Raw genomic sequence first — 57671 nt, 5'->3', positions numbered from 1 at the left:
GCAGCAGTCGTCGGCCGAGCGCGGCGCCCAGCAGGCGCAGCAGTCGGCGATGGAATCCCAGGCCGAACAGCGCGCCAGCCAGGTCACGCCGGGTGACATGGCGCGCAAGGGCCGTCAGAAGCGCTTCGGCCACAACTGACGGATCCCGAGTACGGCAAAGGGGCGCGCCCGTGACGACGGGCGCGCCCCTTGCGCGTACGGGAACTCTGCCGGTCAGCCCGCCAGGCAGGACGGGCCGAGCAGCACCTTCAGGTCGCCGAAGAGCGCCGGATCGGCCTGCACCCGGTGCCGGTCGAGCCGGAGCACGGTGGTCTTCCGGGGGCCCTGGAGCTTGATCCGCACCTCGGTGTTGCCCTTGTGGTGGCCCAGGATCTCGCCGAGCCGGGTGACCATCGGCGGGGTGACCTTCACGGTGGGGATGGTGAGGATCACGGGTGCGTTGGTCCCGGCGTTCGACAGGTCGGGGACCATCAGTTCCATGGCGACCAGACGGGGGATGTCCTCGCGCTTGTCGAGCCGCCCCTTGACGAAGACGACGGTGTCCTCGACGAGCTGGGTGGAGACCAGCTGGTACGTGGCCGGGAAGAACATGCACTCGATGGAACCGGCCAGGTCCTCGACGGTGGCGATGGCCCAGGCGTTGCCCTGCTTGGTCATCTTGCGCTGGAGGCCGGAGATGATGCCGCCGATGGTGACGACCGCGCCGTCGGAGTGCTCGCCGCCGGTGAGCTGGGAGATCGCCGCGTCCGTCTTGTCGGAGAGGACGTGCTCGATGCCGAAGAGCGGGTGGTCGGAGACGTACAGGCCGAGCATCTCGCGCTCCTGGGCGAGCAGGTAGGACTTCTCCCACTCGACGTCGGAGAACTCGACGTCCAGCCCGAAGCCGGGCTCGTCGGTCGCCTCGTCGCCCATCCCGCCGAAGAGGTCGAACTGTCCCTCGGCCTCCTTGCGCTTGACCGCGACCACGTTGTCGATCATGGGTTCGTGGTGGGCGACCATGCCCTTGCGGGTGTGGCCCATCTCGTCGAAGGCGCCGGCCTTGATCAGCGACTCGATGGTCCGCTTGTTGCAGACGACGGCCTCGACCTTGTCGAGGAAGTCCGGGAAGGTGCCGTACTTCCCCTTCGCCTTGCGCGACTTGATGATCGACTCGACGACGTTGGTGCCGACGTTCCGCACGGCGGAGAGACCGAAGAGGATCACGTCGTCGCCCTGGGCGGCGAAGTTCGACTCGGACTCGTTCACGTTCGGCGGGAGCACCTTGATGCCCATGCGGCGGCACTCGTTGAGGTAGACCGCGGACTTGTCCTTGTCGTCCTTCACCGAGGTGAGCAGACCGGCCATGTACTCGGCGGGGTAGTTCGCCTTGAGGTAGGCGGTCCAGTAGGAGACCAGGCCGTACGCGGCGGAGTGCGCCTTGTTGAAGGCGTAGCCGGCGAAGGGGACCAGGACGTCCCAGAGCGCCTGGATGGCCTGGTCGCTGTAGCCGTTCTTCTTCGCGCCCTCCTGGAAGATGACGAAGTTCTTCGCCAGCTCGTCGGGCTTCTTCTTGCCCATCACGCGACGCAGGATGTCGGCCTCGCCGAGCGAGTAGCCGGCGATGATCTGGGCGGCCTTCTGCACCTGCTCCTGGTACACGATGAGGCCGTAGGTGACCGCGAGCACCTCTTCGAGCGGCTTCTCCAGCTCGGGGTGGATCGGGGTGATCTCCTGCTGCTTGTTCTTGCGCAGGGCGTAGTTCGTGTGCGAGTTCATGCCCATCGGGCCCGGCCGGTACAGGGCCGAGACGGCGGAGATGTCTTCGAAGTTGTCGGGCTTCATCAGGCGCAGCAGCGAGCGCATGGGGCCGCCGTCGAACTGGAAGACCCCGAGCGTGTCACCGCGGCAGAGCAGTTCGTACGTCTTGGGGTCGTCCAGCGGCAGGGCGAGGAGGTCGAGCTCGATGCCCTTGTTGGCCTTCACCATCTTGACGGCGTCGTCCATGATCGTGAGGTTCCTGAGGCCCAGGAAGTCCATCTTGATCAGGCCGAGCGACTCGCACTGGGGGTAGTCCCACTGCGTGATGGTCACGCCGTCCGTGTGCCGCACCCAGATCGGGGCGTGGTCGACGATCGGCTCGCTGGACATGATCACGCCGGCCGCGTGCACGCCCATCTGCCGTACCAGGCCCTCGACGCCGCGGGCGGTGTCGATGACCTTCTTGACGTCCGGCTCGTTCTCGTACATCGCGCGGATCTCGCCGGCCTCGCCGTAGCGGGGGTGCGAGGGGTCGGTGATGCCGTTGAGGTCGATGCCCTTGCCGAGGACGTCGGCGGGCATGGCCTTGGTGAGCCGGTCGCCCATGGCGTACGGGTAGCCGAGGACGCGCGCGGAGTCCTTGATGGCGTTCTTGGCCTTGATCTTGCCGTAGGTGCCGATCATGGCGACCTTGTCGGAGCCGTACTTCTCCGTCACGTACCGGATCACCTCGACGCGCCGGCGCTCGTCGAAGTCGATGTCGACATCGGGCATCGAGATGCGCTCGGGGTTGAGGAAGCGCTCGAAGATCAGTCCGTGCGGGATCGGGTCGAGGTCGGTGATGCCCATGGCGTACGCGACGATCGAGCCGGCCGCGGAGCCTCGGCCGGGGCCCACGGCGATGCCCTGCTTCTTCGCCCACATGATGAAGTCGGCGACGACGAGGAAGTAGCCGGGGAAGCCCATCGAGATGATGGTGTCCATCTCGTACTCGACCTGCTTCATGCGGTCCTCGGGGATGCCCCCGGGGAAGCGGCGGTGCATGCCCCGCATGGTCTCCTCGCGGAACCAGGTGGTGTCGGTGTACCCCTCCGGGATGTCGAACTTCGGCATGAGGTTCTTCTCGACGAACATGCCGTCGGTGTTGATCTGCTCCGCGACCAGGAGGGTGTTGCGGCAGCCCTCCTGCCAGGCGTCCGAGGAGTCGATGGCGTACATCTCGTCCGTGGACTTGAGGTAGTAGCCGGTGCCGTCGAAGCGGAAGCGGTCCGGGTCGGAGAGGTTCTTGCCGGTCTGGATGCAGAGCAGGGCGTCGTGCGCGGTCGACTCGTGCGCGTACGTGTAGTGCGAGTCGTTGGTGACCAGCGGCGGGATGCCGAGCTTCTTGCCGATCTCCAGGAGTCCGTCGCGGACCCGGCGCTCGATCTCGATGCCGTGGTCCATCAGCTCCAGGAAGTACCGGTCCTTGCCGAAGATGTCCTGGTACTCGGAGGCGGCCTTCAGGGCCTCGTCGAACTGGCCGAGGCGGAGCCGGGTCTGCAGCTCGCCGGAGGGGCAGCCGGTGGAGGCGATGAGCCCCTCGGACCACTTGGAGATGGTCTCCTTGTCCATCCGGGGCCACTTCTGCAGCCAGCCCTCGGCGTACGCGTCGGAGGACAGCTTGAAGAGGTTGTGGAGTCCGGTGGAATTGGCGGCCCAGATCGTCTTGTGGGTGTAACCGCCGGAACCGGAGACGTCGTCCCGCTTCTGGTGCGGCTGGCCCCACTGGATCTTCCGCTTGTTGCGCCGGGACTCCGGGGCGACGTACGCCTCGATGCCGATGATCGGCGTCACACCGGCCTTCTTCGCGCTGTGGAAGAAGTCATAGGCCCCGTGGAGGTTGCCGTGGTCGGACATGGCGATGTGCGTCATGCCCATCTCGTTGCACGCGTTGAACATGTCCTTCAGCCGCGCGGCACCGTCCAGCAGCGAGTACTGGGTGTGGACGTGGAGGTGCGTGAAGGGCGGCTTGGTCACGGGGGAGGCCTCCGGCTGAATTTCTGGGGGGACAGCGTGGAAGTCTACGTCGGCCGACTGACAGGGCGCGGGCACTCGCCGGTACGGTCGAGCGTTGGGAGAACGGGAACACCTGTCCCATTTGTCATGAGCAGTCTTGCACCAGGAGGCACCCTCGATGTCGGTCCCGCAGCCCACCGCAGCCGAGCGCGGTGAGCACATCCTCACCGTCTTCGACACCGCCTTCGGCGAGCTCCTCGCCGCCGACCCGGCGGCCTTCCGGGTCAAGTTCCGCAAGATGGCCGGCTCCGCCTTCGCCTTCTACCGGGGCACCGCCTGCCTCTTCTACGCGGACCTGGAGCGGGAGTCCCGCGGCGGCCCCTACCTGGACGAGCGCACCGGCCGGGTCTGGATCCACGGCGATCTGCACGCCGAGAACTTCGGCACGTACATGGACGCCAACGGACGCCTGATCTTCAACGTCAACGACTTCGACGAGGCGTACGTGGGCCCTTTCACCTGGGACCTGAAGCGGCTGTCCGCCTCCCTCGCGCTCATCGGCTACACCAAGGCCCTCAGCGACGAGCAGATCACCCACCTGGTCCGGATCTACGCCGCCTCCTACCGGGAGCGGATCCACGCCCTGGCGACCGGCGCCAAGAACGACGAGCTGCCGCCGTTCACCCTGGACACGGCCGAGGGCGCGCTGCTCGACGCGCTGCGCGACGCCCGCGCCATGACCCGCTTCGGGCTGCTCGACTCCATGACGGAGATCCGCGACTTCGAGCGCCGCTTCTCGGCGGGCGGCGGCGCGATCGAGCTGGACGCGGCCACCCGCTACAAGGTCCTGGCGGCCTTCGACGGCTATCTGGAGACCCTCCCGGAGTCCAGCCTGACCCGCCCCGACTCCTACCGGGTCAAGGACGTCGTCGGCCGGCGCGGCATCGGCATCGGCTCGGCCGGCCTCCCCTCGTACAACATCCTCCTGGAGGGCAACAGCGACGCCCTGGAGAACGACGTCGTGATCTACCTCAAGCAGGCGCAGACCCCGGCCGTCTCCCGCCATGTGACGGACGCGGCGGTGCGGGGGTACTTCGAGCACGAGGGCCACCGCACGGTGATCTCGCAGCGGGCGCTCCAGGCGCACGCCGACCCCTGGCTGGGCTGGACGGAGCTGGACGGCGCCGGGCAGCTGGTCGCGGAGGTCTCGCCGTACGCCGTGGACCTGGACTGGTCGGACATCGACGACCCCCAGGACATCGCGGCCACGGTCGCCGACCTGGGCCGGGCGACGGCCACGATGCACGCGGCGGCGGACGAGTCCAGCGGCCACTCGCTGGTGCCGTTCTCGACGGAGCGGGCCATCGACGCGGCCATCGCCGCCGACGAGGAGGGCTTCGCGGACCTCCTCGTGGACTTCGCGCACTCCTACGGGGCGCGGGCCCGGGCCGACCACCAGATCTTCGTGGACCTCTTCCGCAACGGCCGGATTCCGGGCCTGTAGGGAACGCGGGGACCGTTCACAGACTGCCTTTAGGGACGTCTTACGGGCCCGCATGGGACACTCCACGACGATGGACATGGCAGGGACGCAGCTGAGGACGCTGCGGGCGGCGTTCTTCACGGCAGTGGTCGTGACGCTGTCCGTGGCGTCACACGTGCTGCTCTCGCGCGTGCCGCTGCCGCTCGGGACGGTCGTCCCGGTCGCGGTCGGCGTCTTCGCCGCGGCGTACGCGCTGGCCGGCCGCGAGCGCGGCTTCGGCCCGATCGCCGGGCTCCTGGTCCCGCTGGAACTGGCCGCCGACACGCTGTTCACCAGCGGTCAGGCGGTCTGTTACGGCCCCGCCGGCGGCCCGGTCGCCGGTTCGCTGCGCTCGGTGGGCGTGGAGGTGTTCTGCGGCGGCGCCGTCGGCACCCCGCTGCCCGGTGTGGCGGCCCCCGAGGGCGGCGCCGTCGCCCTGCTCGACTCCCCCGACCCCGCCCTGCCGTGGCTGCTGCTCGCGGCCCACCTGGGCGTCGGCCTCACGGCGGCGCTCTGGCTGCGCGGCGGGGAGCGGGCGCTCGCCCGGCTGCTCGGCGCGGTCGCGGCCTTCGCGTTCCGGCCGCTGCTGCTGGTGGCGGCCCTCTTCCGTACCGCCGGTCCGGCGCCCCTCCGGTCCGGACGGCCCGCGGGGCGGCCCCGGCCCTCCCTCACCCGGCTCCTCACCCACTCCGTGGGACGGCGGGGACCGCCGTGCCCGGGCGTCGCTCTCATCTGAGCGCGCGCCCCTTCCAGGCACGCAGTCCCCCCCTTTTTCCTCACCTTTCACGGAGATCACGATCATGAGCGCACGCAACAGCCAGAACAACAAGGCCGCCGCCCGCGAGCGGCTGCGCGCCGAGCGCGAGCGCCAGGCGAAGAAGGACCGGGCGCGCCGGCAGCTGGTCGTCGGCATCTCGGCCGTGGCCGTGCTGGCCGCCGCCGGCGGCATCGGCTACGCGGTCGTCCAGTCCAACAAGCCCTCCGCCTGGGAGGCGGCGGCGGACGCGAAGTCGGTGACCGCCCCGAAGAACACCACGGGCACGGACGGCACGACGGTCGTCATCGGCAAGGAGTCCGCGAAGAAGACCCTGGAGCTGTACGAGGACTCGCGCTGCCCGGTCTGCGCGACCTTCGAGCAGGGCGTGGGCGCGACGGTCGAGAAGGACGTCGCGGACGGCAAGTACAAGATCAAGTACGTGGGTGCCACGTTCATCGACAACCCCACCGCAGGCGAGGGCTCGAAGAACGCCCTGTCGGCGCTGGGCGCGGCCCTGAACGTGAGCCCCGAGGCCTTCCTGAAGTACAAGTCGGCGCTCTACTCGACGGAATTCCACCCCGAGGAGAACGACGACAAGTTCGCCAAGGACTCCTACCTCCTGAAGGTGGCGGACTCGGTGCCGGCGCTGAAGGGCAACGCCGAGTTCAAGAAGAACGTCGAGGGCGGCACCTTCGACGCCTGGGCGATGAAGATGTCGAAGGCCTTCGACGACAGCGGGGTGACGGGTACGCCGACCCTGAAGATGGACGGCAAGCCGGTGACGGCCCCGGGCAGCGACAACCCGCCGCTGACGGCGGCCGAGTTCACTACGGCGATCGCCGCCGCGCTGAAGGCCTGACGGCCGCCGCCGGCCCCTGAGCCGTCCCTTTCCCCGTGGACGGCTCAGGGTCGTGGCGGCTTGTCGCGACCGGGGGGCGACGATCCGGAGAACTTCCGGTGTTCGCCTGCCGATCGACCGTACCCGTCAGTAATCTGACTGGCCGTGACCAGTCGTTTCATATCTCCTGCCCCCACTCGGCGCACGTTCGTCATGGCCGCCGCCGTCACCGCCGTCGCCGTGCCCGCCCTGATCGGCACGGCCACCGCCGCCCAAGCGGCCTCCGGGGAGCCCGCCTTCCTCCACGGCGTCGCCTCCGGCGACCCGCTGCCCGACGGCGTCCTGCTCTGGACGCGCGTCACCCCCGTCCCCGAGGCCGTGCCCGGCTCGGGTCTCGGCCCGGACGTCCAGGTCGGCTGGGAGCTCGCCGAGGACCGCGCCTTCACCCGGCTCGCGGCCTCCGGCACCACCACGGCGAGCGCCGCGTCCGACCACACCGTGAAGGCGGACGTGCGGGGCCTGCGCCCGGCCACCGCCTACTGGTTCCGCTTCACCGCGGGCTCCGCCGTCTCCCCGGCCGCCCGCACCCGCACCGCGCCGGCCGCCGACTCCGCCGCGCCCGGCGTCCGCTTCGGCGTGGTCTCCTGCGCGAACTGGGAGGCCGGCCACTTCTCCGCGTACCGCCATCTCGCCGCCCGCGCCGACCTGGACGCGATCCTCCACCTCGGCGACTACCTCTACGAGTACGGCTCCGGCGTCTACCCGGCGGCGAAGTACACCGTCCGGCCGCACGAGCCGCGCCACGAGATCGTCTCGCTCGCCGACTACCGCACCCGGCACGGGAAGTACAAGACGGACCCCGACCTCCAGGCGCTGCACGCGGCCCACCCGTTCGTCGCCATCTGGGACGACCACGAGTTCGCCAACGACGCCTGGTCGGGCGGCGCCGAGAACCACACCCCCGGCGCCGAGGGCGACTGGGCGGCCCGGGTGGCCGCCGCCAAGCGGGCGTACTTCGAGTGGATGCCGGTCCGCGCCTCCACCGAGGGCACGGTCTTCCGGCGGCTGCGCTTCGGCAGACTGGCCGATCTGCATCTGCTCGACCTGCGGTCCTTCCGCTCCGCCCCGGCGAAGGTGGGCAGCGGAGCGGTCGACGACCCGGAGCGGAGCATCACGGGCCGCGCCCAGCTGGACTGGCTGAAGTCCGGGCTTGCCGGTTCGGACGCGACCTGGCAGCTGGTCGGCACCTCGGTGATGATCTCGCCGGTCGCCTTCGGCGCGCTGCCCGCCTCGCTCCTGGAGCCGCTCGCCGAGCTGATGGGCCTGCCGAAGGAGGGGCTCGCGGTCAACGTCGACCAGTGGGACGGGTACACCGACGACCGCAAGGAGCTGCTCGCGCACCTGACCTCCCGGGCCGTCCGGAACACCGTCTTCCTGACCGGTGACATCCATATGGCGTGGGCCAACGACGTTCCGGTGAAGGCTGCGACGTATCCGCTGTCGGCCTCCGCCGCGACCGAGTTCGTGGTCACCTCGGTGACCTCGGACAACCTGGACGACCTGCTGCACGTGGCACCGGGGACGCTCTCGGTGGTGGCCGCGGGCGCCGTGAAGGCCGCCAACCGGCATGTGAAGTGGGTGGACATGGACCACCACGGCTACGGCGTGCTCGATGTGACAGCCGAGCGCTCGCAGATGGACTACTACACGGTCTCCGACAAGGCCGACCCGGCCGCGACCACGGCCTGGGCGCGCTCCTACCGGACGCTCAGCGGAACGCAGCGTGTCGAGCGGGTGTACCAGCCCGTTCGCTGAGGTTCCCCTGACGGTCCGACAGCGATGATTATCAGCCATGATCCCTTCTGTTAACGGAAGATCACATGGCTACGGCGGGTGGCGGGTTCCGGAGATCGAATCCGGACACACCACCCGCCTCTGTCACCCCGACTGTTACGTCGGCGTCTCAAACTCCGGGAACGACACCAGTTTTTCTTCCCGATGCCCCGGAATGCCCCATGAATGATTGGGCCTGATCACTCCTCAACAGGATCTGACATGGACGCGTAATCTCCCCGGCGTGGCGGAGGAAGTTCCTCCCCACCACCCCCCGCGAGGAGTCACCGTGCGTGCTCTTGTCCGTATATCCCCCCGTATGTCACGTCGTATGCTCGGCACCGCCGTCATGGCCGGAACCCTGGCCCTGGCTCCCCTCTCCGCCCCCGCGGCCATCGGCGGCACCACCCTTGCGGGCGCCTCCGCCGAGAAGTGCGCGGACGACGCCGGCGCCCTCTCCGGCGCCCGCAAGGCGCGCGGCGCCGACAGCCACGCCGCCGAGCCGAACGAGCTCTCGGCCGCCCAGGCCAAGTCCATGGACGAGGACTTCAAGAAGAAGCTCTCCGCGGCCCGTTCCACCGGCACCGCCGGGGTGGCCGCCGGGGCGACCATCCCGGTCTACTTCCACGTCGTCCACTCCGGGACCACGGGCAAGCTCTCCGCCACCGCGATCAACAACCAGATGGCGGTCCTCAACGCCGCCTACGGCGGCCAGGGCACCGGCAACGTGAACACCAACTTCCAGTTCTCGCTGGCCGGTACGGACTACACGGACAACGCCACCTGGTACAACCTCAGCTCCGGCTCCACCGCCGAGAAGCAGATGAAGCAGACCCTCCGCAAGGGCGGCGCGGGCGCGCTGAACGTCTACACCGCCAACCTCGGCGGCGGCCTCCTCGGCTGGGCGACCTTCCCGTCCTCGTACGCCTCCAGCCCGTCCATGGACGGCGTCGTCATCCTCGACGCCTCCCTCCCGGGCGGCTCCGCGGCCAACTACAACGAGGGCGACACCGCCACCCACGAGGTCGGCCACTGGATGGGCCTCTACCACACCTTCCAGGGCGGCTGCAGCGGCAGCGGCGACTCGGTCGCCGACACCCCGGCCGAGAAGAGCCCCGCGTACGAGTGCCCGACCGGCCGTGACTCCTGCACCAACAAGGCCGGCGTGGACCCGATCCACAACTTCATGGACTACACGTACGACTCCTGCATGTACCAGTTCACCTCGGGCCAGGTGACCCGGATGAACGACTTCTGGACCGCGTACCGCGCCTGAACCGCCTGAACACGACCGTGGCCCCCGGGGGAATCCCCCCGGGGGCCACGGCCTTTCGCGCGTCCTACAGGCTGTCGAGGAAGGACAGCGCCACCGACCAGGTCCGCTCCGCCGCCTCCTCGTCCCAGTCGGGCAGCTCCGGGTCCGTGTACACGTGCCCGGCGCCCCGGTAGCGGTAGATCTCCACGTCCGCCCCGGCCCTGCGCATCTGGAGGTACCAGGAGGACAGCCAGTCGTCCGTCTCGAAGGGGTCCGGCTCGGCCACGTGCAGCTGCACCGGCAGCTCGTCCACCGACGCGGACTCCGCGAGGTCCGAGGTGCCGTGGAACAGCAGCAGCCCGCGCGCCTTCTCGTCCCCCAGCGCCAGGGTCTGCGCGATCGAGGCCCCGAGGGAGAGGCCCATGTAGACCACGCCCCGCTCCGAGTAGGGAGCGGCGGCCAGGACCGCCCGCTTCAGCAGCTCGTCCTTGCCGATCTCGTCCCGGAGCGCCACGCCCTCCTCGACGGTCCCGACCGTCCGCCCGTCGTAGAGGTCCGGCGTCCAGACCTGGTGCCCGGCGGCCCTGAGGCGCTCGGCGGCCGCCTCTACGGAAGGGGTCAGCCCGTAGGCCGAGTGGAAGAGCATGATGTCCATGCGTCCCATCCTGCCACCCGCCTCCGGCCCGCCAGGACCTCACCGCATGCTGCGCACGTCCAGCTGCCGCAGCACCCGGTCGACCACCTCCGGATCGGCGCCCGGCTCGTTGCGCGCCGCCAGCACCTCGTGCCGGGCGGCCGACATCAGCTCCCGCTGGATCCGCTGCACCGACTTGAACCGCTTCGACCGCTCCACGAACGCGGCCTTCCGCTCCTCGTCGACCATGTCGGGACTGATCCTGGCCCCGATGTCGTACGCCCCGCGCAGAAGTCGCTCCTGGACCTCCTCCGGGAGCTCCTCGACCTCCTCGATCTCCTTGAGCCTGCGCCGCGCGGCCTTGGCGGCGCGGATCGCGAGATCCCTTTCGAAGACCCGCTCGGCGTCCGCGTCGGCCCGCACCCCGAGCCGCCGGACCAGCCAGGGCAGGGTGAGCCCCTGGAAGACCAGGGTGGTGATGATCACGCAGAAGGCGATGAAGACGATCTCGTCGCGGCCGGGGAAGGGCTTGCCGTCGCCGGTGGTGAGCGGCACCGCGAGCGCCAGCGCCACCGAGGCCACCCCGCGCATCCCCGCCCACCACATGACGATGGTCTCCCGCCAGCTGGTCGGGATCTCCTCGTCGATGTCCCGGAGCGTGTGCAGCCGCTTCGCCAGCCAGGTGGCGGGCAGCAGCCACAGCAGCCGGACGCCCACGACCACCCCGACCACGGCGGCGCCCCAGCCGAGCATCGACCAGCCCCGGCCCTCGGCCACCCCGAAGACATGGATCAGTTCCAGGCCGATGAGCCCGAAGGCGATCCCGGTGACCAGGGTGTCGACGATCTGCCAGAAGGTCTGTCCGGCGAGCCGGCCCATGACGTCGTCGGCGTCGGCCGCGTGCTCGGCCAGGAACAGGGCGGTGACCAGGACCGCGAGGACGCCGGAGCCGTGCAGCTCCTCGGCGAGGACGTAGCTCACGAAGGGCACGAGCAGCGTCAGGCCGGTCTGGAGGGTGACGTCGCCCAGGAGTCCGATGAGCTTGTTGGAGAGCCAGCCGAGCGTCAGGCCGACGATCACGGCCACCACGGCGGAGAGCACGAACTCGCCGAGCGCCTCCGGCCAGGAGAAGGAGCCGCTGACGACGGCGGCGATCGCCACGTGGTAGAGCACGATCGCGGTGACGTCGTTGAAGAGGCCCTCGCCCTCCAGGATCGACACCAGCCGGCGGGGCAGCCCGAGCGAGCCGGCCACGGCGGTCGCCGCCACCGGGTCCGGCGGCGCGACCAGGGCGCCCAGCGCGATGGCGGCGGCCAGCGGGAGACCGGGCACCATCGCGTGCGCGACCGCGCCGACGGCGGCCGTGGTGACGAAGACGAGGGCGACCGCCAGCAGGAAGATGGGCCGTCTGTTGGCCGCGAACTGACGCCACGAGGTGCGTTGCACGGAGGCGTAGAGCAACGGGGGCAGCACCAGCGGGAGGATGAACTCCGGCGGGACCTCGACGTTCGGTACGAAGGGCAGGAAGGCCAGCACGATCCCGACGAGGGTCATCAGGACGGGCGCGGGCAGTCCCAGCCGGTCACCGAGGGGCACGGTGAGCAGGGCGCCGAGGAGCAGCAAGAACAACAGGGCCAATTGATCCACGGCCACACCCTGTCACGTATGTCCGTTTTCACCGCGACTGCCCCCCGGTCGGTACCGGAGGGCGACGACGGCGCCCGGCCGGGCCTCCGGCTAGAGAGCCCTTCGCATCGCCCGGTGCGGCATGCCGGCGTCCGGGAACTCGGGGCCGTACGCCTCGTAGCCGAGCCGCTCGTAGAAGCCCAGCGCGTGGGTCTGCGCGTGCAGGTCGACGGCGGTCAGACCGCGCTCGCGCGCCACGTCCTCGATGCCCCGGACCAACGCCGCGCCGACACCGAGACCGCGGGCGGCCTTGGAGACCGCGAGACGGCCGAGCGAGCCCACGGAGGCGTCGGCGCCGGTCTTCCCGACCGCGTCCGCCCCGAACAGCAGCCGGCCGGTGCCCAGCGGCAGCCCGTCCTCGCGGACCGCGAGGACATGCACCGCGGTCTCGTCGTACGGGTCGTACTCCAGCTCCCGCGGCACGCCCTGCTCCTCGACGAAGACCTCGTGACGCACCGCGAAGCACGCCTCCCGGTCCTCGGCGCCGACGGCCTCGCGGACGCCGTACGCGCTGCTCACCGGCTCTCCGACGCGATCCGGTCCAGGGCCTTCTGCAGGTCCTCGGGGTAGGTGCTGGCGAACTCGACCCAGGAGCCGTCGCCGGGGTGCTCGAAGCCGAGCCGGACGGCGTGCAGCCACTGCCGGGTCAGGCCGAGGCGCTTGGCCAGCGTCGGATCGGCGCCGTAGGTGAGGTCGCCGACGCAGGGGTGGCGGTGGGCGGACATGTGCACCCGGATCTGGTGGGTGCGGCCCGTCTCCAGCTTGATGTCGAGCAGCGAGGCCGAGCGGTACGCCTCGATGAGGTCGTAGTGCGTGACGGAGGCCTTGCCGTCGGCGGTGACCGCCCACTTGTAGTCGTGGTTCGGGTGCCGGCCGATGGGGGCGTCGATGGTGCCGCTCATCGGGTCCGGGTGGCCCTGGACCAGCGCGTGGTAGCGCTTGTCGACCACGCGTTCCTTGAACTGGCGCTTGAGCGAGGTGTACGCGTACTCGGACTTGGCGACCACCATCAGACCGGAGGTGCCGACGTCGAGGCGGTGCACGATGCCCTGGCGCTCGGCGGCGCCGGAGGTGGAGATGCGGTACCCGGCGGCGGCGAGGCCGCCGATGACCGTGGTGCCGGTCCAGCCGGGGCTGGGGTGCGCGGCGACGCCGACCGGCTTCATGATCACGACGATGTCGTCGTCGTCATGGACGATCTCCATGCCCTCGACGGGCTCGGCGACGATCTGGACGGGCGCCGCGGCGCCCGGCATCTCGACCTCGAGCCACGCGCCGCCGCTGACCCGCTCGGACTTGCCGACGACGGAGCCGTCGACCTGGACCTTCCCTGCGGCGGCCAGTTCGGCCGCCTTCGTACGGGAGAACCCGAACATTCGGGCGATGGCGGCGTCGACGCGCTCGCCCTCCAGGCCATCGGGAACGGGCAGCGTGCGGATCTCGGGACTCGTACTCACCCGTCGAGTATGCCTTGTGCGGAAGACTCTCTGTCTTCCGCACGGTTCGCGATCAGTCCTTGTGGATCGTGCCGTCGGGGTCCAGCCCCCGGAACGACAGGATCACGATGAGGATGCCGCCGCACACGATCGCCGAGTCGGCGAGGTTGAAGACGGCGAAGTGCGCGGGGGCGATGAAGTCGACCACCGCGCCCTCGAAGACGCCCGGCGAGCGGAAGATCCGGTCCGTGAGGTTGCCGAGCGCGCCGCCGAGCAGCAGGCCGAGGGCGATGGCCCAGGGCAGGCTGTAGAGCTTCCTGGCCAGCCGGATGATCACGACGATCACGGCGGTGGCGATGCAGGTGAAGATGATCGTGAAGGCCTCGCCCATGCCGAACGCGGCACCGGGGTTCCGGATGGCGTCGAAGCGCAGCAGGTCGCCGACGACCCGGATCGGCTCGCGGCCCTCCAGCTTGGCGACGACCAGCATCTTGCTGCCCAGGTCGAGCAGGTAGGCGAGGACGGCCACGACGAAGAGCGTGACGATCCGGCGCCGACCCTTCGGCCCCTCCTCGGAGGCGGCCGTCCCGTCGGAAGGGGCCGTCTCGCCGGAGGCGGGCGTCCCCTCGGACGCCGCCTTCGCGTCGGACGCGGCCGGCCCGCCGGGCGCCGCCTTCGCGTCCGGCGCGCCCGTTCCCTCGGCGGCCACCGTCTCGTCGGAGGCGGCCGGCTCGTCGGCCCCTGCTGAATCCGGCGTACCGATGATGCGCTCCGCCTCTGCCACGTGAGTGAGTCCCTCGACCTCGATGCCTGACCGTGCACCGAGGGTACGGCACGGGCGTACGGGACCGGCAGCCGAGACCGTCAGCCGCGCCGCTCCTGGCGCTGCTTGTCCTCGACGCAGAGCGTGGCCCGGGGGAAGGCCTGCATCCGCGCCTTGCCGATGGGCTTCCCGCACACCTCGCAGAGGCCGTAGGTGCCCGCGTCGAGCCGTTCGAGGGCGTGCTCGGACTGCTCCAGCATCTCCCGGGCGTTGGCGGCGAGGGCCAGCTCGTGTTCCCGGGTGATGTTCTTGGTGCCGGTGTCGGCCTGGTCGTCGCCGGCGCCGTCGCCCGAGTCCCGCATGAGGCCGGTCAGCTCCTCCTGGGAGTGCGCCAGCTCGCTGCGCAGCCGCAGCACCTCGGACTGGAGCTCGTTGCGGGCCTCGGTGACCTCCGCGGGGGTCCACGGGTCCTCGCCGGGCCGCACCGCGAGCTCGCCGGTACGGGCCGTGGGCACGGCGGCCCCGTCCTCGGCGGTCGTGACGCCACCCGCGGTCTTCTTCGCTGCCACCGTCCTGGCTCCTGTCTGCTTCTTGGCGGGCGCCTTCCTGGCGGCCGCCTTCCTGGCCACGGCCTTCCCGGCGGGCGCCCCGGCGTCGGCGGCCCCGGGGGCAGCCGTCCCCTCGGTGACCGCCCCGTCGACGACCGGTTCCCCGGCGACCGCCTTCTTCGCGGCGGTCTTCCTGACGACGGTCTTCTTCGCCGCGGTCTTCTTCGCGGCCGGCTCCTTGCCGGCGGTCTCCTTCGCGGCGGTCGTCTTCCTCGCGGCGGTCTTCTTCGCCACCATGTCGCGGCCCCTTCACATTTTGTGATCTTGCTCGCGAATCGTGCTGGGACGATAAATCGGCCCAAGGCCCGCGGCAACGGGGCTCGCCGCCGTTCCCGCCCGCCCCCGCACCCCTCGGGGCGGGCCTGCCTCCGTTGTTCCCGGCTCCCCGCCGGGTAATCCGTCCCCGCCCTCCCCCACATGGCCGCACCCCAAGTCCGGCCCGCCCCGTATGGCCATTCGGGTCACGGGAAATCCGGTCGGCCGCCCCGCCCCCGGGCCCGTACACTGGGCTGAGCGAAAGGCTTGGATGGGGACGAGTAGCGTCGTACGCAGCCATGAGCGACCCGGGGACGGTGAGAGCCCGGGGGCGAGCCCGATGTGAAGCATCACCCCGGAGCCGTCGGAAGAAAGCCGCAGGACAGCGCGGTGACTAGACCCGGCGTCGCGACCCCAATGAGGGGGCTCAGGGCGGATGCGTCCCGGGCCAAGGAGGGTGGTACCGCGGGAGCAGCGCTCTCGTCCCTCCGACGGAACGACGACAGTCCGCCGGAGGAACTCGATGACACCGCCGCAGTACCGCCAGGTGCCCGCCCAGGTCGACCTGCCCGCGATGGAGCACGCCGTGCTCGATCTCTGGCAGGAGAACAAGATCTTCGCCAAGAGCCTCGAGCAGTCCGAAGGACGCCCCGAGTGGGTGTTCTACGAGGGCCCGCCCACCGCCAACGGCATGCCGGGCGCGCACCACATCGAGGCCCGCGTCTTCAAGGACGTCTTCCCCCGCTTCCGGACCATGCGCGGCTACCACGTGGCCCGCAAGGCCGGCTGGGACTGCCACGGCCTGCCGGTCGAGCTCGCCGTCGAGAAGGAGCTGGGCTTCTCCGGCAAGAAGGACATCGAGGCGTACGGCATCGCCGAGTTCAACGACAAGTGCCGTGAGTCGGTGACCCGGCACACCGACGCGTTCACCGAGCTGACGACCCGCATGGGCTACTGGGTCGACCTCGACGACGCGTACCGCACGATGGACCCCTCGTACATCGAGTCGGTCTGGTGGTCGCTGAAGCAGATCTTCGACAAGGACCTGCTCGTCCAGGACCACCGCGTGGCCCCCTGGTGCCCGCGCTGCGGCACCGGCCTCTCCGACCACGAGCTGGCCCAGGGCTACGAGACGGTCGTCGACCCCTCGGTGTACGTCCGCTTCCCGCTGACCTCCGGCCCGCTGGCCGGCAAGGCGGCGCTCCTGGTCTGGACGACGACCCCGTGGACCCTGGTGTCCAACACGGCCGTCGCCGCCCACCCCGAGGTGACCTACGTGGTCGCCACCGACGGCGACGAGCGCGTCGTCGTCGCCCAGCCGCTGCTCGAGAAGGCGCTCGGCGAGGGCTGGGTCACCACGGGCGAGTCCTTCACCGGCGCGGAGATGGAGCGCTGGACCTATCAGCGCCCCTTCGAGCTGATCGAGTTCCCCGAGCCGGCGCACTACGTCGTGAACGCCGAGTACGTGACGACGGAGGACGGCACGGGTCTGGTCCACCAGTCCCCCGCCTTCGGTGAGGACGACCTCAAGGTCTGCAAGGCGTACGGCCTGCCGGTCGTGAACCCGGTCCGCCCCGACGGCACCTTCGAGGAGGACGTGCCGCTGGTCGGCGGCGTCTTCTTCAAGAAGGCCGACGAGGCGCTCACCGCGGACCTGGACGCGCGCGGGCTGCTCTTCCGGCACATCGCGTACGAGCACAGCTACCCGCACTGCTGGCGCTGCCACACGGCGCTGCTGTACTACGCGCAGCCGTCCTGGTACATCCGTACGACCGCGGTCAAGGACCGCATGCTCGAAGAGAACGAGAAGACGAACTGGTTCCCGGACTCGGTCAAGCACGGCCGCTTCGGTGACTGGCTGACGAACAACGTCGACTGGGCGCTCTCCCGCAACCGCTACTGGGGCACCCCGCTGCCGATCTGGCGCTGCGAGGACGACCACCTGACGTGCGTGGGCTCGCGCGCGGAGCTGACCGGGCTGACCGGCACGGACCAGTCGGGCCTGGACCCGCACCGTCCGTTCATCGACGCGGTGACGTTCGCGTGCCCGGCCGAGGGCTGCGGGAAGACCGCGACGCGCGTGCCCGAGGTCATCGACGCCTGGTACGACTCGGGTTCGATGCCGTTCGCGCAGTACGGCTACCCGCACGAGAACAAGGAACTGTTCGAGTCGCGGTACCCGGCGCAGTTCATCTCCGAGGCCATCGACCAGACGCGCGGCTGGTTCTACACGCTGATGGCCATCGGCACCCTCGTCTTCGACGAGTCGTCCTACGAGAACGTGGTCTGCCTGGGCCACATCCTCGCCGAGGACGGCCGCAAGATGTCCAAGCACCTGGGGAACACCCTCGCGCCGGTCCCGCTGATGGACCAGCACGGCGCCGACGCGGTCCGCTGGTTCATGGCGGCCGGCGGCTCGCCGTGGGCGGCGCGCCGGGTGGGCCACGGCACGATCCAGGAGGTCGTCCGCAAGACGCTCCTGACGTACTGGAACACGGTGGCCTTCCAGGCGCTGTACGCCCGTACGTCCGGCTGGGCGCCCTCGGCCGCGGACCCGGCGCCGGCCGACCGCACGGTGCTCGACCAGTGGCTGCTGTCCGAACTGAACGCGCTGGTCGTCGAGACCACCGAGGCGATGGAGTCGTACGACACCCAGCGCGCCGGCAAGCTGATCTCGGCCTTCGTCGACGACCTCTCCAACTGGTACGTGCGCCGCTCGCGCCGCCGCTTCTGGCAGGGCGACGCGGCCGCGCTCCGCACCCTCCACGACGTGATCGAGACGGTCACCCGCCTGATGGCGCCGCTGACCCCCTTCATCACGGAGCGGGTCTGGCAGGACCTGGTGGTGCCGGTGACGCCGGACGCCCCGGAGTCGGTGCACCTGGCCACCTGGCCGGAGGCGGACGCCACCCTGATCGACGGCACCCTCTCCGAGCAGATGCTCCTGGTCCGCCGCCTGGTGGAGCTGGGCCGGGCGACGCGTGCGGAGTCGGGTGTGAAGACCCGTCAGCCGCTCTCGCGGGCGCTGGTCGCGGCGACGGGCTTCGCGGCCCTCTCGCCCGAGCTCCGGGCCCAGATCACGGAGGAGCTGAACGTCAGCTCCCTGGCCTCCCTCTCGGAGGTCGGCGGCTCGCTCGTCGACACCACGGCGAAGGCGAACTTCCGCGCGCTGGGCAAGCGTTTCGGCAAGGGAGTGCAGGACGTGGCGAAGGCGGTGGCGGTGGCGGACGCGGCGGCGCTGTCGCTGGCGCTGCGCTCCGGCGAGGCGGCCCTCGAGGTGAACGGCGAGACGATCACCGTCACCCCCGAGGAGATCATCATCACGGAAACCCCCCGTGAGGGCTGGTCGGTGGCCTCCGACGCGGGTGCGACGGTCGCGCTGGACCTGGAGATCACTCCGGAGCTGCGGAAGGCGGGCCTGGCCCGTGACGCGATCCGGCTCATCCAGGAGGCCCGCAAGAACAGCGGCCTGGACGTGGCGGACCGGATCGCGCTGCGCTGGTCCTCCACGTCCCCGGAGACGACGGAGGCCCTGACGGCCCACGCGGCCCTGATCGCCGACGAGGTCCTCGCCACGGACCACGCCGAGGGCGAGGCGGACACGACGTACGGCACGCCGTTCACGGACGAGTCCCTGAACCTGACGTTCCGCCTCCGCAAGGCCTGACCAACAGCACAAGGCCCGGCCCCTGTTGGGGCCGGGCCTTTCTGTTCCCCCACCCCGCCCCTTCCCGAAACCCCGAAGGGGCGAACTGCCGCGCCGGGGGGCGGCGGGGCGTAGCTCCCGCACCACAGGGCCCGGGGCGGAGGCCCGGTTCCGGGAAGGGGCGGGGTGGGGGAAGGCCCGCCGCAGGCTTCCCCGCACCCCGCCCAGCCCCCGCCCCGCACCCGGGTACGGCAAAGGGCCGGGTCCCGGTTTCCCGGGGCCCGGCCCTTGCAGCCTGCCGACGGCTACGCGCTCATCGCGCTACCACGCGCCGTCAGTTGTCGTCCTCGTCGATGAGGAAGCCGCGCATCGGCGCGGGCGCCTGCTGCATCGGCTGCGGTGCCTGCGGACGGACCGGAGCCATCGGCTGGGTCATCGCCGGAGACATCTGCTGCTGACCGCCGTAGGAGGGGGCGCCGCCCATGGACGGCCCACCGCCCATCGAGCCGTTGCCGCCGTAGGACGGCGCGCCCGCGCCCGCCGAGGCCATCGACGGGGCCGGCGGCAGGGAGGCCGCCGCCGGGGCGCGCGGCGGCGCCAGCGAGTCGTCGGCCTGAGTCTCCAGCTGACGCAGCTGCGACTCGAGGTACGACTTCAGGCGCGTACGGTACTCGCGCTCGAAGCCGCGCAGGTCCTCGACCTTGCGCTCCAGCGTGGCGCGCGCGGACTCCAGGGAGCCCATGGCGACGCGGTGCTTCTCCTGCGCGTCCCGCTCAAGAGCGTCCGCCTTGGCGCGGGCGTCCCGCTCCAGGCCCTCGGCGCGGGAGCGCGCCTCGCCGACGATCTTGTTGGCCTCGGAGCGGGCCTCGGCGATCGCCTGGTCGGCGGTCTGCTGGGCCAGCGAGAGGACACGGGCGGCGCTGTCGCCACCGGGGCCCTGCTGCTGCGGCGGCTGCTGCTGCATCTGCTGCTGCATCTGCTGCTGTTGCGGGTGACCCATCGGGCCACCCTGCATCGGACCGGGACCCATCGGTCCGCCCTGCATGGGGCCGCCCTGCATCGGACCGGGACCCATGGGGCCGCCCTGCATGGGGCCGCCCTGCATGGGGCCGCCCTGCATCGGACCGGGGGGAAGCGCGGGGGCACCGGACGGCAGCTGCGGCGGGCCCATCTGCGGCGGCTGCTGCTGGACCGGCGGTCCGGATATGGCGGCGGGCACGGGTGCGCCGGGTCCGACGGGACGGTCCTGCTGCTCCGGGGGCTTGCGCATGCCCTGTTGCTGCTGCTGCTGGTTCTGCGCGGCGGCACGCGTCGCGGCGGCCAGCTTGGCGCGCAGGTCCTCGTTCTCGCGGAGCAGGCGGTTCAGCTCGGCCTCGACCTCGTCGAGGAAGGCATCGACCTCGTCCTCGTCATAACCTTCTCGAAGGCGGACGGTCGTGAACTGCTTGTTCCGCACGTCCTCGGGGGTCAGCGGCATCTCTTCTTCACCTCTACGTAGTCGTCGGCAGTCGGCAAGACCGTATCGTCCACATTCACCTCGCGAAGCTGCTCACGATGGAGATCAGGATGTAGACGATGATCATCAGAACGAAGAAGGACAGGTCGAGTGCCACGCCCCCGAGACGCAGCGGCGGGATGAGTCGCCGCAGAAGCTTGAGCGGTGGATCGGTGACAGTGTAAGTGGCCTCAAGGATGACCACCATCGCCTTACCGGGTTGCCATGAACGGGCGAACTGGAAGACGTAGTCCATGACAAGCCGGACGATCAGGAGGACGAGGAAGCACATCAGCACGATGTAGACCACCTGTAGTGCGACGCCCATCCCGCGTTTCCCTCTCCCCTGGCCTTCGTGCTCTCACTTGCCCGGCCGCCTCGCGACCGGTCCGTCCGGTTCTCGTGTTCTCAGCTCTGGTTGAAGAATCCGCCCTCTGCGATCCGGGCCTTGTCCTCCGCCGTGACATCGACGTTAGCAGGCGACAACAGGAACACCTTCTGCGTCACGCGCTCAATGCTGCCATGGAGCCCGAAGACGAGTCCGGCGGCAAAGTCGACAAGTCGCTTCGCGTCCGTGTCGTCCATCTCCGTGAGATTCATGATCACCGGAGTGCCCTCACGGAAGTGTTCCCCGATGGTACGGGCCTCGTTGTAGGTCCGCGGGTGCAGCGTGGTGATGCGGTAGGGCTCCCGCTCGGACACGACCTTGGGCATGATCACCGGTGCGTTCTTCTCCAGGCTCGGGCGTTCGGGTGTGATGGATGCCACGGGGGCAATTCGGGCCGGACGTCCGCTTTCGGCGAGTACCGGTACGGAATGGGCGATCGGCTCCCGGGGGGCCGGGGGCTGCACCACTCGTACCGGCTCCTCGCGCTCCACCTGACGGGGAGGGGTGTGGCGCCGGTCGCGCTCGGGCTCCGGCTCCAGCTCGGGTTCGAAGTCGTCGTCGGGGTCGAAGCCCCGGCCGTCGTATCCATCGTCCTCCACGAGGCCGAGGTAGACCGCCATCTTGCGCATCGCGCCGGCCATTCTCCGATTCCTCCGCTCTGTGGTGGATCGCCCTAGTCGCCTTGCAGCGTCACCGAGTGCCCGCGATCCACGGGTCGTCCCGCCGTTCTGCGGAATGACCATATTTTCTGCTGTGGTCCGACTTGCTTCGCGACGTTACCCGAGCTTCGGGCGGACACCGAGTACCGCCGTACCGACGCGTACGTGTGTCGCCCCGGCCGCCACGGCCTCTTCGAGGTCCGCACTCATCCCTGCCGACACCATGGTGGCAGCAGGGCGGGTCGCGCGCAGGACAGTCGACAAATCCATCAGCCGGTCGAAGGCCGCCCGTTGCCGTCCGGCGTACGGGCCGGCCAGCGGGGCGACGGTCATCAGACCGCCGAGCCGCAGCCCAGGGGCGGCGTCCACGGCCGCCGCCAACTCCTCGATCCCGTCCGGCGCGACACCACCGCGGGCGCCCCGCTCGCCGGACTCGGCGTCGAGCGCGACCTGGAGGAGACAGCCGAGTTCGCGGCCCTCCTTCTCCGCGGCGGCGGAGAGCGAGGAAACGAGCTTCAAACGGTCGACGGACTGCACCACATCGGCATAACCCACCACGGATCTGACCTTGTTGGTCTGCAACTGGCCGACGAAGTGCCAGGTCAGATCGAGGTCGGCACAGGCCGCGGCCTTGGGGGCGGCGTCCTGGTCCCGGTTCTCGGCGACATGCCGAACGCCGAGCCCGTGGAGGATTCTGACGTCGCTCGCGGGGTAGGTCTTGGTGACCACGACGAGCGTCACCTCTTCCCGCGGGCGCCCGGCGGCGGTGCAGGCCGCGGCGATGCGCGCCTCCACCAGGGCCAGGTTCTCGGCGAGTTCCGACGTTCGGTCCGTCATCTGTTCTTTCCTGCCGGGGGTCCGGGGGTCGTCCCCGGGGAGACACAGCCTGCCGGGGGTCCGGGGGTCGTCCCCGGGGAGACACAGCCTGCCGGGGGTCCGGGGGTCGTCCCGGAGGTGGGCACGGCGTCCAACCAGACATATCCCGCGAGTCGCCCCGTGGTGCGATCGCGGCGGTACGAGAAGTGGTCAGCGGATTCCCGGGTGCAGACCGTACTGGCCTGCCGGTCGGTGACGCCGAGCCGTTCGAGCTGGGCGTGCACTCCGGCGACGACGTCGACGGCGGGAGTGCCCCAACTCGTCTCGGCCCGGGCGGCGGGCTCGGTCTCCGCGACCTCGGCCCGCATCGCCTCCGGCACCTCGTAGCAACGCCCGCAGACGGCGGGGCCGGTGCGGGCGACGATACGGGCGGGGTCGGCACCGAGCCCGATCATGGCCTCGACGGCGGCGGGAACGACTCCCGCCACCATCCCCGGCCGCCCGGCGTGGGCGGCGGCCACGACCCCGGCGACGGGGTCCGCGAGGAGGACCGGGACGCAGTCCGCGGTGAGGACGGCGAGGCCGAGGCCGCGCCGGGTGGTGACGAGCGCGTCCACCGCGGGGATCTCCGTACCCTCCCAAGGGCCTTCGACCTCCGCGACGTCCGCGCCGTGCACCTGGTTCATCCAGACCACCCGCGCCGGGTCGAGCCCGAGGGCTCCCGCGGCGAGCGCCCTGTTGGCGCGGACGGCCTCGGGGGCGTCGCCCACCGCGCCGCCGAGGTTGAGCTCCTCGTACGGAACGGCGCTCACTCCGCCCCACCGGTCGGTGAAGGCGAAGTGCGCGCCGTTCGCGTCGAAGCGCTGTCCTATCACTTCAGGAAGTCCGGGACGTCCAGCTCCTCGGCCTGGGAGTCCGCGTACGGACGGGCCGGCGGGACGACCGGGGGCGCGGGCGACAACGGGGTCTCGTTGACGGCCGGGGACGGCTCGACCGGGACCTTGACCGGCTCGTCGCGCGGGGCGACGGTACCGAGGCCGCCCAGCGGGCGGGAGGTCTCGACGTGGCGGGGCGCCGGGGCAGGCTCCTCGCGCTTGGCGGAGACCGAGCCGATGATGTTGTCCCGGCGGGCCGGCGGCTGGCCGCCGTCGAAGCCCGCCGCGATGACGGTGACCCGGACCTCGTCGCCGAGGGCGTCGTCGATGACGGCGCCGAAGATGATGTTGGCCTCGGGGTGGGCCGCCTCGCTGACCAGCTGCGCGGCCTCGTTGATCTCGAAGAGACCGAGGTCGCTGCCGCCGGAGATGGAGAGCAGCACACCGCGGGCGCCGTCGATGGACGCCTCCAGGAGCGGCGAGGAGATCGCCATCTCCGCGGCGGCCACGGCGCGGTCGTCGCCGCGGGCGGAGCCGATGCCCATGAGGGCCGAACCGGCCTCGGACATGACCGACTTGACGTCGGCGAAGTCGAGGTTGATCAGACCCGGGGTGGTGATGAGGTCGGTGATGCCCTGGACGCCGCTCAGCAGCACCTGGTCGGCCGACTTGAAGGCGTCGAGCACGGAGACCTGACGGTCCGAGATCGACAGCAGTCGGTCGTTCGGGATGACGATGAGGGTGTCGACCTCTTCGCGGAGTTCGGCGATGCCGTCCTCCGCCTGGTTGGCGCGACGACGTCCTTCGAAGGTGAACGGCCGGGTGACCACACCGATCGTCAGGGCGCCGAGCGAGCGCGCGATGTTGGCGACGACGGGTGCGCCGCCGGTGCCGGTGCCGCCGCCTTCGCCTGCGGTGACGAAGACCATGTCGGCCCCCTTGAGGACCTCCTCGATCTCCTCACGGTGGTCCTCTGCCGCCTTGCGACCGACGGCCGGGTTGGCCCCGGCCCCGAGGCCGCGGGTGAGTTCACGGCCGACGTCGAGCTTGACGTCGGCGTCGCTCATCAACAGCGCTTGCGCGTCGGTGTTGATCGCGATGAACTCGACGCCCTTGAGACCGACCTCGATCATTCGGTTGATGGCATTGACACCACCGCCGCCGACACCGATGACCTTGATGACTGCGAGGTAGTTCTGCGGTGCTGCCACGTCGAAGGCCTCTCGCCTCGAGTTACTTGTCGTCGCTGCGCGGTTGGTCGCACCGCTCCGACGGATGCCGATTGGGACGGTCCGAAACGCCGACCCAAACCCTAACGTTGAAGTTTAGGGTTACCAGTGTCTCTGTTCGCTGGACTCTTCCGAACAGGACACTAAGTCGACAAGTGGCGCACGTTCAACGAACACGCCGAACCTCCCGTTTTTCTTTTCACCCTATGTGATCACCCGTAGCGCTGGCCAACCAGGGTGCTGACCGGCACGGACGCCCGTCAACTCCCGGACGAGGCAGGCGCCGTGGGGGCACTTACGTCGAAGTGTCCCGCTTTGGGAGTGGCCTTCAGGAGCGCGGTGAGGACCCGGGCCTTGACCGGACCGTGTTCGCCGCTGCCCCAGTAGACGGTGCGCCCCCTGCTCAGCTCCAGAGTGACGGAGTCGTACGAGGTGACGCGCACGACACGAGTGTCCCGGGCGATTTCCGCCGGGAGTTCACCCCTGACGCGCACCGCCTCCCGGAGCAGCCGGTCCGCGCCGAAGCGGCGCAGGCTCGGCGAGGAGGCGGTGTCGAGGACGAGCCGGGGCACACCCCTGGGCGCGACGGAGACGGTGGCGAACCGCATGCCCGTCACGTCCACTTCGGTGAACTTTCCGCCCCTTTCGATGACGAGCACGGGCTGTCGTTCCGTCACTTTCAGCCCGATTCCGTGCGGCCACGACCGCACCACTTCCACCGACTCGACGCGCGGGAACCCCTGCCGGAGCCGGGCCTCGATGGCCTCGGTGTCGACGGTGACGAGCGGGGCGCCCACGGGCACGGCGGCGACCGCCTCGACCTCGGCCGGGGTCAGTACCTCCGCGCCGTAAGTCTTCACACGTTCCACACGGAACCAGGACGAACCGTAGAGCGCCCAGATCCCGCCGGCCACGAGGACGAGAACGCCGAAGGCGATGAGGAGCGTTCGGGTGCCGGGCACCCGGAACCTGTGATTCCGGGTGCCCGTGCGCGACGGACCGTCCGACGACCCCTTCGACCTGCTCGTGCCGCTCTTCTCGGCGGTCGTCGGTCCGGCTGCCACGTGGCGCCTCCTGCCCTCAGCCGCCGCGCTACGCCTGTCGGCGGGCGGCGATCGCCTCGTACACCATGCCGACGAGCAGGTCGTCGGCGTCCCTGCGGCCGAACTCGGCGGCAGCGCGGGACATCTCGTACAACCGGTGCGGATCGGCCAGTACGGGCAGGACGTTGCCCTGCACCCACTGCGGCGTCAGCTCCGCGTCGTCGACGAGGAGTCCGCCGCCGGCCTTGACCACCGGCTGGGCGTTGAGCCGCTGTTCGCCGTTGCCGATGGGCAGCGGGACGTACGCGGCGGGCAGCCCGACGGCGGAGAGCTCGGCGACGGTCATCGCGCCCGCGCGGCAGAGCATCATGTCGGCCGCGGCGTACGCGAGATCCATCCGGTCCACGTACGGTACCGGCACGTAGGGCGGCATTCCGGGCATGTTGTCGACGCGCGGCATTTCGTTCTTCGGGCCGACCGCGTGCAGGATCTGGATGCCGGAGCGCTGGAGCACCGGGGCGATCTGCTGGACGACCTCATTGAGCCGCCGGGCGCCCTGCGAGCCGCCGGAGACCAGCAGCGTCGGCAGGTTGGGGTCGAGGCCGAAGGCGGCGCGCGCCTCGGGCCGCACCCGCGCCCGGTCGAGGGTCGCGATGGTATGCCGCAGCGGGATGCCGATGTAGCGGGAGTTGCGGAGCTTGCTGTCCGGGGTGGCGACGGCGACCCCGGCCGCGTACCGCGAACCGATCTTGTTGGCCAGGCCGGGCCGGGCGTTGGCCTCGTGGACCACGATCGGCACCCCGAGGCGCTTGGCCGCGAGATAACCGGGCAGCGCCACATAACCGCCGAAGCCCACCACGCAGTCGGCCTTGGTGCGCTCCAGGACCTGCTCGGCGGCCTTGATCGTGCCGCGCAGCCGTCCGGGGACGGTGATCAGCTCGGGGGTGGGCTTGCGGGGCAGCGGTACGGCGGGGATGAGGGCCAGCTCGTAGCCCCGCTCGGGCACGAGCCGGGTCTCCAGACCCTTCTCCGTGCCGAGCGCCGTGATCCCCACGCTGGGGTCCTGCCTGCGCAGGGCGTCCGCGAGGGCCAGCGCGGGCTCGATGTGGCCGGCGGTCCCCCCGCCGGCGAGTACGACATGCACCGAAATTCACCGCTCTCCGGACGGGCGCTTCTTGACGCGCCGTCGCATCGACTTCCATCTCGTCCCGGCCCGCTTGCCCCAGCCGGGGCGGCGCATGGCCAGCGCCGCTTTCGCGGCGGGTTCCTGTCGCGCGAAGGCGATGAGGAGCCCGACGGCGAACATGGTCGGCAGCAGGGCCGACCCTCCGTAGGAGAACAGCGGGAGCGGGACCCCGGCGATCGGCAGCAGACCGAGCACCGCACCGATGTTGATCACGGCCTGGGCCGTGATCCACGTGGTCACACCTCCCGCGGCGAACCTCACGAAGGGGTCCTCCGTGCCTCCGGCCACGCGGATACCCGCATAGCCTAGAGCCGCGAACAGGGCGAGTACCGACAGCGTCCCCGCGAGACCCAGTTCCTCACCGGTGACCGCGAAGATGAAGTCGGTGTGCGCTTCGGGCAGTTGGCCCCATTTCTCGACACTCGCACCGAGTCCGGAACCGAACCACCCACCCGAGGCCAGAGCATAGATTCCGTGCGCGGCCTGGAGGCAGGGGGCCCCCTCGCCGCCGGGATCGGTCGCGCCGATGCAGTCGAAGCGTTTCATCCGGTTCGCGCTCGTCCTGATCAGCAGGAAGCCGATCGCGCCGGCCACCGTGAGCACCCCGACGAAGAGCCGGGTGGGCGCTCCCGCGGTCCACAGGAGACCGAAGAGGATGGCGGCGAGGATGATCGAGGTGCCCATGTCGCCGCCGAGCATGATCAGTCCGAGCAGCATGAAGGCGCCGGGGACCAGCGGCACCAGCATGTGCTTCCACTGGGTCAGCAGCCGCATGTCGTGCTTGCGGGCGAGCAGGTCGGCCCCCCACAGGATCAGCGCCAGCTTGCCGAACTCGCTGGGCTGGAGCTGGAAGGGTCCGCCCAGGGAGATCCAGTTCTGGTTGCCGTTGACCGCGTGCCCTATCCCGGGGATCTGCACGAGCACCATCAGGAAGACGGCGCCGACCAGGATCGGGTAGGCGAGCGCCCGGTGCAGCCTGACCGGCATCCGGGAGGCGACCAGGAGGAGTCCGGTGCCGAGCAGGGCGGCGAAGAACTGCTTCCGGAAGAAGTAGGAGGGCACCAGGTCGTAGGTGAGCGCCGTGATCATCGAGGCGGAGTAGACCATCACGAGGCCGAGCGTGGTGATGAGCATGCCCGCGCCGATGATCACGTAATACGCCGTGAGAGGCCGGTCCCAGGCCTTCCTGCCACGCTCGTAGAGGCGTCGTACGCTTCCGCCGCGCAGCCGCCGCGGGGTCGCGGGGGCCCGCCCTCCGCCGCGTACGGCGGAAGGCCGGCGTGTCCCGGCGATCTTGCTCGTCATCGGTCGCTGCCCCCTCTGGTCGTGCCCGGTCCGGCCGGACCCTCCCGCTGGTCGGGTCAGGCGTCCCCGGTGGCGGCGAGGGCGCGGACCGCGTCCGCGAAGGCCTCGCCGCGCTTGTTGTAGTTGGTGAACATGTCCATCGAGGCGCAGGCCGGGGCGAGGAGGACCGTGTCCCCCGGGCGGGCGAGCCGGGCCGCCTCGCGGACCGCCTCGGACATCGCCCCAGTGTCGGTCCGGTCGAGGTCCACCACCGGGACTTCCGGGGCGTGTCGCGCGAGGGCTTCGCGGATCAGCGCGCGGTCGGCGCCGATCAGGACGGCCCCGCGCAGCCGCTTCGCCGACTTCTGGACGAGTTCGTCGAAGGTGGCGCCCTTGGCGAGGCCACCGGCGATCCACACGATCGGGTCGTAGGCGGCCAACGAGGCTTCGGCGGCGTGGGTGTTGGTGGCCTTGGAGTCGTCGACGTACGCGACTCCCCCGGTCTCCTCGACCAGTTCGATGCGGTGCGGGTCGGGCCGGAAGGCCTTCAGCCCGTCGCGTACGGCCTTGGCGTCGACGCCGAAGGCGCGGGCGAGGGCGGCGGCGGCGAGCGCGTTGGCGATGTTGTGCGGGGCCGGCGGCTGGACGTCGGTGACCTCGGCCAGCTCCTGGGCGTTCTTCTGCCGGTTCTCGACGAAGGCGCGGTCGACGAGGATGCCCTCGACGACCCCGAGCTGGGAGGGGCCGGGGGTGCCGAGGGTGAAGCCGATGGCACGGCAGCCCTCCTCGACGTCGGCCTCGCGCACCAGGTCCTCGGTCACCTTGTCCGCGACGTTGTAGACGCAGGCGACCTGATTGCCCTCGTAGACGCGGCCCTTGTCGGCGGCGTACGCCTCCATGGAGCCGTGCCAGTCGAGGTGGTCGGGCGCCAGGTTGAGCACGGCGGCCGAGTGGACCCGGACCGAGGGCGCCCAGTGCAGCTGGTAGCTGGAGAGTTCCACGGCGAGCACGTCGTACTCGGTCTCGCCGAGGACGGCGTCGAGGAGGGAGACCCCGATGTTGCCGACGGCGGCGGTGCGCAGCCCGGCGGCCTCCAGGATCGAGGCGAGCATCCGGACCGTCGTGGTCTTGCCGTTGGTGCCGGTGACCGCGAGCCAGGGGGCCGCGTCGGGGCCCCTCAGGCGCCAGGCCAGCTCGACGTCGCCCCAGATCTCCACGCCCGCCTCGGCGGCGGCCGTGAAGAGCGGCTTGTCGGGGCGCCAGCCGGGGGTGGTGACGATCAGCTCGGTGCCGGACGGCAGGGTCGCCCCGTCGCCGAGGCGGACGGTGATGCCCTCCGCCTCCAGCTCCGCCGCCTGGGCCCGGGAGCGCTCGTCGTCGCCGTCGTTGACGACGGTCACGAGGGCGCCGAGCCCGTGCAGGACGCGGGCGGCCGGGATGCCGGACACCCCGAGCCCCGCGACGGTGACCTTCTTGCCGTTCCAGTCGAGCTGTTCTGTCACTTCTCTGCTGCCCATCCCGCGTAGAAGAGGCCCAGGCCCACGATCACGCACATGCCCTGGATGATCCAGAACCGGACGACGACCAGGACCTCGGACCACCCCTTGAGTTCGAAGTGGTGCTGGAGCGGTGCCATCCGGAAGACGCGCTTGCCGGTCATCTTGAACGAACCGACCTGGATGACCACGGACATCGTGATCAGCACGAACAGGCCGCCGAGCAGCGCCATCAGGAACTCCGTACGGGAGCAGATGGCGAGGCCGGCGAGAGCGCCGCCGAGGGCGAGCGAGCCGGTGTCACCCATGAAGATCTTGGCGGGCGAGGTGTTCCACCAGAGGAAGCCGAAGCAGGCGCCCATCAGCGCGGAGGCGACGACCGCGAGGTCGAGCGGATCGCGTACCTCGAAACAGGCGTTGGGGTTGGTCAGCGTCGCCGCGTTGGCGCAGGACTCCTGGAACTGCCAGAGCCCGATGAAGGTGTACGCGCCGAAGACCATCACCGAGGCGCCGGTGGCCAGGCCGTCCAGACCGTCCGTCAGGTTCACGCCGTTGGACATGGCCAGGATCATGAACAGCGCCCAGACCACGAACAGCACCGGTCCGATGGACCAGCCGAAGTCCATGATGAAGGAGAGCCGCGTGGAGGCCGGGGTCAGCCCGCGGAGGTCCGCGAACTGCAGCGAGAGCACGGCGAAGGCGATGCCGACGATCAGCTGGCCGGCCATCTTCGCCTTGGCCCGCAGACCGAGCGAACGCTGCTTGACGATCTTGATGTAGTCGTCGAGGAAGCCGACCAGACCCATGCCCGCCATCAGGAACAGCACCAGGACGCCCGAGTACGTCGGGTCCTCGCCTGTGATGACCTTGGCCAGGGCGTACGCGATGAGCGTGGCCAGGATGAAGGAGATGCCGCCCATGGTGGGCGTGCCCTTCTTCCCGGCGTGGCCGCGCGGGCCGTCGTCGCGGATGAACTGCCCGTATCCCTTGCGGGCGAGCAGCTTGATCAGCAGCGGGGTGCCGATCAGGGTCAGGAAGAGCCCTATGGCCCCCGCGAAGAGGATCTGCCTCATCGGCCGGTGACCTCGCCCTCGGTGTCGAGGAGGGCCAGGGCGACCTTTTCGAGACCGACCGACCTGGAAGCCTTCACAAGGACGACGTCCCCCGGGCGCAGCTCACTGCGCAACAGGTCGACAGCCGCCTGCGCGTCGGACACGTGCACCGACTCCTCACCCCACGAACCCTCGTTATATGCGCCCAGTTGCAGCCAGGACGCTTCCCTGTCCCCGACCGCGACGAGCTTGCTGACGTTGAGCCGGACGGCGAGCCGTCCGACCGCGTCGTGCTCGACGAGCGATGCGTCACCGAGCTCGGCCATCTTCCCGAGCACCGCCCACGTACGGGCCCCGCGGGCCTGTCCGGCCCTGCCCATGGCCGCGAGCGCGCGCAGGGCGGCTCGCATGGACTCGGGGTTCGCGTTGTAGGCGTCGTTGACGATCGTCACGCCGTCCGGACGCTCGGTGACCTCCATGCGCCAGCGCGACAGGGTGCCGGCCTCGGAGAGCGCGGTGGCGATCTCCTCGACAGGCATGCCCAACTCGTGCGCGACGGCGGCCGCTGCGAGCGCGTTCGACACGTGGTGCTCACCGTACAGGCGCAAGGTCACGTCGCTGCACCCGGTGGGTGTGTGAAGCCTGAAAGAAGGCTGTCCGGCGTCTGTGAGGCGGACGTTCTCGGCCCGTACGGCCGCTTCGTCCGCTTCGCCGAAGAAGGTCACGCGGGCCTTGGTGCGGCTCGCCATCGCGCGGACGAGCGGGTCGTCCATGTTGAGGACCGCGACACCGCCCGCCTCGGCCGAGGGCAGCGACTCGACGAGTTCGCCCTTGGCCTGGGCGATCTGCTCCCGGCCGCCGAACTCGCCGATGTGGGCGGTGCCCACGTTGAGGACGAGGCCGATACGGGGCGGGGTGAGCCCCGTGAGGTAGCGGATGTGTCCGATGCCGCGGGCGCCCATCTCCAGGACCAGGTGCCGCGTCTCGTCGCTCGCGCGGAGCGCGGTGAGCGGCAGGCCGATCTCGTTGTTGAGCGAACCGGGCGTCCACACGGTGGGCGCGTGCCGGTCGAGGACCTGGGCGATCAGGTCCTTGGTGGAGGTCTTGCCGGCCGAACCGGTGAGGGCGACGACATCGGTGCCGAGGCGTTCCACGACCGTGCGGGCGAGGGCTCCCAGCGCGGCCTGGACGTCGTCGACGACGAGGGCGGGGACGCCGACGGGCCGGGCGGCGAGCACGGCCGTCGCACCGGCGGCGACCGCGCGTTCCGCGTAGTCGTGGCCGTCGACGTGCTCACCGGCGAAGGCCGCGAAGAGGCTGCCGGCCCGCACCTCACGGGAGTCGATGACGACGGGCCCGGTGATCCGGGCGGCTGGATCCGGTATGTCGTGCGCCTGCCCGCCGACGATTTCGGCGATCTCGGCGAGGGAGAGGGCGATCACTGCTTCATCCCTGACTGTTCTGGTGGCTGACTTCGGCGCCTTCGTCCGCCGGGGCGGCCGTGGCGTTCTGTTCGAGGATCACCGCGCGCAGGACCTCGCGGTCGTCGAAGGGCCGTACGACCCCGGCGATCTCCTGGCCCTGCTCGTGGCCCTTGCCGGCGACCAGGAGGGTGTCGCCGGGCCGCGCGCGGCGGACGGCGGCGGCGATGGCGGCGGCCCGGTCGGCTTCGACCAGGACGTCACCGCGCTCCTCCGCCGGTACCTCGGCGGCGCCCGCGAGCATGGCGCTGAGGATCTTGAGCGGATCCTCGGAGCGGGGGTTGTCGGAGGTCAGGACGGTGGTGTCGGCGAGCCGGGCGGCGGCGGCGCCCATCGGGCCGCGCTTGGTGGTGTCCCGGTCGCCGCCGCAGCCGATGACCACGTGCAGCCTGCCCTCGGTGACCTCGCGCAGGGAGCGCAGCACCGATTCGACGGCGTCCGTCTTGTGCGCGTAGTCGACGACGGCGAGGTACGGCTGGCCCGCCTCGACCCGCTCCAGGCGGCCGGGGACGCCGGGGACCGCGGCGACGCCGTCGGCGGCGGCCTTCGGGTCGAGGCCCGCGGCGGCGAGGGTGGCGATCGCGGCGAGGGTGTTGGCGACGTTGAACGGGCCGGGCAGCGGGGCGGTGGCGGGGATCCGCTCGCCTCCGGGGCCGACGGCGGTGAACGTCGAGTCGTGGGAGCCGAGGACGAGGTCCTCGGCGCGCCAGTCGGCGTCGGCGCGGCCCTCGGCGGAGAAGGTGAGGACCGGGACGGTCGCCTCCCCGACGAGCCTGCGGCCGTACGCGTCGTCCAGGTTGACCACGCCCAGGCGGCTGCGCCCGGGCGTGAAGAGCCCGGCCTTCGCCCGGTAGTAGTCGTCCATGTCGGAGTGGAACTCCATGTGCTCCGGGCTGAGGTTGTTGAACACGGCGACGTCGAAGACGCAGCCGTCGACCCGGCCGAGGACCAGGGCGTGGCTGGAGACCTCCATGGCGACGGCGTCGACGCCCCGCTCGCGCATGACGGCGAAGAGCGCCTGGAGGTCGGTGGCCTCGGGGGTGGTCCGCTCCGACTTGATGCGTTCGTCGCCGATCCGCATCTCGACGGTGCCGACGAGACCGGTGCTGTGCCCGGTGCCGCGCAGTCCGCCCTCGACGAGGTAGGCGGTGGTGGTCTTGCCGGAGGTGCCGGTGATGCCGATCTGGAGGAGGCCGTCGCCGGGCCGTCCGTAGATCTCGGCGGCGAGTTCGCCCATCCGGCCGCGCGGGTCCTCGACGGCCAGGACCGGCAGGCCGGTCGCGGCGGCACGCTCGGCGCCCGTCGCGTCGGTGAGGATCGCGGCGGCGCCGAGTCCGGCGGCCTGGCTCACGAAGTCGGCTCCGTGGAGGCGGGCTCCGGGCAGGGCCGCGTAGACGTCGCCGGGGCGCACGGCCCGGGAGTCGTGGGTGATCCCCGAGATCTCGGCGGTCCGGGCGATGCCGGGGACGTCGACCCCCAGCTGTGCGGCCAGGTCGCCCAGGGGTGTCGGGCGGGCCTGCTCCGGCCGGGGCGGGGCGGTTCGGTACTGATCAGCGTGTGGCACGGCGGTGAGCGTACCGGGCGCACCCTGTGGGGGGCCAAAAGAGCCCGGGGCCTCGCCGGAGTTCGATTTCCGGTTCCCGGAATGGGGGGTGATCGTTGTCACTGGTGCTCCCGGAGGGTCACGGGGTGGGGGCGAATTCGACCGGCAGTCGGGCGGGCGTGCTGCCTGTGGGCGCGACGTGGAGGGTCTTGAGGGCGAACTCCATGACCTTCTTGTAGATGGGGCCGCAGATCTGTCCGCCGAAGTAGTTGCCCTTGGTGGGGTTCTGGATGGCGCAGTAGACGGTGATCTCCGGGTCGTCGGCGGGGGCGAACCCGGCGAAGGAGGCGGTGTAGCCCTTGTAGCGGCCGAGTTCGGGGTCGACGCGGTTGGCGGTGCCGGTCTTGCCGGCGACGCGGTAGCCGGGGATGGCGGCCTTCTTGCCGGTGCCCTCCCGGTCGTCGACGACGGACTCCAGCATCTGGGCGAGGGTCTTGGCGGTCTTCTCGCTGACGACGCGTGACTCCTCGGGCTTGGGCGCCGGGGTGAAGCGCCCGTCGGGTCCCTTGGTGCCGCGGACGAGGGTCGGCTCGACGCGTACGCCTCCGTTGGCGATGGTCGAGTACACGGAGGCGGCCTGCATGGCGTTCACGGAGAGGCCCTGGCCGAAGGGGATCGTGTACTGCTGCGAGGTGGACCAGTCCTGGGGCTTGGCCAGGATGCCGGGGGTCTCGCCCGGGTAGTTCAGGCCGGTGGGGCTGCCGATGCCGAACTTGCGCAGATAGCTGTGGAGGACGCGGTTGGACTCGGCCTGGGTGTCGCCGAGCTGGCCGGTGGCGAGGATGGTGCCGATGTTGCTGGACTTGGCGAGGACGCCGTTGAGGGTCAGGTACCAGGTCTTGTGGTCGACGTCGTCCTTGAAGAGCCGGTCGCCGCGGTGGAGCCGGTTGGGGACGGTGACATGGGTGTCGGGGGCCGCCTTGCCCTCCTCCAGGACGGCGGCCATGGACATGACCTTGCTGGTGGAGCCGGGCTCGTAGGCGTCCTGGAGGGCGGCGTTGCCCATGGCGGCGGCGTTGGCGGCGGAGAGGTCGTTGGGGTCGAAGCCGGGGGCGTTGGCCATGGCGAGGACCTCGCCGGTCCTGGTGTTCTGCACGACGACGTAGCCGCGGTCGGCCTTGGACTTCCGCACCTGCTCGGTGATGGCCTGCTGGGCGGCCCACTGGATGTCCCGGTCGATGGTCAGCTCGATGTCGGAGCCGGGGACGGCGGGGGTGCCCTGGGAGCCCGCGGTGGGCACCTGCCGGCCGCGGGACTCGGTGAAGCGGATCTTGCCGTCCTGGCCGGCGAGCTCCGGGTCGAGCATGGACTCGACGCCGCCGGCGCCCTTGCCCTCGGCGTTGACGTAGCCCAGTATCCCGGCGGCCAGCTCGCCGTTCGGGTAGACGCGCTTGGTGCTGGGCTCGCTGAGGAGGCCGCCGAGGAGGTTGACGCCGTTGCCGCCGTTGGAGCGCTGGGCCTTCTGCCCGTAGACCCGCTTGAGGTCCCTGATCTGGTTCCAGACCTGGGGGGTCTGCTTGCGGGCCAGCAGGGTGTAGCGGGACTTGGGGGTACGGAGCTTCTTGGCCAGCTCCGCGGGCTCCTTGCCGAGCAGGGGGGCGAGGAGGGCGGCGGCCTGCTCGGGCGCGTCGGGGCGCTTGGACTCCTCGGGCGTGAAGAGCTTGGGGTCGGCGGTGATGTCGTACGCGTCGACGCTGGCGGCGAGCGCGATGCCGTTGCGGTCGGTGATCTCGCCGCGTTCGGCGGAGAGCGTGTACTCCTGGAAGCGGTACCGGTCGGCCTTGGCCGCGTACGCGCTGGCGTCGACGGCCTGGACCTGGAGCAGCCGCACCACGAAGACCAGCATGACGAGGGTCAGACCGAAGGAGATCAGCCGCAGCCGGGGGCGGGGTCTGCCGAGCCGGATGGTGCGGGGCCGCCGGGCCGGGGGCCTGGACGGGGTCCGCTTCGCGCCCGCCGGGCGGGGTGCCGGGCGGGACGGGCGGGCTCCGGCGGACGCGGGCCGGGGGCGCGCGGGCCGGGCGGGTCCGGGGACGCGGCGGCGCGGGGGCTCCTTGGTGGGCACTGCTCGGTCACCTGCCGGAGGGTTGGGGGCGTGCGGCTGTGGGCTCTGTCCGTGCCTGGCCGGTGCCGCCGGGGCCCGGACCGGTGGCGGCGGAGGTCCCGGTGTCCGCCGAGGTGCCGGTGTTCGCCGGTGGCTTCGGGGGCTCGGTCGGGGCGGGCGGGGCCGGCTTCGTGCCCGGCTTCGGTGTCGGCTCCGGGGCGACCGCCTCCGAGGGCCTGCCGAGCACCTTGCCGTCGGGGCCGAGGAAGGCGGGGCTGCCGCCGGGCACCATGCCCAGCTCGCGGGCCCGGCGCTCCAGGGCGTCGGGCGCCGCGTAGTCGTCGACGTCCCGCTGGAGCGCCTGCTCCTCGTCGGTGAGCTCGGTGGTCCTGTTCTTGAGCTCGTTCAGCTGGAAGGAGCCCTGGTTGAGGGCGGAGTTCAGCAGGAGCAGGGTGATCAGGCCGCCACCGAGCAGCACCACGACGAGCAGGACGAAGGGGGTGCGGGCCGCCGTGCTGGGCCCGGAGGGCATGAGCCGTCCGAGCCGCGCGGCCCGCCCTTTGAGGGGCCCCTTCGCCGTGCTCACCGGACGTCCTCCCGGATGCGTTCGGCGCCCCGGAGCCGGGCGGGGGCGGCGCGCCGGTTCTCGGCGACCTCTTCCTCGGTGGGCAGCTCGGCGCCCCGGGTGAGCAGTTTCAGACGGGGCTGGTACTTCTCGGGGACGACCGGCAGTCCGGGCGGGGCGGTGGTGGCCGCGCCGGCCGCGAAGACCTGCTTGACGATGCGGTCCTCCAGCGACTGGTACGAGAGGACGACGACCCGGCCGCCGACGCCGATGGCCGCCACGGCCGCCGGGATCGCCTTCTCGACGCTGTCGAGCTCGCGGTTGACCTCGATGCGCAGGGCCTGGAAGGTGCGCTTGGCCGGGTTGCCGCCGGTGCGCTTGGCGGCCTGCGGCAGCGAGTCGCGGATCAGCTCGACGAGCCGGGCGCTGTTGGTGAACGGCTCCTTGTCGCGCTCGCGCACGATCGCGGAGACGATCCGCTTGGCCTGCTTCTCCTCGCCGTAGGCGCGGAGGATGCGGACCAGCTCGCCGGGCGGGTAGGTGTTGAGGACCTCGGCGGCGCTGATGCCGGTCGTCTGGTCCATGCGCATGTCGAGCGGGGCGTCCTGGGCGTAGGCGAAGCCGCGGTCGGCCTCGTCCAGCTGCATCGAGGAGACACCGAGGTCGAAGAGGACGCCGTCGACGGCGGGGAGGCCGAGCCGGTCGAGGACCTCGGGCAGCTCGTCGTACACGGCGTGCACGAGCGTGGCGCGCTCGCCGTACGGGGCGAGCCGCTCGCCGGAGAGCCGCAGGGCCTCCTTGTCGCGGTCGAGGGCGACGAGCCGCACCTCGGGGAACCGCTTCAGGAGTGCCTCACTGTGGCCGCCGAGGCCCAGGGTGCAGTCGACGACGACCGCGCCGGGGCGCTCCAGGGCGGGGGCCAGCATGTCCAGGCACCGCTGGAGCATGACCGGGACGTGTCGGTCGTTGCTCAATGCGCCCTCTCAGATCCGGCGCGGAGGTGACCGGCGAGCGGGAGGAGGCCGAGCCGTAGGTACCGCCGCACACACGGGGGAGAAACCGCGGAAATCGCTCGTTGTCTCCGTGAACTTCGCGTCACTTTAGTCCACCGGACGCGCCGGTCAATCAACCGGCTGGCGCGTCGCACGGCGCCGGCCGGCCGGGCGGACATTCCGGACGGCTCACTCGTTCGGGGCCAGACCGCCGGCGCCTGTGGGTTAGCTCACAACAAGGCTCAATGCGGTTCTTTGTCCGCTCTCACAGCGGGCCTGCGGGGCCGGTGACCATTAACGTCGGAACCATGTCGACCTCCGCGCACTCCTCTGCCGACGCCATACGCACCGGCGGCACGGTCACCGACCGTCTCGTCGGGGCGAACGCGCACTACGCCGCCGATTTCACCGACCCCGGAATGGACGCGCGGCCCGTGCTGCGCGTCGCCGTCGTCGCCTGCATGGACGCCCGTCTCGACCTGCACGCGGCCCTCGGCCTCGAACTCGGAGACTGCCACACCATCCGCAACGCCGGCGGGGTCGTCACCGACGACGTCATCCGCTCGCTCACCATCAGCCAGCGCGCCCTGGGCACCCGCAGCGTGATGCTGGTGCACCACACGAACTGTGGTCTGGAATCGCTGACCGAGGACTTCCGGCACGAGCTGGAGGACGAGGTCGGGCAGCGTCCGGCCTGGGCCGTCGAGGCCTTCCGCGACGTGGACCAGGACGTCCGTCAGTCGATGCAGCGGGTGCGGACCTCCCCCTTCCTGCTGCACTCCGACGACGTCCGGGGCTTCGTCTTCGATGTGACGACGGGTCTCCTGCGCGAGATCGATCCGTCGGCCGAGCCGTCGTCCGACCTGGCGTAAGCACCCAAACCCCGGCATTCCCTCCGCACTTGTCCGCGGGCGAGTGACACGACCCGGCCCCGCGAACAAGAATGCTCGGGTGACACCCCCCGGAGATCCCACGGGGGCAGGTGTCCCTGTTCCGGAAGGCCGAGGAGGGCCGGGTGACGACCTATGACGATCGAGCGAGCCTCACTGATCTGACCACCACCGTGGAGCGTGTCCGCAGGTCGGTGGAGAGCGTGATCGAGGGCAAGCCCGAGGTCGTACGGCTTTCGCTGACCGTGCTGCTCGCCGAGGGACACCTCCTCATCGAGGATGTCCCCGGCGTCGGCAAGACCATGCTCGCCAAGACCCTGGCCCGGTCCATCGACTGCTCGGTGCGCCGCATCCAGTTCACCCCCGACCTGCTGCCCTCGGACGTCACGGGCGTGTCGATCTTCGACCAGCAGCGAAGGGACTTCGAGTTCAAGCCGGGCGCGATCTTCGCCCAGATCGTGATCGGCGACGAGATCAACCGCGCCTCGCCGAAGACGCAGTCCGCGCTCCTGGAGTCCATGGAGGAGCGCCAGGTCACCGTCGACGGCCAGACCTACGAGCTGCCCAGCCCGTTCATGGTGGTCGCCACGCAGAACCCGGTCGAGATGGAGGGCACCTACCCGCTGCCCGAGGCCCAGCGCGACCGCTTCATGGCCCGGGTCTCCATCGGCTACCCGAGCGCCGAGGCCGAGCTGCGGATGCTCGATGTGCACGGCTCGGTCTCCCCGCTGGACGACCTCCAGCCGGTCGCCCACGCCCACGACATCCTGAAGCTGGTCGAGGCGGTGCGCGCGGTGCACGTCGCCGACTCCGTACGCCGGTACGCGGTCGACATCGTCGCCGCCACCCGCACCCACGCCGACCTGCGCCTCGGCGCCTCCCCCCGGGCCACGCTGCACCTGCTGCGGGCCGCGAAGGCCTCCGCCGCGCTGAGCGGCCGCGAGTACGTGCTGCCCGACGACCTCCAGGCCCTCGCCGCGCCCGTCCTCGCCCACCGGCTGCTGCCGACGGCGCAGGCCCAGCTGAACCGGCGCACCGCCGAGCAGGTCGTCCAGGACATCCTGCAGCGCATCCCCGTCCCGGCAACCACCCCGCCCGCCGGACCGCTCTACGGCCAGCAGCCCGGCGCCCGGCGGCTGTGATGGGTGGCACCGCCGTGCCCGACGGGCAGCGGGGCGACGAGGACGACCGGGGCGGTCTGCGGACCGCCCTCGGCGGTCTCACCACCCGCGGCCGTTCCTTCCTCGCCGCCGGGGTGGCCGCCGCCGTCTGCGCGTACGTCCTCGGCCAGGCCGATCTGCTGCGGGTCGGGCTGCTGCTCGCCACGCTGCCGCTGATCTGCGTCCTCGTGCTGCACCGCACCCGCTACCGGGTCGCGGCCTCCCGCCGGCTCACCCCGCAGCGGGTGGAGGCCGGCTCCGAGGCCCGGGTGCAGCTGCGGATGGAGAACGTCTCCAAGCTGCCCACCGGGCTCCTGATGCTCCAGGACCACGTGCCGTACATGCTGGGGCCCCGCCCCCGCTTCGTCCTCGACCGGGTCGAGGCGGGCGGGCGGCGCGAGGTGTCCTACCGGGTCCGCTCCGACCTGCGCGGACGCTTCCCGCTCGGACCGCTCCAGCTGCGGCTGAACGACCCCTTCGGGATGTGCGAGCTGACCCGGTCCTTCAGCGCGTACGACACCCTCACCGTCGTGCCCAGGACGGAGGCCCTGCCGCCGGTGAAGCTCGTCGGCGAGTCCCAGGGGCACGGCGACGGACAGCAGCGCTCGCTCGCCCTCGCGGGCGACGACGACATCATCCCGCGCGCCTACCGCCACGGCGACGACCTGCGCCGGGTGCACTGGCGCTCCACCGCCCGCTACGGCGAGCTGATGGTCCGCCGCGAGGAGCAGCCGCAGCGGGCCCGCTGCACGGTCCTCCTCGACACCCGCCGGGTCGCCTACCAGGGCTCCGGCCCCGACTCCGCCTTCGAATGGGCGGTCTCCGGCGCCGCCTCCGCCCTCGTCCACATGCTGGAGCGCGGCTACGCCGTGCGGCTGGTCACCGACACCGGCAGCACGGTGCCCGGCGAGGGGTCCGAGGGCTTCGCCGCCCCGGCACAGGACTCGGCCGAGTCGGCCGGTCTGATGATGGACACCCTCGCGGTGGTCGACCACTCCGAGGGCGGTGGTCTCTCGCGCGCCTCCGACGCGCTGCGCGGCGGCGACGAGGGGCTGCTCGTCGCCTTCGTCGGGGATCTCGACGAGGAACAGGCGGCGCTGACCGCCCGGATGCGCGGACGCGCCGGTGCGGCCGTCGCGTTCGTCCTGGACTCCGGGACCTGGCTGACCGGCGGCGCCGTCGCCGGGGCCGTCGAGGCCCGGGTGCGGCAGCTGCGGGAGGCGGGCTGGACGGCGCTGCCCGTACCGCCCGGCGCCCGGCTCACCGACCTGTGGCAGCAGGCGGCAGGAATGCGGGCCGAGTCCGCCGCCGACACCTACGGAGGATGGTCATGAGCGGGCGCGCACGGCTGACCCTGGCCGCCTGGGCCGCCACCCTGATGGGCGCGGGAGCGCTGCTCCCGCTGGTGAAGCCGGCCACCTGGATCTTCACGGCGGCCTTCGTGCTCGCGCTGGTGAGCGGGGTGGGCACGCTGGCCCGACGGGCGCCGCTGGCCCGGCCGCTGACGGTGCTCGCCCAGCTCCTCGTCACGGTGCTCGTGCTGACCGCGATCTTCGCCGGGGAGCAGGCGGTCCTCTGGTTCCTGCCCGGCCCACAGGTCTTCACGCACGCCGCCGACCTGTTCCGGGCGGGCGCCGATGACGTCGGGCGGTACGCGATCCCCGCACCGGACACCGAGGGCATCCGGCTGATGCTGGTGGGCGGTGTCGTCGGGATCGGCATCCTCGTGGACACCCTCGCGGTCACCTTCCGCAGGGCGGCCCCGGCCGGTCTTCCGCTGCTCGCCCTGTACTCGGTCGCGGCCGGTCTCTCCGGCGGCGGCGCGGGCTGGCTCTGGTTCCTCCTCGCGGCCTCCGGCTATCTGCTGCTGCTCCTCGCCGAGGGCCGCGACCGGCTCTCGGCGTGGGGGCGGGTCTTCGGCGGGGCCCAGCGCTCCGGCCGTTCCGGGTCCGCCGTCGCGACCGGCGGCAGCGCCTTCGCGCCGGCCCGCACCGGCCGCCGGATCGGCGCCGTGGCCATGGGTGTCGCGATGGTCGTCCCGTTCGCGCTGCCCGGCTTCACCGGCGGGCTGCTCGGCGGCAGCGGCGGCGGCGAGGGGACGGGCGGCACCGGCAAGGGCGGCACGATCTCGGCCGTGAACCCGCTGGTCTCCCTCCAGGACAACCTGCGCCAGCCGGAGGACCGGGAGGTCCTGCGCTACCGGACCAACGCCCGCGAGAACTCCGGGATGTATCTGCGGCTGGTCGCCCTCGACCAGTTCGACGGCACCTCGTGGAAGTCCTCGGTCCGCCCGATCGAGGACGTGCCCGAGCAGCTGCCCTGGCCGCAGGGGCTCGCCCAGGACGTCCGGGCCACCGAGGTGACCAGCAACTTCGTCGCCTCCGACGGGTACGAGCAGAAGTGGCTGCCGATGCCGTACCCGGCCGCCCGGGTCGACATCGGGGGACGTTGGCGGTACGAGCCGACCGGGCGGATGCTCGTCGGCGACGACAAGCAGACCACCCGCGGCGCCCGCTACCAGGTCACCAGCCTCGACGTGCAGCCGACCTCCGAGCAGCTGGCCGCGGCCCCGCCCGCCCCGGACAAGCTGCGCCGCGAGTACACCAAGGTGCCCGCTTCGCTGCCCGAGGACGTGAAGAGCACGGCCCTGAACGTCACCAAGGGCGCCCGCAACGACTACGAGCGGGCGGTGAAGCTCCAGGACTGGTTCGCCAGGGACGGCGGTTTCCGCTACGACGTCGACGTGGTGTCGGGCAGCGGGGTGCAGGCGATCTCCCGCTTCCTGAAGGACAAGGAGGGCTTCTGCGTCCACTTCTCCTTCTCGATGGCGGCGATGGCCCGCTCGCTCGGCATCCCGGCGCGGGTCGCGGTGGGCTTCATGCCGGGCACCACGCAGACCGACGGATCGGTCTCGGTCGGCATCCGGGACGCGCACGCCTGGCCCGAGCTGTACTTCGAGGGCGCCGGGTGGACCCGGTTCGAGCCGACGCCCTCGCGCGGTTACACCCCCGGCTACACCAGGGCCGACACGCCCTCGGGTACGGCCACCGGTCCCTCGCAGCCCCAGCAGAGCTCCTCCGCACAGCCGTCCGCCGCGCCGAGCGCGTCGGAGAGCTGCACGCCGCAGATGCGACGCCTCGGCGACTGCGGCCCGGACGCGGCGGCAGGCGGTGCGGCCTCGGACGGCTCGGGCCCCGACCCGCTGACGGTGTTCCTGGTGACGATCGGGATCCTCGTCGTCCTCGCCCTCCCCTTCCTCCCGCTGCTCTGGCGGACCCGGGTACGGGCCCGCCGGCTCGGTCCGGCCGGGGCCCGCGGCCCCGAGGAGGCGGCGGCACGGACGCTCGCGGTCTGGGAGGAGATCAACGACACGGCCTGGGACTACGGGGTCGAGCCGGACGAGGCACGGACGCCGAGGACGACGGCGGCCCGGATCGTCCGCCTGGGCGAGCTGGGCGGCGAGGCCGAGGCCGCGGTGCACCGGGTGGCGCGGGCGGTGGAGGAGGCGCTGTACGCGCCGCGTCCGGCACCTGCCGCGGGCCTCGCGGAGGAGGCCGGCCGGATCCGGGCGGGCTTCCACGCGGCGGCGGACCGCCGTGCCCGCCTCCGCGCACTCCTGGCGCCCCGCTCGGCGGCCCGGCTGCGCTGGTCGACGGCGGACCGCTGGTCGCGGACGACGACGGCCTGGGCGCTGCGCCGCCAGGAGGTGGTGACCCGGGTGACGGCCCCGTTCCGCAGGGCGTCGCGCGAGACGGGCTGACGGCGGGGTGGTGCGGGGGCTCGTCGCCACGGGCCCCCGCACCACGCACCACGGACCTCTGACCCGACGACGCGGGAACGACCGAGCCCCGTGGGGTCCGCGCTGAGGCGCGGGCTCCACGGGGCTCGGTCGTACAGAGGGGTGCGGGGCCTCCGCTCAGGGGGCCGTCAGTGGCCGCCGCCCTGCTCGTCGCGGCGGCGCTGCCACCGCTCTTCCATCCGGTTCATCATGGAGCGTCGCTGCCGGGTCTGACGGCCTCCGGCCGCCATTCCCCCACCACTGGCCTGCTGCTCACCCGGCTTGGGCGCCTTGCGCCATCCGGTGACGGCCAGGACCGCGCAGCCCAGCATGACGAGGAACCCCACCACGCTGATCCAGATCTGCTGTGCGACCATTCCGGCCATGAGGAGCGCGATACCCACCAGGAAGCCGGCGACTGCCTGGTAGACCCGTCGCCGGGTGTACGTACGCAGTCCGCTTCCCTCGAGCGCTGTCGCGAACTTGGGATCTTCGGCGTACAGCGCTCGCTCCATCTGCTCGAGCATTCGCTGCTCGTGCTCCGAGAGCGGCACGGAGTCCTCCTAGTCGTCGGTCGCGGGGGCGACCGGTTTGCGGCCCTTTCAGGATAGGCAGGGAATCGCCCCCGTGAAACCCGCCCACAATGCCGAATAGCCAATCCGGGCCGCCATGCGGATCGGTTGCTGAGGCGTTGATTCCCCAGCCCCTCGTCCGTCATGCCGGATGCTGTCCCCCGATCATACGGGGCGGAGCCCCTTACCGGGCGGGCTGTGGCGTACTCCATGGAGCACCACCGCCCGCACCGCCGAACGGGTGACCGTCCCGGTCAGGCCCGCTTCTCGCCCAGCACGTGCAGCTGGGTGGCGATGGCGTGGAAGGAGGGCAGCTCGGCAGCGGCCGCCTCCAGCTTGAGCAGGGCCTCGGCGGCACCGGGTTCGGTGTCGACGAGGACGCCGGGGACCAGGTCGGAGAAGACCCGGACGCCGTGCACCGCACCGACCTCCAGGCCGGCCTCGTCGGCCAGCTCGGTGAGCTGCTCGGCGGTGAAGCGCCGGGGCACGGGGTCGCCGGCGCCCCAGCGGCCCGCCGGGTCGCCGAGCGCGTGCCGGGCCTCGGTGAAGTGGCCGGCGAGGGCGCGGGCCAGGACGGCGCCGCCGAGGCCGGCGGCTAGCAGACTGAGAGCGCCGGCGGGCCGGAGCGCCGCGACCGCGTTCCGCACGCCCTCGGCCGGGTCGTCGACGTACTCCAGGACGCCGTGGCAGAGCACGATGTCGAAGCTCTCGCGCTCGACGACGTCGAAGAGACCGCTGATGTCCCCCTGGACGCCGGTGACGAGGTCGGCGACCCCGGCCTCGGCGGCCCGGCGCTCCAGCGCGAACAGCGCGTTGGGGCTGGGGTCGACGACGGTGACCCGGTGGCCGAGGCGGGCGACCGGCACCGCGAAGTTGCCGGAGCCGCCGCCCGTGTCGAGGACGTCGAGGCCGTCCTTCCCGGTGGCCTCGACCCGGCGGTCGAGGGCGTCCTGGAGAACGTCCCGGACGACGGCGGTGCGCAGGGAGGCGCGCGACGGGCGCGACGTCGCCTCTCGGCCGAAGGCAGGGGAAGGGTCCGGCACGGCTGTTGACTCCTCGGTGACGGGTACGGACGCTCCCCACCCTATGGCCTGGTCCCCCGCTTTCGGATCATCCTCCCGGCTCGTCCGTCCCCGGCTGACGGGGCAGCACCGGCCGGAGGGCGAGCAGCCGCTCGACCAGGCGGAGGAAGTGCGCGGCGTCCCTGAGCAGGTCGTCGGCCTCGCGCCGGGTCGCGGCGCTCGCGATCCCGGCCTCGGCGCGGGCCCTGCGCTGGGCTCCGGCCGCGAAGAGGGCGCTCCACTCGGTCAGCTCGGGCGCCAGCTCGGCGAGGAGTTCCCAGGCGCTCCTTATCCGCTGCCGGCGGCGGGGGTGGGTCTCGGGTCTGGCGCGGGCGGCGAGGACGGCGGCGGCGGCCCGGAGGGCGGCGAGGTGCGCGGCGGCGTACCGCTCGTGGGGGCGGTCGAGGGCGGTCGCCTCGACCAGTCCGGCGCGGGCCTTGGCGAGGAGGTCGAGGGCGGCGGGCGGGGCGGTGGTGCGGCGCGGGACGGGGTGGATGTCGGACGCGGGTCCGGACCGTGCGGGGGCGGGGTTGCCGTCGGGGTGGCGGCGGGGCGCGGCTGCTGCGGAAGGGCTTGCCATGACGAGTCCTCCTGTCGTCGCGTGACGGCCTTGTGGCCGTATGTGTTCATCGTGCACTGCCCCACTGACAATCGCGCCGACCTGGGGTTTTGCCTGAATTCCCGGTGCGGGGTAACTTTTGCACTGACCAGTCAGTTCAAAAGGGGAATCGGGGGGTGGGACCCATGGAAGCGGAAGCCGATGAGCGGCCGCACGGCGCCGCCGTCGTCGCGGACGGGTTCGGGCTGAAGGGGCCGCGCGGCTGGGCCTTCCGGAAGGTCTCCTTCCGGGCCGAGTCGGGTGCGCTGGTGGCGATCGAGGGACCGTCGGGATCGGGCCGCACCTGTCTGCTGCTCGCGCTCACCGGCCGGATGAAGGCCAAGGAGGGCACCGCCGAGGTCGGCGGTCTGCCGCTGCCCCGGAAGATGGCGGCGGTGCGCCGGATCAGCGCCCTCGGCCAGGTCCCCGGCGTCAGCGAGCTCGACCCCGCCTTCACGGTCGCCGAGCACCTGCGCGAGCGGGCCCTGCTCCAGCGCCGTTTCGACGGCTCCGTCCGGGCCCTGCTGCGGCGCCCGGCCGAGCGGGCGGCGACGGCCCGGTCCCGGATCGAGGAGGCCGTGACGGCCGCCGGTCTCGACCTGGCCGCCCTGCCGAAGGGCGAGCGGACCTCCGTACGGGACCTGGAGCGGCTCGAAGCGCTCCGCCTCTCGATCGCCCTGGCCCTGATCGGCCGGCCCCGGCTGCTCGCCGTGGACGACACGGACCTGAAGCTCTCGGACGCCGACCGGGCGGAGGCCTGGGAGCTGCTGCGGTCCCTGGCCGCCGCCGGGACGACCGTCCTCGCCGTGTGCAGCGAGGCCCCCGAGGACGCCCTGCGGATCACCACCCTCGACGGAGCTGCGGAGCCGGAGACGGCCGAGCCCGAGACGGCCGAGGCCGAGGCCGAGGCCGCCGCCGGGACCGTGAGCGCCCCCGAGCACGACACCGAAGACACGACCGAGGAGGGGGCGGCCGATGCGCTCGCCGAAACTGGCCGCGCTTGAGCTGAGGCGCTTCGGCAGGGGAAGGCTGCCGCGCGCCGCGCTCGTCGCGATCCTGCTGCTGCCGCTGTTGTACGGCGCGCTGTACCTGTACTCGTTCTGGGACCCGTACGGCAGGCTCGACAAGATCCCCGTCGCCCTCGTCAACGAGGACCGCGGCGCCACCGCCGACGGCAGGACGGTCAACGCCGGCGACGACATCGCCGAAGGGCTCCTGGAGAGCAAGACCTTCGACTGGCACAGGGTGAGCGACGCCGAGGCGCGCAAGGGCGTCGAGGACGGCACGTACTACCTGTCCCTGACCATGCCCGGCGACTTCAGCTCCCGCATCGCCTCAAGCTCCGGCGACGCGCCCGAGACCGGCGCCCTGCGGGTGCGGACCAACGACTCCAACAACTACATCGTCGGCCAGATCTCCCGGACGGTCTTCTCCGAGGTGCGCACCGCCGCCTCCACGAAGTCCTCCCGCACCTTCCTCGACAAGATCTTCATCTCCTTCTCCGGCATCCACGACGCGACCGCCGAGGCGGCCAAGGGCGCGGGCGACCTCAAGCAGGGCGTGGACAAGGCGAAGAAGGGCTCCAAGGACCTGGCGGACGGTCTCACGACCGCCAAGACCGGCAGCGGCGACCTCGCCGCGGGCCTGAAGAAGCTCGACAAGGGCGCGAAGGACCTGGAGAGCGGCTCCCGCAAGGTCGCCGACGGCACCCAGGCCCTCGCCGACAAGGTGAACGGCACCGCCGACAAGGTCCGCCCCTACCTCGCGGACAACGGCCGGTCGATCCGCGACACCGCCCGGCTGGTCTCCGACTCCGCCACGGCCGCCCGGCACGACCTGGACGACCTGGTGAAGCGCGCCCCGCTGATCCGCACCGCCGCGCACAAGGCCGACACCGGTATGGCCGCGCTCCACCGCGAGGAGTGCGTGGACAACCCGGAGCCCGACGCCAGGGTGTGCGGGGTCCTCAAGGAGGCGACGGTCACCGCCGGGGACGTGGCCGTCATCGCCGACGACATCCACCAGCTGACCAAGGACAGCGGTGCCGACCTCAAGACCCTGGACGCCCGGCTCGTCACGCTCAAGAAGCAGGCCGACGACCTGGCCGCCCGCGCCCCGCACCTCGACGAGGACCTGGAGGGGGCGGTCAAGAAGATCAACGAGCTCAACGCGGGCGCGAAGAAGGTCGCGGCGGGCGCGGACCGGCTGCACACCGGCATCACCGACGCCAAGGCCGGTTCCGTGAACCTCGACACCGGCGTCGGCAAGCTGAAGAAGGGCGCGGGCGACCTGGACGGCGGCCTCTTCAAGCTGGCCGACGGCTCCGGAAGCCTCGCCGCCGGCCTGAAGGACGGCGTCGCCCAGATCCCCGACTACGACCAGCAGGACCGCGACCGGCGTACGGAGGTCATGGCCGACCCGGTACAGCTGGCCTCCCAGTCGCTGCACAAGGCACCGAACTACGGCACGGGCTTCGCCCCGTACTTCATCCCGCTGTCCCTCTGGGTCGGCGCGATGGTCGCGTACATGATCATCCAGCCGCTGAACCGGCGGGCCCTCGCCGCCGGCGGCTCCGCCTGGCGGATCGCCCTCGCGGGCTGGCTCCCGGTGGCCGCGCTCGGCATCCTCCAGGTCGGCGCGCTCATGTCGGTCCTGCACTGGGGCCTCGGCCTCCAGATGGACCGGGCCGCCGGGACCGTCGGCTTCCTCGCCCTGGTCACCTGCTGCTTCGCCGCGATCATCCAGTGGCTCAACGCCCGCTTCGGCGCGGCCGGCCGCATCCTGGTGCTCGCCGTCCTGATGCTCCAGCTGACCTCGGCGGGCGGCACGTACCCCGTCCAGACCAGCCCGGCCTTCTTCAACGCGATCCACCCCTTCCTGCCGATGAGCTACGTGGTCGAGGCACTGCGTCGACTGATCACGGGCGGCGGGATCGGGCCCGTCTGGCAGGCCTGCGCGGTCCTGACGGCGTTCACGGTGGGCGCCCTGGCCCTGACCGCCGTCTCCGCCCGCGGGCGGCAGGTGTGGACGCTGGACCGGCTCCACCCCGAACTGACCCTGTGAGACGCGGCCGGTGACGCCCTCCGCACCTGTGAGAATCGAGCCCATGGACAGCAGCAGCACCCGACGCCAGGCCACGCGCGCGAAGCTCTACGAAGCGGCGGTCACCCTCATCGCGGAGCAGGGCTTCTCCGCGACGACCGTCGACGAGATCGCCGAGCGGGCCGGCGTGGCCAAGGGCACGGTCTACTACAACTTCAAGAGCAAGACCGAGCTGTTCGAGGAGTTGCTGCGCCACGGGGTGTCGCTGCTCGCGGCCTCGCTGCGCACGGCGGCCGAGGAGACCGCCGAGCGCGGCGGGAGCCGGGTCGACGCGCTGGACGCGATGATCCGGGCGGGTCTGGTCTTCATCGACCGCTACCCGGCCTTCACCCAGCTGTACGTGGCCGAGCTGTGGCGCACCAACCGGGCCTGGAACTCGACGCTCCTGGTGGTCCGCCAAGAGGCCGTCGCGGTGATCGAGGGGGTGCTGCGCGACGGGGTCGAGGCCGGTGAGCTGAGCGACGAGATCGATGTCCAGCTGACGGCGGCGGCACTGGTCGGCATGGTGCTCGTCGCGGCGCTCGACTGGCAGGCGTTCCAGAGCGAGCGTTCGCTCGACGACGTGCACGCGGCGCTCTCCCGGCTGCTGCACGGCCGGGTGGGCGGCCGGTAGCCAGCGGTATCGGGCGATGGCGGGCGGTAGCGGCCCGTAGCGGCCGACGAGGGACACGCACGGAGAAGGCCGGTGCGACGAGGCTCGATCCCCCCGACCCCCGCCGCACCGGCCTTCTCCGTACAGCTCCGTACGTCTCCGTACTCCCCCGTGGCACCCCCGTGCCCCGTAGCGGCAGGCGCGCGGTCCCCGGTTCCGCGGCCCCGTGTCCGCGGTGCCCGGAGCCGCGCCCCTTCCGTGGACTCCACTCTTCCGCCCGGGCGGTGCCGCGCCCATCCGCACACCTACTCATCTCGCCCCCTAGGTACGGATACTCAGTGCTGGTTACGATCGCCGACGTGTCCGTACTCCCCCTGGTGTTCACCAGCGGCTGGGCGAGCGGGATCAACGCGTACGCGGTGGTCCTGCTGTTCGGCGTCTTCGGCGCGACCGGGCTCACCGACGAGGTGCCCGAGTCCTTGCAGCGCACCGATGTCCTCGTCGTCGCCGGCGTGCTGTTCCTCTGCGAGGCGGTGGCGGACAAGATCCCGTACGTCGACTCGATATGGGACTCCGTCCACACCGTGATCCGGCCGATCGCGGGCGCCGTGGTCGGGGCCCTGCTCGCCGGGCAGAACGGTTCGCTGCCGGAGCTCGCTGCGGGCGCGGTCGGCGGTTCGACGGCCCTGCTCAGCCACTTCGTCAAGGCGGGGACGAGGATGGCGGTCAACACCTCGCCCGAACCGTTCTCCAATGTCGCGCTGAGCCTGGCGGAGGACCTCGGGGTGGCGGCGATCGTCACCTTCGCGGTCTTCCATCCGGTGGCGGCGGCCGTCGTCGCGGCCGTCCTGCTCGCCGTGGGGCTGGCGATAACGGTCTTCCTCGCCCAGCGGATCCGGCGCTTCCTGCGCCGCAGGTCCCAGCGCCGCGAGGAGCGGCGGCTCGCGGACGTGGGGGCCCGCGTCAGGGACCGGCCGCCGGCCGGGAGCCGGGACGGGGACGGCTCGGAGCACTTCTGATCCCGCCGTGCGCCCCGGGCCCGTCCGGGGCCCTCGGAGGCGCCGGATAGGGTCGCTGGCATGGCACGGATTGTGGTGATCGGCGCGGGACTCGGCGCCATGTCGGCGGCGGCCCGGCTGGCCGTGGCGGGCCACCGGGTGACGGTGTACGAGCGGACGGCGACGTACGGCGGCGCGGTCGGCCGGTTCGAGCGGGACGGGTTCGCCTTCGACACGGGCCCTGGGTTGCTGCACCTGCCGGCCGTCTACCGGGACCTGTTCGTGAAGACCGGCAAGGAACCGCTGGAGGAGTGCGTCACGCTGACGCAGGTCGACCCGGCGAGCCGTCATGTCTTCGCCGACGGCACCCGCGTGGACCTGCCGAACGCCTCCCGGGCCGGCACGGTCGCCGCCCTGGACGCGGCGCTCGGCGCGGGCGCGGGCGAGCGCTGGGGCGCGTTCCTGGTGCGGGCCCGCGAGGCCTGGGACCGCACCCGCCGCCCCCTCCTGGAAGAACCGCAGCCGAAGAACCCCGCACCACCGGCCGCCGACCCGTACCCGGCGCTCAAGGCCGGGCTGCTGCGCCGCCCGACGACCACGCTGGCGCAGATCGGGACGCGCGAGCTGCGCGACCCCCGGCTCATCGCCCTGCTCGACGCGTACGCCCGGGCGTACGGCTTCGACCCGGCCACCGCCCCGGCCTCGGCCGCCGTCCTGCCGTACATGGAGCAGACCTTCGGCAGCTGGTACGTGGGCGGGGGCCTGCGGGCGCTGGCCGACGCGGTGTACGAGCGGTGCCGGAAGCGCCGGGTCGAGTTCGTCTTCGACTCGCCCGTGGCGGACGTCATGGAGAAGGACGGCCGCGCCGTGGGCGTCCGGCTCGCCGGAGGAGAGACGGTCGAGGCCGGTCACGTCGTCTCGGGCGCCCCGGTGCCCAGCCTCTACCGGGACCATGTCGTCGAGCGGGGCCACGGCGACGACCTCCCGCACCACCAGGTCACCGGGACGGGCCGGGTGACGGTCTGTCTGGCCCTGCGCGGGCCCAGGGAGACGGCGGCGGTCCATCGCACGGTCGTGCACGCGGCCGGCGGGCGGCCGACGGTGACGGTGCTGCGCCCGGACGACCCGGCGCTGCGCCCCGACGCGGAGCACGAGTCGGTGACGGTCACGGCGACGGTCCGTACCTCCCCCGGGCAGGACTGGGAGGCCTTCGCCGGGCGGATGACCGAGGCCGCCGGGCTCGCGGTGCCGGATCTCGCGGAGCGCCTGCTGTGGCGCCACGTCCGCACTCCTGAGGACGTACGGCGGGACACCGGCGCGGCCGAGGTGCCGGGGCCGGCGCTGGCCGGCGCCCGGGGGCTGCTGCTGCCCGCCGACAACCGCTCGCCGCTGCCGGGCCTCTGGTTCGCGGGCGGCTGGTCGCACCCGGGCGGCGGTCTCGCCCACGCGGGCATGTCGGGCGCCCTGGTGGCCGGACTGATCGTGGAGGGAACGGACTTCCGCGGCTCCCAGTAGGGGCTGCCGGGGCGGGCGGACGTCGGGGTGGGGTCGGGGGCCGGTGGGCCCCCGACGGTCGCTCAGTACCGGTGCTGCTGCTGGTCGTCCGGGTGCGGCTCCCAGCCGTACTGCTCGGGACCCTGCTGCTGGTGGGGCGGCTGCTGCGGCTGGGGCTGGACGGGCTGGTCGGTGTCGCGCTGCTGCGGCACCCAGACCCCGCCGGGCGGCGTGTCGTAGGTGTACGAGGGGGCGTAGGAGTCGCCGTAGTACGTGCCGTACTGCTGGGCGTCCGTGCCCGGACCGATGTACGGGTCGGAGTAGGCGGCGTACTGCTGCTGCCCCGCGGTGTCGTAGCCGTAGGCCGGCTGCTGCTGGTCGTACCCCGGCGCGTACGGGTCGTGGCCCGGGGTCGCGTACCCCGTCGTGTAGCCGGTGCTGTGGGCGGCGGCACCGTGACCGGCGTCGTGGCCCGTGTCGTGCCCGCCGCCGTAGACCCCGTACTGGCCGGTGTCCTCGGGCAGCGGCAGGGGCTCGTAGACCGCGGTGGTCTCGGCGGCGACCGGTTCGCCCGCCTCGCCCGGACCGGGGTACGGGGACTCCTCGCCCTCGTAGGACAGCTCGGTGACCTCAAGGGTGGGCCCGGCCTGCGCCGGAGCGCCCGAGCGGCGCCGGCGGCTGGCGCCCGGCCTGCCGCCGATCGCCCAGCCGGTGGAGAAGCCGCGGCGGAAGGAGAGCGTCACATAGGTCTGGCCGACGGCGAAGGCGACCGCCCCGGCGACGATCACCGCCACGGAGGGCAGCAGCACGCCGAGGACCACGCCGAGGAAACCGGTGAAGGCGAGTAGTCGCCAGCGCAGCCGTGCCTTGTACTGGAGGAGCACCTCCCCCAGCAACCACAGCGCAACCACGCCGAACGCGATGTAGAGGACCGTCCACCCCATGCCCCGCCGCCCCTCTCCACGGTCACCGCCGCGGGTCGGGGCGGGTACGACCGGTCACGACTGCTGGTGCAGTCCGAGATTCTCGTAGATCTCGAGCGTCGCGGTGGAGCTGTTCAGCGTGATGAAGTGCAGTCCGGGGACACCCTCGGAGAGCAGCCGCGCGCAGAACTCCGTCGCGAACTCGATACCGATGGAGCGTACAGCGGCGGGATCGTCCTTGACGGCGAGGATGCGGTCTTTCACGTCCGGGGGGAAGGCGGCGTTGCTCAACTGGGGCAGCCGGTCGAGGGTCTTCACATTCACGACGGGCATGACCTCGGGGATGATCGGGGTCTCACAGCCCGCCTTGGCGACGCTGTCGCGGAGCCGGAGATAGGCCTCAGGGTCGAAGAACATCTGGGTGATCGCGTAGTCGGCGCCCGCCCGGCACTTGTCCACGAAGTGCCGGATGTCCGAGTCCCAGTCGGCGGACCGGGGGTGCATCTCGGGGAAGGCGGCGACGCCCACGCAGAAGTCGCCGGACTCCTTGATCAGCCGGACCAGGTCGGCGGCGTACTTCACGCCCTCGGGGTGCTCGACCCACTCGCCCAGCGGGTCGCCCGCCGGGTCGCCGCGCAGCGCGAGCATGTTGCGGATGCCGGCGTCGGCGTACTGGCCGAGGACGTTGCGCAGCTCGGCGACCGAGTGGTCGACGGCGGTGAGGTGGGCGACGGGGGTGAGCGTGGTGTCGGAGGCGATCTTCTGGGTCGCCTTCACGGTGCCGCGGCGGGTGGTGCCGCCCGCCCCGTAGGTCACGGAGACGAAGCTCGGCCCGACGGCCTCGACCCGGCGCATCGCGTTCCAGAGGACCTGCTCGCCCTTCTCGGTCCGGGGCGCGTAGAACTCGAAGGAGTACGACGTGCCGCCGGAGGCGAGGATCTCGCGGACCGTGCGGGCGCGGTCCGAGCGGACGGAAGCGGTACCAAGGGCCATACGGGCAGGTTAGACGGGCTCCGGCGAACGACGTCATCGATGTCCGAGTGATGGACACCTTTTCGGACACATCGCCGCCGGGAGGTCCCTCGAACGGACCCGCTCCCGCCCGTGCGCCTTGGCGCGCGGGCACCTTCGTCCGCGGGCGCTACGCCCCGGCGCGCTCCCGCACCCGCTTGGCGAGCGCGGCCGTCGCCGCGGCCGGGTCGTCGGCCTCGGTGATCGCCCGGACGACCACGATCCGGCGCGCTCCGGCGTCCAGGACCTGATCGAGATTGGTCTCGTCGATGCCGCCGATGGCGAACCAGGGCCGGTCCTGGGCCAGGCCGGCCGCGTACCGCACGAGGTCGAGCCCCGGCGCGTACCGCCCCGGCTTGGTGGGGGTGGGCCAGCAGGGCCCGGTGCAGAAGTAGTCGACGCCCGGTTCGACGGCTGCCGCGGCGGCCTCGCTCTCGGCGTGGCAGGAGCGGCCGATCAGGACCTCCTCGCCGAGGATCGCGCGGGCGGCGGGCACAGGCAGGTCGCCCTGCCCGAGGTGGAGCACGTCGGAGCCGATGGCGTGGGCGACGTCGGCCCGGTCGTTCACCGCGAGGAGCTTGCCGTGGCGGCGGGCGGCGTCGGCGAGGACGGCCAGGTGGTCCAGCTCCTCGCCGGCCTCCATGCCCTTGTCGCGGAGCTGCACGATGTCGACGCCGGAGGAGAGAACGGCGTCGAGGAAGGCGGGCAGGTCGCCCTGGCGCTTCCGGGCGTCGGTGCAGAGGTAGAGCCGGGCGTCGGCAAGCCGCTCACGAGGCGTGGGCATGGGTGGATTCCCCCGTCGGTGTCGCCGGTGTCGCGGCGACCGGCCCGTCGGGGGCCGGTCGCCGCGACACCCGCTGGTGGTGTCTTCGGTGCGTGTGGGCGTCAGAGGGCGAGCGCCTGGGCGCGGCGCTTCACCTCCGTGCCACGGTTCTCGTTGAGCGCCTGCGCGGGTGTGCCCGGCAGGCTCTCGTCCGGAGTGAAGAGCCACTCCAGCATCTCCGCGTCGGTGAAGCCGTCGTCCCGCAGCACGGTCAGGAGCCCGACGAGCCCCTTGACGATCTTGTCGCCCTGGATGAAGGCGGCGGGGATCTGCAGGGCGTTGTTCTCGCCGCGGCGCACGGCGATGAGCTGACCTTCCTTGATCAGCTGGCGCACGCGCGTCACCTCCACATCGAGCATCTCCGCGATGTCGGGCACGTAGAGCCAGGCGGGGACGAGCGCATCGATCTTTACGTCAATCTCGGTCACAGGACAAGCCTGCCATCCCGGACCGACAGCCGGTAGTCGGGCCCTACCGGACGGCCGCCTTCAGGGGTACGGAGGGGTCCGCCGCGCGGGCGGGATCGACGGCGGTGGCCGTCTCGATGAGCTTGCGCCCCTGGGCCAGGTCGCGCGGGCGGCCGACGGCGAGCAGGGCGACCGGCACCCCGGCCCGCAGCCAGAGCACGGACCAGGCCTCGTCCGCCGGGTCCCCGCGCCAGAGCAGCTCGTCCGCGTGGGCGTGGTGGCCGGCGTACTGGACGAAGCGGCCGAACTGCTCGGACCAGAAGTACGGGACGGGGTCGTAGGGCGCGTCGCCGGCGCCGGTGATCGCCTCGGCGACCGTGCGGGGGCCCTGGAGGGCGTTGTCCCAGTGGTGGACGAGGAGCCGTTCCCCGTAGCGGGCGGAGGGGAAGGAGGCGCAGTCGCCGACGGCGTACACATCGGGCAGGGAGGTGCGCAGCCGGTCGTCGGCGGTGACCGCGCCGCTCGGGTCGAGGGCGATGCCGGAGCCGGTCAGCCAGCCGGTGGCGGGGCGGGCGCCGATGCCGACGACGACGGCGTCGGCGGGCAGCTCGCGGCCGTCGTCGAGGACGACCCGGCCGGGTTCGACGGCGGCCACGCGCGCGTCGGTGAGGAGTTCGGCGCCGTTCGCCCCGTACCACTCGGCCATCGGGGTGGTGACCTCGGCGGGCAGGGCGCCCGCGAGGGGGCGGCCGGCGGCCTCGACGACGGTGACGGCGCAGCCGGCGGCGCGTGCGGCGGTGGCGAACTCGGCGCCGATCCATCCGGCGCCGACCACCACGACGTCGTGGCGGCGCTCCAGGACGGGTCCGAGGCGCACGGCGTCGTCGAGGGTGCGCAGCAGGTGGACCCCGGGGACGCCCTCGCCGCCGGGCAGGGTGACGGGGTGGGCGCCGGTGGCGACGACCAGGGTGTCGTAGCCGAGGGGTCCTGCCTCGGTGTCGATCTCGTGGTCGGCGGCGCGCAGTCCGGTGACGTCGAGGCCGAGGCGGAGGTCGACGCGGAGGTCCTCGAAGTCGATGTCGAAGGCGGAGTCCTCGGCCTTGCCGAGGAGGACGGCCTTGGAGAGCGGGGGCCGGTCGTAGGGCTGGTGGGGTTCGGCCCCGATGAGGGTCACGGGGCCGGTGAAGCCCTGTTCGCGCAGGGCGACGGCGGTCTGGACGCCCGCCATCCCGGCGCCGACGATCACGACATGCTGCTGGGGCTGCTTCTGCTCGCTCACCTGACCACCTTACGCATCTGACGGACCGTCAGGAAGGGTGGGGCCTGGGACCGCACCGGGCCTGCGGCTAGTCTGGCGGGCGTAAAGCACTCGCGGGAGCCCGGACGCACCGGGCTGAGAGGGAGGCTGGGACGGCCTCCGACCGTACGAACCTGATCCGGGTCATGCCGGCGAAGGGAGGGGCTGGACGCCCATGCGTTCTTCCGAGGTCCAGGCGCCGCACGCGCCAGAGGTCCATGTGTCCGATGTCCGCGCGACCGATGCCCGCGCGACCGATGCCCGCGCGCCGGATGACCGTCCGTCCGACGTCCTCGTGGTCGGCGGCGGCGTCATCGGCCTCGTCACCGCCTGGCGGGCCGCCCGGCGCGGGTTGCGCACCGCCGTCGTCGACCCCGACCCCGGCGGCGGCGCCGCACGGGTCGCGGCCGGGATGCTCGCCGCCGTCACCGAACTCCACTACGGCGAGGAGACCCTGCTCGGGCTCAACCTCGCCTCCGCCGCCCGGTACCCGGCGTTCGTCGCCGAGCTCCGGGAGGCGACCGGCCATGACGTCGGCTACCGGGCCTGCGGCACCCTCGCTGTCGCCCTCGACGCCGACGACCGGGCCCACCTGCGCGAACTCCACGCCCTCCAGACCCGCTGCGGGCTCACCTCGGAGTGGCTCAGCGGCCGCGACTGCCGCCGCCTCGAACCGATGCTCGCCCCGGGGGTGCGCGGCGGACTGCGGGTGGACGGTGACCATCAGGTCGACCCGCGCCGGCTCGCCGTCGCGCTCCTCGTCGCCTGCGAACGCGCCGGGGTGGTCTTCCACCGCGCCGTCGCGCGGAGCCTGACGGTGGTACGGGACCGGGCGCGCGGTGTCGTGCTCGACGGCGGCCGGGAGCTGACCGCCGACCAGGTCGTGCTCGCCGCGGGCAGCCTGAGCGGGCGCCTCGCGGGCGTGCCGCCCGAGGTGCTTCCGCCGGTCCGCCCGGTGAAGGGCCAGGTGCTGCGGCTGCGGGTGCCCACCCCGTACGCCCCCTTCCTCTCCCGTACCGTCCGGGCGGTCGTCCGCGGCAGCCACGTCTATCTGGTGCCCCGCGAGAACGGCGAACTGGTCGTCGGCGCCACCAGCGAGGAACTCGGCTGGGACACGACGGTCACCGCCGGCGGGGTGTACGAACTGCTCCGCGACGCCCACGAGCTGGTCCCCGGCATCACCGAGCTGCCGCTCACCGAGACCCTGGCGGGCCTGCGCCCGGGCTCCCCCGACAACGCGCCGCTGCTCGGCCCCACCGCCCTGCCCGGCCTGCACCTGGCCACCGGCCACTACCGCAACGGGGTGCTGCTCACCCCCGTCACCGGCGACGTCATGGCCGAGGTGCTCACCACGGGCGCCCTCCCCGACGAGGCGCGCCCCTTCACCCCCCGCCGTTTCTCCACCACTCCTCCCGTACGTCAGGAGCAGCCCGCATGAACGTGTCCGTGAACGGGGAAGCCCGCGTGCTCTCCGGCCCCCTCTCCCTCGACGCCCTCGTCGCCACCCTGACCCCGGCCCGCTCCGGGGTCGCCGCCGCCCTCAACGAGACGGTGGTGCCACGCGGCGAGTGGGCGGCGACGCCGCTCGGCGAGGGCGACCGGGTCGAGGTCCTCACCGCGGTGCAGGGGGGCTGAGCGCGATGTCCGACGACGTGTTCACCCTCGGAGGTACGGAGTTCTCGTCCCGCCTGATCATGGGCACCGGCGGGGCGCCCAGCCTCGACGTGCTCGAACGCTCGCTGATCGCCAGCGGCACGGAGCTGACCACGGTCGCGATGCGGCGCCTGGACCC

At 71.9% G+C, this 57671-nt stretch carries 49 protein-coding genes, 1 pseudogene and 1 riboswitch (2 of these 51 cut by a window edge); of the genes and pseudogenes, 19 read left to right on the top strand and 31 right to left on the bottom strand.

The window, feature by feature from the left end; genetic code table 11:
- A protein-coding gene (locus ABT154_RS06465; protein ID WP_351853612.1) for a hypothetical protein crosses the window boundary here: on the top strand, nt 1-139 show its 3' portion. Its footprint begins 38 nt before the window's first position; 139 of the gene's 177 nt are visible here — the last part of the coding sequence; its start codon lies off the left edge, out of view; its stop codon occupies nt 137-139.
- A gap of 74 nt (nt 140-213) precedes the next feature.
- On the opposite strand, the gene dnaE is transcribed toward ABT154_RS06465, so the two are convergent.
- Nucleotides 214-3753, bottom strand: a complete 3540-nt coding sequence (gene dnaE / locus ABT154_RS06460; RefSeq protein ID WP_351853610.1) for a DNA polymerase III subunit alpha — start codon at nt 3751-3753, stop codon at nt 214-216.
- A 157-nt stretch (nt 3754-3910) separates the two neighbouring features.
- Between dnaE and ABT154_RS06455 the strand changes: the two genes are divergently transcribed.
- From ABT154_RS06455 to ABT154_RS06435, 5 genes are all read left to right on the top strand, one after another.
- On the top strand, nt 3911-5236 hold the full coding sequence (locus tag ABT154_RS06455; protein WP_351853608.1) for a DUF2252 domain-containing protein: 1326 nt from the start codon (nt 3911-3913) through the stop codon (nt 5234-5236).
- Between the two features lie 70 nt (nt 5237-5306).
- Nucleotides 5307-5990 (top strand): hypothetical protein, encoded by a 684-nt coding sequence (locus ABT154_RS06450; RefSeq protein ID WP_351854235.1) that lies wholly within the window; start codon nt 5307-5309, stop codon nt 5988-5990.
- A gap of 64 nt (nt 5991-6054) precedes the next feature.
- The gene (locus ABT154_RS06445; RefSeq protein ID WP_351853606.1) at nt 6055-6870 is read left to right on the top strand and encodes a thioredoxin domain-containing protein; all 816 of its coding nucleotides are present in this window, start codon (nt 6055-6057) and stop codon (nt 6868-6870) included.
- Between the two features lie 144 nt (nt 6871-7014).
- Nucleotides 7015-8664 (top strand): alkaline phosphatase D family protein, encoded by a 1650-nt coding sequence (locus ABT154_RS06440; protein WP_351853604.1) that lies wholly within the window; start codon nt 7015-7017, stop codon nt 8662-8664.
- Between the two features lie 337 nt (nt 8665-9001).
- On the top strand, nt 9002-9958 hold the full coding sequence (locus tag ABT154_RS06435; protein WP_351853601.1) for a zinc metalloprotease: 957 nt from the start codon (nt 9002-9004) through the stop codon (nt 9956-9958).
- Nucleotides 9959-10022: 64 nt separating this feature from the next.
- On the opposite strand, the gene ABT154_RS06430 is transcribed toward ABT154_RS06435, so the two are convergent.
- The 6 genes from ABT154_RS06430 to ABT154_RS06405 form a co-directional block, all read right to left on the bottom strand.
- On the bottom strand, nt 10023-10592 hold the full coding sequence (locus ABT154_RS06430) for a dienelactone hydrolase family protein (protein WP_351853599.1): 570 nt from the start codon (nt 10590-10592) through the stop codon (nt 10023-10025).
- A gap of 39 nt (nt 10593-10631) precedes the next feature.
- A complete protein-coding gene (locus ABT154_RS06425) occupies nt 10632-12218 on the bottom strand; it encodes a Na+/H+ antiporter (protein ID WP_351853597.1) in 1587 nt (528 codons plus the stop codon).
- A gap of 90 nt (nt 12219-12308) precedes the next feature.
- Nucleotides 12309-12776, bottom strand: a complete 468-nt coding sequence (locus ABT154_RS06420; RefSeq protein WP_351853594.1) for a GNAT family N-acetyltransferase — start codon at nt 12774-12776, stop codon at nt 12309-12311.
- Nucleotides 12773-13714 (bottom strand): RluA family pseudouridine synthase, encoded by a 942-nt coding sequence (locus ABT154_RS06415; RefSeq protein WP_317874278.1) that lies wholly within the window; start codon nt 13712-13714, stop codon nt 12773-12775. The genes ABT154_RS06420 and ABT154_RS06415 overlap by 4 nt, the downstream gene beginning before the upstream one ends.
- Nucleotides 13715-13766: 52 nt before the next feature.
- A complete protein-coding gene (lspA, locus tag ABT154_RS06410) occupies nt 13767-14477 on the bottom strand; it encodes a signal peptidase II (RefSeq protein WP_351853591.1) in 711 nt (236 codons plus the stop codon).
- An 80-nt stretch (nt 14478-14557) separates the two neighbouring features.
- Nucleotides 14558-15301 (bottom strand): TraR/DksA family transcriptional regulator, encoded by a 744-nt coding sequence (locus ABT154_RS06405; protein ID WP_351853590.1) that lies wholly within the window; start codon nt 15299-15301, stop codon nt 14558-14560.
- 541 nt (nt 15302-15842) lie between these two features.
- On the opposite strand from ABT154_RS06405, the gene ileS reads away from it, so the two are divergent.
- A complete protein-coding gene (gene ileS / locus ABT154_RS06400; protein ID WP_351853587.1) occupies nt 15843-18986 on the top strand; it encodes an isoleucine--tRNA ligase in 3144 nt (1047 codons plus the stop codon).
- Between the two features lie 313 nt (nt 18987-19299).
- Here the strand turns inward: ileS and ABT154_RS06395 are convergent, their stop codons facing one another.
- The 16 genes and pseudogenes from ABT154_RS06395 to rsmH all read right to left on the bottom strand — a co-directional run bounded on the left by ABT154_RS06395 (nt 19300) and on the right by rsmH (nt 37155).
- The gene (locus tag ABT154_RS06395; protein WP_351853584.1) at nt 19300-20442 is read right to left on the bottom strand and encodes a DivIVA domain-containing protein; all 1143 of its coding nucleotides are present in this window, start codon (nt 20440-20442) and stop codon (nt 19300-19302) included.
- Between the two features lie 55 nt (nt 20443-20497).
- Nucleotides 20498-20788, bottom strand: coding sequence for a YggT family protein (locus ABT154_RS06390; RefSeq protein WP_351853581.1), 291 nt, complete (start codon nt 20786-20788; stop codon nt 20498-20500).
- Between the two features lie 80 nt (nt 20789-20868).
- Entirely contained in the window at nt 20869-21489 is a 621-nt protein-coding gene (locus tag ABT154_RS06385) for a cell division protein SepF (protein WP_030693462.1), read from the bottom strand.
- A gap of 135 nt (nt 21490-21624) precedes the next feature.
- Complete coding sequence (locus ABT154_RS06380; protein WP_351853578.1) at nt 21625-22344, bottom strand: YggS family pyridoxal phosphate-dependent enzyme; 720 nt, start codon at nt 22342-22344, stop codon at nt 21625-21627.
- Nucleotides 22345-22472: 128 nt separating this feature from the next.
- Nucleotides 22473-23198, bottom strand: a pseudogene (pgeF, locus tag ABT154_RS06375) (peptidoglycan editing factor PgeF); the annotation flags it as partial.
- Complete coding sequence (gene ftsZ, locus ABT154_RS06370; RefSeq protein ID WP_351854232.1) at nt 23195-24475, bottom strand: cell division protein FtsZ; 1281 nt, start codon at nt 24473-24475, stop codon at nt 23195-23197. The gene ftsZ and the pseudogene pgeF, both read right to left, overlap by 4 nt.
- A 212-nt stretch (nt 24476-24687) precedes the next feature.
- The gene (locus ABT154_RS06365) at nt 24688-25491 is read right to left on the bottom strand and encodes a cell division protein FtsQ/DivIB (RefSeq protein ID WP_351853575.1); all 804 of its coding nucleotides are present in this window, start codon (nt 25489-25491) and stop codon (nt 24688-24690) included.
- 28 nt (nt 25492-25519) lie between these two features.
- Nucleotides 25520-26614, bottom strand: a complete 1095-nt coding sequence (gene murG, locus ABT154_RS06360) for an undecaprenyldiphospho-muramoylpentapeptide beta-N-acetylglucosaminyltransferase (RefSeq protein ID WP_317874287.1) — start codon at nt 26612-26614, stop codon at nt 25520-25522.
- Nucleotides 26615-26620: 6 nt separating this feature from the next.
- Complete coding sequence (ftsW, locus tag ABT154_RS06355) at nt 26621-27961, bottom strand: putative lipid II flippase FtsW (RefSeq protein WP_351853573.1); 1341 nt, start codon at nt 27959-27961, stop codon at nt 26621-26623.
- Between the two features lie 56 nt (nt 27962-28017).
- A complete protein-coding gene (gene murD, locus ABT154_RS06350; RefSeq protein ID WP_351853570.1) occupies nt 28018-29457 on the bottom strand; it encodes a UDP-N-acetylmuramoyl-L-alanine--D-glutamate ligase in 1440 nt (479 codons plus the stop codon).
- Nucleotides 29439-30509 (bottom strand): phospho-N-acetylmuramoyl-pentapeptide-transferase, encoded by a 1071-nt coding sequence (mraY, locus tag ABT154_RS06345; RefSeq protein WP_351853569.1) that lies wholly within the window; start codon nt 30507-30509, stop codon nt 29439-29441. Before mraY ends, murD begins: the two co-directional genes overlap by 19 nt.
- Nucleotides 30506-31930: a UDP-N-acetylmuramoyl-tripeptide--D-alanyl-D-alanine ligase gene (locus ABT154_RS06340; protein ID WP_351853566.1), complete on the bottom strand. Its 1425-nt coding sequence runs from the start codon at nt 31928-31930 to the stop codon at nt 30506-30508. Before ABT154_RS06340 ends, mraY begins: the two co-directional genes overlap by 4 nt.
- A gap of 4 nt (nt 31931-31934) precedes the next feature.
- A complete protein-coding gene (locus ABT154_RS06335) occupies nt 31935-33635 on the bottom strand; it encodes a UDP-N-acetylmuramoyl-L-alanyl-D-glutamate--2,6-diaminopimelate ligase (protein ID WP_502969452.1) in 1701 nt (566 codons plus the stop codon).
- A gap of 16 nt (nt 33636-33651) precedes the next feature.
- Nucleotides 33652-35637, bottom strand: a complete 1986-nt coding sequence (locus ABT154_RS06330; RefSeq protein ID WP_351853562.1) for a peptidoglycan D,D-transpeptidase FtsI family protein — start codon at nt 35635-35637, stop codon at nt 33652-33654.
- A gap of 7 nt (nt 35638-35644) precedes the next feature.
- On the bottom strand, nt 35645-36202 hold the full coding sequence (gene ftsL, locus ABT154_RS06325; RefSeq protein ID WP_351853559.1) for a cell division protein FtsL: 558 nt from the start codon (nt 36200-36202) through the stop codon (nt 35645-35647).
- Nucleotides 36199-37155 (bottom strand): 16S rRNA (cytosine(1402)-N(4))-methyltransferase RsmH, encoded by a 957-nt coding sequence (gene rsmH, locus ABT154_RS06320; RefSeq protein WP_351853556.1) that lies wholly within the window; start codon nt 37153-37155, stop codon nt 36199-36201. Before rsmH ends, ftsL begins: the two co-directional genes overlap by 4 nt.
- Nucleotides 37156-37481: 326 nt before the next feature.
- Here rsmH and ABT154_RS06315 point away from each other — a divergent pair, with 326 nt between their 5' ends.
- The 4 genes from ABT154_RS06315 to ABT154_RS06300 all read left to right on the top strand — a co-directional run bounded on the left by ABT154_RS06315 (nt 37482) and on the right by ABT154_RS06300 (nt 42983).
- Nucleotides 37482-38045: a beta-class carbonic anhydrase gene (locus ABT154_RS06315; RefSeq protein ID WP_351853554.1), complete on the top strand. Its 564-nt coding sequence runs from the start codon at nt 37482-37484 to the stop codon at nt 38043-38045.
- Nucleotides 38046-38188: 143 nt separating this feature from the next.
- Entirely contained in the window at nt 38189-39205 is a 1017-nt protein-coding gene (locus ABT154_RS06310; protein WP_351853551.1) for an AAA family ATPase, read from the top strand.
- On the top strand, nt 39205-40557 hold the full coding sequence (locus ABT154_RS06305; RefSeq protein WP_351853548.1) for a DUF58 domain-containing protein: 1353 nt from the start codon (nt 39205-39207) through the stop codon (nt 40555-40557). Before ABT154_RS06310 ends, ABT154_RS06305 begins: the two co-directional genes overlap by 1 nt.
- Nucleotides 40554-42983 (top strand): transglutaminase TgpA family protein, encoded by a 2430-nt coding sequence (locus ABT154_RS06300; protein ID WP_351853546.1) that lies wholly within the window; start codon nt 40554-40556, stop codon nt 42981-42983. The genes ABT154_RS06305 and ABT154_RS06300 overlap by 4 nt, the downstream gene beginning before the upstream one ends.
- A 167-nt stretch (nt 42984-43150) precedes the next feature.
- Here the strand turns inward: ABT154_RS06300 and ABT154_RS06295 are convergent, their stop codons facing one another.
- The 3 genes from ABT154_RS06295 to ABT154_RS06285 all read right to left on the bottom strand — a co-directional run bounded on the left by ABT154_RS06295 (nt 43151) and on the right by ABT154_RS06285 (nt 45214).
- The gene (locus tag ABT154_RS06295) at nt 43151-43555 is read right to left on the bottom strand and encodes an SCO2097 family morphological protein (protein ID WP_056560572.1); all 405 of its coding nucleotides are present in this window, start codon (nt 43553-43555) and stop codon (nt 43151-43153) included.
- Nucleotides 43556-43827: 272 nt separating this feature from the next.
- On the bottom strand, nt 43828-44616 hold the full coding sequence (locus ABT154_RS06290; RefSeq protein WP_351853543.1) for a methyltransferase: 789 nt from the start codon (nt 44614-44616) through the stop codon (nt 43828-43830).
- Nucleotides 44617-44683: 67 nt separating this feature from the next.
- Nucleotides 44684-45214 (bottom strand): SAV_6107 family HEPN domain-containing protein, encoded by a 531-nt coding sequence (locus tag ABT154_RS06285; RefSeq protein ID WP_351853540.1) that lies wholly within the window; start codon nt 45212-45214, stop codon nt 44684-44686.
- A 164-nt stretch (nt 45215-45378) separates the two neighbouring features.
- Between ABT154_RS06285 and ABT154_RS06280 the strand changes: the two genes are divergently transcribed.
- The 5 genes from ABT154_RS06280 to ABT154_RS06260 all read left to right on the top strand — a co-directional run bounded on the left by ABT154_RS06280 (nt 45379) and on the right by ABT154_RS06260 (nt 51439).
- Nucleotides 45379-46236 carry an ATP-binding cassette domain-containing protein gene (locus ABT154_RS06280; RefSeq protein WP_351853537.1) on the top strand — a complete coding sequence of 286 codons (858 nt, stop codon included), beginning with the start codon at nt 45379-45381 and terminating at the stop codon, nt 46234-46236.
- Complete coding sequence (locus ABT154_RS06275; protein ID WP_351853534.1) at nt 46208-48295, top strand: YhgE/Pip family protein; 2088 nt, start codon at nt 46208-46210, stop codon at nt 48293-48295. Before ABT154_RS06280 ends, ABT154_RS06275 begins: the two co-directional genes overlap by 29 nt.
- Nucleotides 48296-48338: 43 nt before the next feature.
- Nucleotides 48339-48947 carry a TetR/AcrR family transcriptional regulator gene (locus ABT154_RS06270; RefSeq protein WP_351853531.1) on the top strand — a complete coding sequence of 203 codons (609 nt, stop codon included), beginning with the start codon at nt 48339-48341 and terminating at the stop codon, nt 48945-48947.
- A gap of 338 nt (nt 48948-49285) precedes the next feature.
- Nucleotides 49286-49945: a DUF4126 domain-containing protein gene (locus ABT154_RS06265; RefSeq protein WP_351853528.1), complete on the top strand. Its 660-nt coding sequence runs from the start codon at nt 49286-49288 to the stop codon at nt 49943-49945.
- A 60-nt stretch (nt 49946-50005) separates the two neighbouring features.
- Nucleotides 50006-51439 (top strand): phytoene desaturase family protein, encoded by a 1434-nt coding sequence (locus ABT154_RS06260; RefSeq protein WP_351853525.1) that lies wholly within the window; start codon nt 50006-50008, stop codon nt 51437-51439.
- A 62-nt stretch (nt 51440-51501) separates the two neighbouring features.
- Here ABT154_RS06260 and ABT154_RS06255 read toward each other — a convergent pair whose 3' ends face one another.
- The 5 genes from ABT154_RS06255 to ABT154_RS06235 form a co-directional block, all read right to left on the bottom strand.
- Nucleotides 51502-52362: a hypothetical protein gene (locus tag ABT154_RS06255; protein WP_351853522.1), complete on the bottom strand. Its 861-nt coding sequence runs from the start codon at nt 52360-52362 to the stop codon at nt 51502-51504.
- Between the two features lie 54 nt (nt 52363-52416).
- The gene (gene metF / locus ABT154_RS06250) at nt 52417-53334 is read right to left on the bottom strand and encodes a methylenetetrahydrofolate reductase [NAD(P)H] (RefSeq protein ID WP_317877064.1); all 918 of its coding nucleotides are present in this window, start codon (nt 53332-53334) and stop codon (nt 52417-52419) included.
- Nucleotides 53335-53482: 148 nt separating this feature from the next.
- Nucleotides 53483-54136, bottom strand: a complete 654-nt coding sequence (gene thiE / locus ABT154_RS06245; RefSeq protein WP_351853520.1) for a thiamine phosphate synthase — start codon at nt 54134-54136, stop codon at nt 53483-53485.
- Nucleotides 54137-54237: 101 nt separating this feature from the next.
- Nucleotides 54238-54603: an Rv2175c family DNA-binding protein gene (locus tag ABT154_RS06240; protein WP_351853518.1), complete on the bottom strand. Its 366-nt coding sequence runs from the start codon at nt 54601-54603 to the stop codon at nt 54238-54240.
- Between the two features lie 43 nt (nt 54604-54646).
- Nucleotides 54647-55861: an NAD(P)/FAD-dependent oxidoreductase gene (locus ABT154_RS06235; protein WP_351853515.1), complete on the bottom strand. Its 1215-nt coding sequence runs from the start codon at nt 55859-55861 to the stop codon at nt 54647-54649.
- A gap of 82 nt (nt 55862-55943) precedes the next feature.
- Nucleotides 55944-56057, top strand: a riboswitch (TPP riboswitch).
- Between ABT154_RS06235 and thiO the strand changes: the two genes are divergently transcribed.
- The 3 genes from thiO to ABT154_RS06220 form a co-directional block, all read left to right on the top strand.
- Nucleotides 56055-57317 carry a glycine oxidase ThiO gene (thiO, locus tag ABT154_RS06230; RefSeq protein ID WP_351853513.1) on the top strand — a complete coding sequence of 421 codons (1263 nt, stop codon included), beginning with the start codon at nt 56055-56057 and terminating at the stop codon, nt 57315-57317. It overlaps the preceding riboswitch by 3 nt.
- Complete coding sequence (gene thiS / locus ABT154_RS06225; RefSeq protein ID WP_351853512.1) at nt 57314-57514, top strand: sulfur carrier protein ThiS; 201 nt, start codon at nt 57314-57316, stop codon at nt 57512-57514. The genes thiO and thiS overlap by 4 nt, the downstream gene beginning before the upstream one ends.
- A 5-nt stretch (nt 57515-57519) precedes the next feature.
- A protein-coding gene (locus ABT154_RS06220) for a thiazole synthase (RefSeq protein ID WP_351853509.1) crosses the window boundary here: on the top strand, nt 57520-57671 show its start. The gene runs 643 nt beyond the window's last position; 152 of the gene's 795 nt are visible here — the first part of the coding sequence; its start codon is at nt 57520-57522; its stop codon lies off the right edge, out of view.

This window comes from Streptomyces sp. NPDC001728, from assembly GCF_040297565.1.
Classification (GTDB): Bacteria; Actinomycetota; Actinomycetes; order Streptomycetales; family Streptomycetaceae; genus Streptomyces.
This window is presented reverse-complemented; position numbering and strand designations above follow the sequence as displayed.

What these genes read in the sequence shown, in the direction of transcription:
- ABT154_RS06455 (WP_351853608.1), top strand. Translation starts at nt 3,911, where the DNA reads ATGTCGGTCCCGCAGCCCACCGCAGCCGAGCGCGGTGAGCACATCCTC.
- ABT154_RS06450 (WP_351854235.1), top strand. Translation starts at nt 5,307, where the DNA reads ATGGACATGGCAGGGACGCAGCTGAGGACGCTGCGGGCGGCGTTCTTC.
- ABT154_RS06445 (WP_351853606.1), top strand. Translation starts at nt 6,055, where the DNA reads ATGAGCGCACGCAACAGCCAGAACAACAAGGCCGCCGCCCGCGAGCGG.
- ABT154_RS06435 (WP_351853601.1), top strand. Translation starts at nt 9,002, where the DNA reads ATGTCACGTCGTATGCTCGGCACCGCCGTCATGGCCGGAACCCTGGCC.
- ABT154_RS06430 (WP_351853599.1), bottom strand. Translation starts at nt 10,592, where the DNA reads ATGGACATCATGCTCTTCCACTCGGCCTACGGGCTGACCCCTTCCGTA.
- ABT154_RS06405 (WP_351853590.1), bottom strand. Translation starts at nt 15,301, where the DNA reads ATGGTGGCGAAGAAGACCGCCGCGAGGAAGACGACCGCCGCGAAGGAG.
- ileS (WP_351853587.1), top strand. Translation starts at nt 15,843, where the DNA reads ATGACACCGCCGCAGTACCGCCAGGTGCCCGCCCAGGTCGACCTGCCC.
- ABT154_RS06395 (WP_351853584.1), bottom strand. Translation starts at nt 20,442, where the DNA reads ATGCCGCTGACCCCCGAGGACGTGCGGAACAAGCAGTTCACGACCGTC.
- ABT154_RS06390 (WP_351853581.1), bottom strand. Translation starts at nt 20,788, where the DNA reads ATGGGCGTCGCACTACAGGTGGTCTACATCGTGCTGATGTGCTTCCTC.
- ABT154_RS06385 (WP_030693462.1), bottom strand. Translation starts at nt 21,489, where the DNA reads ATGGCCGGCGCGATGCGCAAGATGGCGGTCTACCTCGGCCTCGTGGAG.
- ABT154_RS06380 (WP_351853578.1), bottom strand. Translation starts at nt 22,344, where the DNA reads ATGACGGACCGAACGTCGGAACTCGCCGAGAACCTGGCCCTGGTGGAG.
- ftsW (WP_351853573.1), bottom strand. Translation starts at nt 27,961, where the DNA reads ATGACGAGCAAGATCGCCGGGACACGCCGGCCTTCCGCCGTACGCGGC.
- murD (WP_351853570.1), bottom strand. Translation starts at nt 29,457, where the DNA reads ATGGGCAGCAGAGAAGTGACAGAACAGCTCGACTGGAACGGCAAGAAG.
- mraY (WP_351853569.1), bottom strand. Translation starts at nt 30,509, where the DNA reads ATGAGGCAGATCCTCTTCGCGGGGGCCATAGGGCTCTTCCTGACCCTG.
- ABT154_RS06315 (WP_351853554.1), top strand. Translation starts at nt 37,482, where the DNA reads ATGTCGACCTCCGCGCACTCCTCTGCCGACGCCATACGCACCGGCGGC.
- ABT154_RS06305 (WP_351853548.1), top strand. Translation starts at nt 39,205, where the DNA reads ATGGGTGGCACCGCCGTGCCCGACGGGCAGCGGGGCGACGAGGACGAC.
- ABT154_RS06300 (WP_351853546.1), top strand. Translation starts at nt 40,554, where the DNA reads ATGAGCGGGCGCGCACGGCTGACCCTGGCCGCCTGGGCCGCCACCCTG.
- ABT154_RS06285 (WP_351853540.1), bottom strand. Translation starts at nt 45,214, where the DNA reads ATGGCAAGCCCTTCCGCAGCAGCCGCGCCCCGCCGCCACCCCGACGGC.
- ABT154_RS06280 (WP_351853537.1), top strand. Translation starts at nt 45,379, where the DNA reads ATGGAAGCGGAAGCCGATGAGCGGCCGCACGGCGCCGCCGTCGTCGCG.
- ABT154_RS06275 (WP_351853534.1), top strand. Translation starts at nt 46,208, where the DNA reads ATGCGCTCGCCGAAACTGGCCGCGCTTGAGCTGAGGCGCTTCGGCAGG.
- ABT154_RS06270 (WP_351853531.1), top strand. Translation starts at nt 48,339, where the DNA reads ATGGACAGCAGCAGCACCCGACGCCAGGCCACGCGCGCGAAGCTCTAC.
- ABT154_RS06260 (WP_351853525.1), top strand. Translation starts at nt 50,006, where the DNA reads ATGGCACGGATTGTGGTGATCGGCGCGGGACTCGGCGCCATGTCGGCG.
- ABT154_RS06255 (WP_351853522.1), bottom strand. Translation starts at nt 52,362, where the DNA reads ATGGGGTGGACGGTCCTCTACATCGCGTTCGGCGTGGTTGCGCTGTGG.
- metF (WP_317877064.1), bottom strand. Translation starts at nt 53,334, where the DNA reads ATGGCCCTTGGTACCGCTTCCGTCCGCTCGGACCGCGCCCGCACGGTC.
- thiE (WP_351853520.1), bottom strand. Translation starts at nt 54,136, where the DNA reads ATGCCCACGCCTCGTGAGCGGCTTGCCGACGCCCGGCTCTACCTCTGC.
- thiO (WP_351853513.1), top strand. Translation starts at nt 56,055, where the DNA reads ATGCGTTCTTCCGAGGTCCAGGCGCCGCACGCGCCAGAGGTCCATGTG.
- thiS (WP_351853512.1), top strand. Translation starts at nt 57,314, where the DNA reads ATGAACGTGTCCGTGAACGGGGAAGCCCGCGTGCTCTCCGGCCCCCTC.